General features: G+C 35.4%; 55 protein-coding genes and 1 tRNA gene (1 of these 56 cut by a window edge). 19 read left to right on the top strand and 37 right to left on the bottom strand.

What is annotated here, in order from left to right; translation table 11 throughout:
* Positions 1 to 136: 136 nt before the first annotated feature.
* The 6 genes from C1631_RS09895 to C1631_RS09870 all read right to left on the bottom strand — a co-directional run bounded on the left by C1631_RS09895 (position 137) and on the right by C1631_RS09870 (position 8,300).
* Positions 137 to 1,879, bottom strand: a complete 1,743-nt coding sequence (locus C1631_RS09895) for an OstA-like protein (protein WP_103248112.1) — start codon at positions 1,877 to 1,879, stop codon at positions 137 to 139.
* A 3-nt stretch (positions 1,880 to 1,882) separates the two neighbouring features.
* Positions 1,883 to 2,356, bottom strand: coding sequence for a Fur family transcriptional regulator (locus C1631_RS09890; RefSeq protein ID WP_027374694.1), 474 nt, complete (start codon positions 2,354 to 2,356; stop codon positions 1,883 to 1,885).
* A 67-nt stretch (positions 2,357 to 2,423) separates the two neighbouring features.
* Entirely contained in the window at positions 2,424 to 4,415 is a 1,992-nt protein-coding gene (locus tag C1631_RS09885; RefSeq protein ID WP_103248113.1) for a KUP/HAK/KT family potassium transporter, read from the bottom strand.
* Between the two features lie 119 nt (positions 4,416 to 4,534).
* Complete coding sequence (locus C1631_RS09880) at positions 4,535 to 5,515, bottom strand: pyruvate dehydrogenase complex E1 component subunit beta (RefSeq protein WP_076551132.1); 981 nt, start codon at positions 5,513 to 5,515, stop codon at positions 4,535 to 4,537.
* A 295-nt stretch (positions 5,516 to 5,810) separates the two neighbouring features.
* Positions 5,811 to 6,230: a DUF2147 domain-containing protein gene (locus C1631_RS09875; RefSeq protein WP_103248114.1), complete on the bottom strand. Its 420-nt coding sequence runs from the start codon at positions 6,228 to 6,230 to the stop codon at positions 5,811 to 5,813.
* A 147-nt stretch (positions 6,231 to 6,377) separates the two neighbouring features.
* Positions 6,378 to 8,300 (bottom strand): LTA synthase family protein, encoded by a 1,923-nt coding sequence (locus C1631_RS09870; protein WP_109711926.1) that lies wholly within the window; start codon positions 8,298 to 8,300, stop codon positions 6,378 to 6,380.
* A gap of 192 nt (positions 8,301 to 8,492) precedes the next feature.
* Here C1631_RS09870 and C1631_RS09865 point away from each other — a divergent pair, with 192 nt between their 5' ends.
* The 5 genes from C1631_RS09865 to C1631_RS09845 all read left to right on the top strand — a co-directional run bounded on the left by C1631_RS09865 (position 8,493) and on the right by C1631_RS09845 (position 11,614).
* On the top strand, positions 8,493 to 9,206 hold the full coding sequence (locus C1631_RS09865; protein WP_109711924.1) for a CDP-alcohol phosphatidyltransferase family protein: 714 nt from the start codon (positions 8,493 to 8,495) through the stop codon (positions 9,204 to 9,206).
* Positions 9,207 to 9,257: 51 nt separating this feature from the next.
* Positions 9,258 to 10,022, top strand: a complete 765-nt coding sequence (locus C1631_RS09860; RefSeq protein ID WP_109711922.1) for a 3'-5' exonuclease — start codon at positions 9,258 to 9,260, stop codon at positions 10,020 to 10,022.
* 3 nt (positions 10,023 to 10,025) lie between these two features.
* Complete coding sequence (locus tag C1631_RS09855) at positions 10,026 to 10,427, top strand: putative signal transducing protein (RefSeq protein ID WP_109711920.1); 402 nt, start codon at positions 10,026 to 10,028, stop codon at positions 10,425 to 10,427.
* Positions 10,428 to 10,511: 84 nt separating this feature from the next.
* A complete protein-coding gene (locus C1631_RS09850; protein ID WP_109711918.1) occupies positions 10,512 to 11,117 on the top strand; it encodes a fumarylacetoacetate hydrolase family protein in 606 nt (201 codons plus the stop codon).
* 59 nt (positions 11,118 to 11,176) lie between these two features.
* Entirely contained in the window at positions 11,177 to 11,614 is a 438-nt protein-coding gene (locus tag C1631_RS09845) for a universal stress protein (RefSeq protein ID WP_109711916.1), read from the top strand.
* Positions 11,615 to 11,696: 82 nt separating this feature from the next.
* Here the strand turns inward: C1631_RS09845 and C1631_RS09840 are convergent, their stop codons facing one another.
* Positions 11,697 to 11,930, bottom strand: coding sequence for a DUF6341 family protein (locus C1631_RS09840; RefSeq protein WP_103247377.1), 234 nt, complete (start codon positions 11,928 to 11,930; stop codon positions 11,697 to 11,699).
* A 42-nt stretch (positions 11,931 to 11,972) separates the two neighbouring features.
* Between C1631_RS09840 and C1631_RS09835 the strand changes: the two genes are divergently transcribed.
* Entirely contained in the window at positions 11,973 to 12,878 is a 906-nt protein-coding gene (locus C1631_RS09835; protein WP_103247378.1) for a DUF6427 family protein, read from the top strand.
* Between the two features lie 6 nt (positions 12,879 to 12,884).
* On the top strand, positions 12,885 to 13,469 hold the full coding sequence (locus C1631_RS09830; protein ID WP_109711914.1) for a DUF3109 family protein: 585 nt from the start codon (positions 12,885 to 12,887) through the stop codon (positions 13,467 to 13,469).
* 74 nt (positions 13,470 to 13,543) lie between these two features.
* On the opposite strand, the gene C1631_RS09825 is transcribed toward C1631_RS09830, so the two are convergent.
* From C1631_RS09825 to C1631_RS09740, 17 genes are all read right to left on the bottom strand, one after another.
* Entirely contained in the window at positions 13,544 to 16,402 is a 2,859-nt protein-coding gene (locus C1631_RS09825; protein WP_109711912.1) for a M16 family metallopeptidase, read from the bottom strand.
* Between the two features lie 134 nt (positions 16,403 to 16,536).
* Positions 16,537 to 17,223, bottom strand: a complete 687-nt coding sequence (locus tag C1631_RS09820; protein WP_109711910.1) for a hypothetical protein — start codon at positions 17,221 to 17,223, stop codon at positions 16,537 to 16,539.
* Between the two features lie 199 nt (positions 17,224 to 17,422).
* A complete protein-coding gene (locus C1631_RS09815) occupies positions 17,423 to 18,757 on the bottom strand; it encodes a trigger factor (RefSeq protein WP_103247382.1) in 1,335 nt (444 codons plus the stop codon).
* A 161-nt stretch (positions 18,758 to 18,918) separates the two neighbouring features.
* Positions 18,919 to 19,512, bottom strand: coding sequence for a hypothetical protein (locus C1631_RS09810; protein ID WP_109711908.1), 594 nt, complete (start codon positions 19,510 to 19,512; stop codon positions 18,919 to 18,921).
* Between the two features lie 19 nt (positions 19,513 to 19,531).
* The gene (locus C1631_RS09805; protein ID WP_109711906.1) at positions 19,532 to 21,925 is read right to left on the bottom strand and encodes a TonB-dependent receptor; all 2,394 of its coding nucleotides are present in this window, start codon (positions 21,923 to 21,925) and stop codon (positions 19,532 to 19,534) included.
* Positions 21,926 to 22,171: 246 nt separating this feature from the next.
* Positions 22,172 to 22,528: a hypothetical protein gene (locus C1631_RS09800; RefSeq protein ID WP_165828268.1), complete on the bottom strand. Its 357-nt coding sequence runs from the start codon at positions 22,526 to 22,528 to the stop codon at positions 22,172 to 22,174.
* 147 nt (positions 22,529 to 22,675) lie between these two features.
* Positions 22,676 to 24,607, bottom strand: coding sequence for an ABC-F family ATP-binding cassette domain-containing protein (locus C1631_RS09795; RefSeq protein ID WP_103247385.1), 1,932 nt, complete (start codon positions 24,605 to 24,607; stop codon positions 22,676 to 22,678).
* A 137-nt stretch (positions 24,608 to 24,744) separates the two neighbouring features.
* On the bottom strand, positions 24,745 to 24,993 hold the full coding sequence (locus tag C1631_RS09790) for a hypothetical protein (RefSeq protein WP_109711904.1): 249 nt from the start codon (positions 24,991 to 24,993) through the stop codon (positions 24,745 to 24,747).
* Positions 24,994 to 25,068: 75 nt separating this feature from the next.
* A complete protein-coding gene (locus tag C1631_RS09785) occupies positions 25,069 to 26,094 on the bottom strand; it encodes a hypothetical protein (RefSeq protein WP_109711902.1) in 1,026 nt (341 codons plus the stop codon).
* A gap of 6 nt (positions 26,095 to 26,100) precedes the next feature.
* On the bottom strand, positions 26,101 to 26,742 hold the full coding sequence (locus C1631_RS09780) for a hypothetical protein (protein ID WP_103247388.1): 642 nt from the start codon (positions 26,740 to 26,742) through the stop codon (positions 26,101 to 26,103).
* 44 nt (positions 26,743 to 26,786) lie between these two features.
* Complete coding sequence (locus tag C1631_RS09775) at positions 26,787 to 27,524, bottom strand: hypothetical protein (RefSeq protein ID WP_103247389.1); 738 nt, start codon at positions 27,522 to 27,524, stop codon at positions 26,787 to 26,789.
* A 251-nt stretch (positions 27,525 to 27,775) separates the two neighbouring features.
* Entirely contained in the window at positions 27,776 to 29,128 is a 1,353-nt protein-coding gene (locus C1631_RS09765) for a phospholipase effector Tle1 domain-containing protein (protein ID WP_109711900.1), read from the bottom strand.
* 150 nt (positions 29,129 to 29,278) lie between these two features.
* A complete protein-coding gene (locus tag C1631_RS09760) occupies positions 29,279 to 29,956 on the bottom strand; it encodes a response regulator transcription factor (RefSeq protein ID WP_109711898.1) in 678 nt (225 codons plus the stop codon).
* Entirely contained in the window at positions 29,925 to 30,596 is a 672-nt protein-coding gene (locus tag C1631_RS09755; RefSeq protein ID WP_228441154.1) for a sensor histidine kinase, read from the bottom strand. Before C1631_RS09755 ends, C1631_RS09760 begins: the two co-directional genes overlap by 32 nt.
* 110 nt (positions 30,597 to 30,706) lie before the next feature.
* The gene (locus C1631_RS09750) at positions 30,707 to 31,330 is read right to left on the bottom strand and encodes a hypothetical protein (RefSeq protein WP_103248538.1); all 624 of its coding nucleotides are present in this window, start codon (positions 31,328 to 31,330) and stop codon (positions 30,707 to 30,709) included.
* A gap of 12 nt (positions 31,331 to 31,342) precedes the next feature.
* The gene (locus C1631_RS09745) at positions 31,343 to 32,110 is read right to left on the bottom strand and encodes a hypothetical protein (RefSeq protein ID WP_228441151.1); all 768 of its coding nucleotides are present in this window, start codon (positions 32,108 to 32,110) and stop codon (positions 31,343 to 31,345) included.
* A gap of 66 nt (positions 32,111 to 32,176) precedes the next feature.
* Positions 32,177 to 32,797, bottom strand: a complete 621-nt coding sequence (locus tag C1631_RS09740) for a DUF5715 family protein (RefSeq protein ID WP_103248536.1) — start codon at positions 32,795 to 32,797, stop codon at positions 32,177 to 32,179.
* Positions 32,798 to 33,017: 220 nt separating this feature from the next.
* Between C1631_RS09740 and aqpZ the strand changes: the two genes are divergently transcribed.
* Entirely contained in the window at positions 33,018 to 33,734 is a 717-nt protein-coding gene (gene aqpZ / locus C1631_RS09735; RefSeq protein ID WP_109712356.1) for an aquaporin Z, read from the top strand.
* Positions 33,735 to 33,781: 47 nt separating this feature from the next.
* Here aqpZ and C1631_RS09730 read toward each other — a convergent pair whose 3' ends face one another.
* The 11 genes from C1631_RS09730 to aceB all read right to left on the bottom strand — a co-directional run bounded on the left by C1631_RS09730 (position 33,782) and on the right by aceB (position 44,485).
* Complete coding sequence (locus C1631_RS09730) at positions 33,782 to 34,327, bottom strand: hypothetical protein (protein WP_103248535.1); 546 nt, start codon at positions 34,325 to 34,327, stop codon at positions 33,782 to 33,784.
* Positions 34,328 to 34,486: 159 nt separating this feature from the next.
* Positions 34,487 to 35,479 (bottom strand): LuxE/PaaK family acyltransferase, encoded by a 993-nt coding sequence (locus tag C1631_RS09725; RefSeq protein ID WP_103248541.1) that lies wholly within the window; start codon positions 35,477 to 35,479, stop codon positions 34,487 to 34,489.
* A 188-nt stretch (positions 35,480 to 35,667) separates the two neighbouring features.
* Positions 35,668 to 36,438: a UDP-2,3-diacylglucosamine diphosphatase gene (locus C1631_RS09720; RefSeq protein WP_109712354.1), complete on the bottom strand. Its 771-nt coding sequence runs from the start codon at positions 36,436 to 36,438 to the stop codon at positions 35,668 to 35,670.
* A 22-nt stretch (positions 36,439 to 36,460) separates the two neighbouring features.
* Positions 36,461 to 36,907: a 6-pyruvoyl trahydropterin synthase family protein gene (locus tag C1631_RS09715; RefSeq protein WP_103248256.1), complete on the bottom strand. Its 447-nt coding sequence runs from the start codon at positions 36,905 to 36,907 to the stop codon at positions 36,461 to 36,463.
* Positions 36,908 to 36,979: 72 nt separating this feature from the next.
* Entirely contained in the window at positions 36,980 to 38,422 is a 1,443-nt protein-coding gene (locus C1631_RS09710; protein WP_109711895.1) for a serine hydrolase, read from the bottom strand.
* A gap of 63 nt (positions 38,423 to 38,485) precedes the next feature.
* Positions 38,486 to 38,863, bottom strand: coding sequence for a hypothetical protein (locus C1631_RS09705; protein WP_109711893.1), 378 nt, complete (start codon positions 38,861 to 38,863; stop codon positions 38,486 to 38,488).
* 10 nt (positions 38,864 to 38,873) lie between these two features.
* Positions 38,874 to 39,260, bottom strand: coding sequence for an acyl-CoA thioesterase (locus C1631_RS09700; protein WP_103248258.1), 387 nt, complete (start codon positions 39,258 to 39,260; stop codon positions 38,874 to 38,876).
* A 137-nt stretch (positions 39,261 to 39,397) separates the two neighbouring features.
* Positions 39,398 to 39,967, bottom strand: a complete 570-nt coding sequence (locus C1631_RS09695) for an OmpH/Skp family outer membrane protein (protein WP_103248257.1) — start codon at positions 39,965 to 39,967, stop codon at positions 39,398 to 39,400.
* 169 nt (positions 39,968 to 40,136) lie between these two features.
* A complete protein-coding gene (locus C1631_RS09690) occupies positions 40,137 to 41,150 on the bottom strand; it encodes a terpene synthase family protein (RefSeq protein WP_103248254.1) in 1,014 nt (337 codons plus the stop codon).
* A gap of 381 nt (positions 41,151 to 41,531) precedes the next feature.
* Positions 41,532 to 42,812, bottom strand: coding sequence for an isocitrate lyase (gene aceA, locus C1631_RS09685; protein WP_103248253.1), 1,281 nt, complete (start codon positions 42,810 to 42,812; stop codon positions 41,532 to 41,534).
* A 98-nt stretch (positions 42,813 to 42,910) separates the two neighbouring features.
* Positions 42,911 to 44,485: a malate synthase A gene (aceB, locus tag C1631_RS09680; protein ID WP_109711891.1), complete on the bottom strand. Its 1,575-nt coding sequence runs from the start codon at positions 44,483 to 44,485 to the stop codon at positions 42,911 to 42,913.
* A 126-nt stretch (positions 44,486 to 44,611) separates the two neighbouring features.
* On the opposite strand from aceB, the gene C1631_RS09675 reads away from it, so the two are divergent.
* From C1631_RS09675 to C1631_RS09665, 3 genes are all read left to right on the top strand, one after another.
* Positions 44,612 to 46,090 (top strand): helix-turn-helix domain-containing protein, encoded by a 1,479-nt coding sequence (locus C1631_RS09675; protein WP_109711889.1) that lies wholly within the window; start codon positions 44,612 to 44,614, stop codon positions 46,088 to 46,090.
* A gap of 117 nt (positions 46,091 to 46,207) precedes the next feature.
* Positions 46,208 to 46,861 carry a ComF family protein gene (locus tag C1631_RS09670; RefSeq protein WP_103248922.1) on the top strand — a complete coding sequence of 218 codons (654 nt, stop codon included), beginning with the start codon at positions 46,208 to 46,210 and terminating at the stop codon, positions 46,859 to 46,861.
* A gap of 106 nt (positions 46,862 to 46,967) precedes the next feature.
* Positions 46,968 to 47,654, top strand: coding sequence for an alpha/beta fold hydrolase (locus tag C1631_RS09665; RefSeq protein WP_103248923.1), 687 nt, complete (start codon positions 46,968 to 46,970; stop codon positions 47,652 to 47,654).
* 1 nt (position 47,655) lies between these two features.
* On the opposite strand, the gene upp is transcribed toward C1631_RS09665, so the two are convergent.
* Positions 47,656 to 48,306: a uracil phosphoribosyltransferase gene (gene upp / locus C1631_RS09660; RefSeq protein ID WP_103248924.1), complete on the bottom strand. Its 651-nt coding sequence runs from the start codon at positions 48,304 to 48,306 to the stop codon at positions 47,656 to 47,658.
* Between the two features lie 154 nt (positions 48,307 to 48,460).
* Positions 48,461 to 49,771, bottom strand: coding sequence for a ribosome biogenesis GTPase Der (der, locus tag C1631_RS09655; RefSeq protein WP_103248925.1), 1,311 nt, complete (start codon positions 49,769 to 49,771; stop codon positions 48,461 to 48,463).
* Between the two features lie 373 nt (positions 49,772 to 50,144).
* On the opposite strand from der, the gene C1631_RS09650 reads away from it, so the two are divergent.
* The 8 genes from C1631_RS09650 to C1631_RS09610 all read left to right on the top strand — a co-directional run.
* Positions 50,145 to 50,215: transfer RNA gene (locus C1631_RS09650), tRNA-Gln, on the top strand.
* A gap of 424 nt (positions 50,216 to 50,639) precedes the next feature.
* Positions 50,640 to 51,251, top strand: coding sequence for a DUF6134 family protein (locus C1631_RS09645; protein ID WP_123966634.1), 612 nt, complete (start codon positions 50,640 to 50,642; stop codon positions 51,249 to 51,251).
* Positions 51,252 to 51,888: 637 nt separating this feature from the next.
* A complete protein-coding gene (locus tag C1631_RS09635) occupies positions 51,889 to 52,785 on the top strand; it encodes a helix-turn-helix domain-containing protein (protein ID WP_109711885.1) in 897 nt (298 codons plus the stop codon).
* A 639-nt stretch (positions 52,786 to 53,424) separates the two neighbouring features.
* Entirely contained in the window at positions 53,425 to 54,990 is a 1,566-nt protein-coding gene (locus tag C1631_RS09630; RefSeq protein ID WP_109711883.1) for an AMP-binding protein, read from the top strand.
* Positions 54,991 to 54,995: 5 nt separating this feature from the next.
* Positions 54,996 to 55,877 carry a beta-ketoacyl-[acyl-carrier-protein] synthase family protein gene (locus C1631_RS09625; RefSeq protein ID WP_109711881.1) on the top strand — a complete coding sequence of 294 codons (882 nt, stop codon included), beginning with the start codon at positions 54,996 to 54,998 and terminating at the stop codon, positions 55,875 to 55,877.
* Positions 55,867 to 56,898 carry a 3-oxoacyl-ACP synthase III family protein gene (locus C1631_RS09620; protein ID WP_103248381.1) on the top strand — a complete coding sequence of 344 codons (1,032 nt, stop codon included), beginning with the start codon at positions 55,867 to 55,869 and terminating at the stop codon, positions 56,896 to 56,898. The genes C1631_RS09625 and C1631_RS09620 overlap by 11 nt, the downstream gene beginning before the upstream one ends.
* A 14-nt stretch (positions 56,899 to 56,912) precedes the next feature.
* Positions 56,913 to 57,161: an acyl carrier protein gene (locus C1631_RS09615; RefSeq protein WP_109711879.1), complete on the top strand. Its 249-nt coding sequence runs from the start codon at positions 56,913 to 56,915 to the stop codon at positions 57,159 to 57,161.
* Between the two features lie 66 nt (positions 57,162 to 57,227).
* Positions 57,228 to 57,671: the start of a phytoene desaturase family protein gene (locus C1631_RS09610; RefSeq protein WP_109711877.1), read on the top strand. It continues 1,053 nt past the right edge of the window; only the first 444 of its 1,497 coding nucleotides appear in the window; it begins with the start codon at positions 57,228 to 57,230; its stop codon lies beyond the right edge, outside the window.

Genomic DNA, 57,671 nt, shown 5'->3' with positions numbered 1-57,671 from the left:
TCAATAACAGATAAAAAATTTTCTTACGGTTGCTCCCCTCTAAACGATAGATTTTATCTAACAAAAATTTTAGAGAAATCTAACAAAAATTCAGGAGTGCATAAAAAAAACCGCTCATAAAGCGGTCTTTTTTATATTATTTTCTTGTTCTTTTTGGCTTTTTGGCTTCTTCTTTAGCTTTCTCATCATCTATAGCTTTCTGAGCTTTATCAAACAATTCATTATCAGAGGTATATTGTATTTCCTCATTGTTTGGACTGTCGACCAGAATATCCTGCCATTTCCTGATCCGGTCTTTGGTGTTCCAGTTAAAATCCTGAAACTTTCTCCTCGAAGGTTCTATTTTGCTCATCGGATAGGTATCTGATGTAGCTCCAATACTACATGAAATGATCTGCAGCGCTCTTTCTTCAAATAATGCTCCTATGATTCCGCAGGCTGAAAGGGTAATTCCTATCCTTTCCGGTTTTTTGGTTTCCTGGTCGGTATCATCAACATATGCGATAGATTGAGCATTTCCTACAACTCTGGCTTCTTTAATATCATTCTTCTCATAGTAAACCGTCATAAACTTCCCTTTAACCTGATTGAATTCGTCTTTCAGATTAGTAGAATCGACTTTACTGATGGCAAAAGCATTTCCAATGACTTTTAAAGAGTCTATATTTTCATTTTTTGTATTAAAATAAGCTTCTACCTTATCTCCTGTCACTTGCTTTTCTCCACTCCACAGAATCGGTTTTGTGTACATATGCATAATACCGTCTGTTTCGTTAAACGCAATGGAATCTGCTCTTCCCTGGGCATTCGATTTATATATTCTTGCCTTTTTGTAGGCTCTTAAAAAGCTTTTTTTGATTTTAATATCAAGAGAATCCGGTCTTTGATAAGAGAGTATTTTTTCAGCGGCAAAATAAACGGAATCTTTTTCCATTGCCTTTACAGCATAAGGGTTCTTGGTCATCATTGCAGAATCTTTTTTTTCAAAAATTTCTCCGTAACCTCCTTTTATATATCTTCTTTCCTTTGGATCATCCAATGTTACATTTCCTGTCGCCTTACCAAATCCTGTAATTTGATTAAAATACATATCATCCCCGGTAAGGATTTTATCATTATAAAAGATCTTGGAATTCTTATTAAGAAAGGCTTCTTTAGTACCCATTTTATAAGTTCCTCTTTCAGTATATACCCTGTTTTTGGGGTTCGCTCTGTTGGTAATAGTTGTAGGACCAAAAAATTCAGCCGTATTAGTGTTCTGATTCTGTTTGATATTAACACCCTCAATGATGTATTGGGCGTTATCTATTTTTACATTCCCTACAAAGTCTATCATTTTAGTATCTAAAAAGTAGGTTGCCGACTTTGTATACATCACATTTCCCTGGCTGTCTGAAATAGTTCCTCCCGTATTAAAATAGGCCTGATTAGCAAGTCTGTCATAATACAGAATATCAGTCTTTATGGTTTGCTTAGGATCTGTAAGAACGACATTTTTTCTGGCCACTCCTTTTTGGGTGTTGCCATCATATTCCATTTCCCCTGCGGTAATTACTGAGCCGTCTGCATTTTGAAGCTTTGTATTGCCCATTGCTTTTACAAAGTTTTCTTCGTTGTATAAGACAACTTCATCAGCTGTAAGAACAGACCCCTGATGTTCTATTTGAACATTTCCGGTAAAGTATTGGTTGCCCTCATATTTTGCAGGGTCTTTTATGATTTTATCCGCATGGATAATCTTTATCTTATCTTCTGGCTTTTGCGGTAGTGGTTTTGCCTGTAAAGGAGCTTGCAGATAAGGATCTCTCTTTACAGGTGTTTTATCCTGCGCAAAGCTGAGCGTTGAAATAAAGATAAACAGAAAAAGGATTATTCTCATTAATTAGTCATTCTTAGTGCCATAGAAATATAGCGAATGAGAATCAATTTTTACGCCAAAAGCTTCTTCTATGGCTTCTTTGATTCCTTGAATTCTTGGGTCACAGAATTCAATAATTTCTTCTATTTCTTTATCTGAATCTTTTTTGTAGATCACCAAATGGTCATGCTGCTTGTCAAAATAAGATTTCTCGTAAGAAGAAGAAGTTAATGTCTTTTCTCCAAACTGGTGCTTACGAATTAAGCCTGCATCGAGAAAGATCTCAATAGTGTTGTAAATCGTAGCTTTAGAAACATGATACTTTTTTTGCATCATCAGAAGATACAGATCATCAACATTAAAGTGATGATCCATATTATAAATTTCTTCTAATATCGTATATCTCTCAGGTGTGTTTCTGAATCCCTTTTCTAACAAGTAATTCCTTAAAACATCCTTGATTAAAGCTATATTTTTTTCTTTTTGTACTGTATCCATTAAAAAAATTATCTACAAATTTATTGAATTTTATTTAAATAGATAGTATGGTTTAATGCCTTGTGGCTTAAGAATTGTGACGGAAGTATCCGGATTGTTCAATCTTATTGTCATAAACAGTCAATTCTGTGATCGGTGCAGATTCTACTTCTACGTTGTGTGAGGATACTCCCCAAGCCTTAAAGTCATCACTTCCGATATATTTTACAAAGTTGTAAATATTAAGGGTAATCTTCTGTTTAACAGTTAAAAGGATATCGTTGATATATGTATTATCTATAATAACATACTTAAGATCCGGTGGTATATTATGAGATCTCAAAGACGGATGGCTGCTTCGAGAAGGAATAGTTCCATCTGCCATAAGGTCTCTTAAAACCATATTAAAGTAATCATTGATTCTTCGGTCTACTTTAAATCCTAAAAGGAAATTAATTTTATAAACAGTTCCGGGTAGAATTTCATCTACTGTATATTTGAAAGTGTACGGATCTTCCTGATTGACAATACTTAGAATAAAGTAATGATCTGCTCTCTTGGGCTGTTTTTTGATAATGGAGTAAATAATTTTTGATTCTACTTCATCATTTCTTTTCGCTCTGCTCAGATATGCTAAGTTGGTTGCATATTTTGGAATCGTTTCATCCAGCTTCATATCTTTAAGGATAGAGATATACTTATCAATCTTTACATACTGGATAAAGTTTGCTTTGATCAATCTGCCGTTATACCATGCATACATGCATACCGCAATAAATCCACCCAACACCATGGTTAGCCAACCTCCATCTACAAATTTGATCACATTTGCATAGAAGAACCCTGACTCCAGGAAGAGGTAAACAATGGCAAATCCGATAATAAAAATTTTGTTGACTCTTGTACGACTCAGCCAGAACAATAAAAGAATGGTTGTCATCAACATCGTAATCGTAATCGTAAGCCCATAAGCTGCTTCCATCCTCTCTGATTTCTGGAAAAATATAACCACTACAAAACAGAAAGCCATCAATCCCCAGTTAATTCTTGGAATGTACATTTGTCCTTTAATTCCGGAGGGGTATTCAATATGCTGGTTCGGCCAGAAAGAAATAGACATTGCTTCTGAGAACATCGTAAATGAACCTGTAATTACTGCCTGACTTGCAATAATTGCTGCTGCTGTTGCTAAAATTACACTTGGTAAAACAGCCCATTCAGGCATGATTCCAAAGAAAGGATTTACTCCGTTGTGAACCTGCTGATAATTATCCAGCAACCATGAACCTTGTCCTAAATAGTTTAGAATAAGCATTATTTTAACAAAAATCCAGCTTATTCTTATATTTTTTGCCCCGCAATGTCCCAAATCGGAATACAGAGCTTCTGCTCCTGTGGTACAAAGGAAAACGGCTCCCATAATGACAATTGCACTTGATGAATGGGTAATCAAATTATAGGCATACATGGGATTAAATGCTCTGATAATTTCAATATGATCAAAAATGTGCATCGAACCGGAAACTCCCAGTACCAGAAACCACGTTACCATAATGGGTCCGAAAAACTTACCAATAGATGCTGTTCCAAACTGCTGAACAACAAATATTACAAATAAAATGACCAACGTAATGAGAACTACAGGAGTTTCAGGATTATATATTTTAAGCCCCTCAATTGCAGACATCACGGTTAGCGAAGGTGTGATAACACTATCTGCAACCAGAGTGGATGCCCCAATAATGGCGACGACATACAACCATTTTTTCTTAAGTTTTTTTACCAGTGAATACAATGCGAGAATACCTCCTTCTCCTTTGTTATCTGCTCTCAAAGCAATAATAACATATTTAAGAGTTGTCTGAAGCGTCAATGTCCAGATGATACAGGATAATGCTCCCTCAATGTATTCATCAAAAGGCATAGTAGCGCCATCTTTTCTTGCATTCACAATCGCTTTCATTACGTAAAGCGGTGACGTACCAATATCCCCGAAAACAATCCCGAGAGAAACAATAACGCCTACAAATGAAAGCTTCTTTAAGTCAAAGTGATGACCGCCTTCTGTAACTTCTGCCATATCAGCCAATTTATTTTTTTAAAAGCGCAAATTTAGATCAATTTTATGAAGTCAAGAATTTTTCTTCATGAATATAATAAATGAAAAAACTTCCTTTCGGAAGTTTTTCTCTATTATGATTACTTAACGTACATCGCTTTTTTTATTTCCTCTTTTACTTTTTCAAGTTTAGGGAACCACTCTGCAAATAATGCTGCAGAATATGGTGCAGGTGCATCAGGAGTAGTAATTCTCTTAATCGGTGCATCTAAATAATCGAATGCTTTTTGCTGTACCATATAAGTAATTTCTGAAGATATTGAACCAAATGGCCACGCTTCTTCCAAAATAACCAATCTATTTGTTTTCTTTACAGATTCTAAAATTGTATCAAAATCAAGAGGACGAACTGTTCTAAGGTCGATGACCTCTACAGAGATTCCTTCTTTTTCCATATCTTCAGCAGCCTGCATAGCCAGCTTCATGATCTTACCGAAAGAAACCAGAGTAACATCTTTACCTTCTCTCTTGATATCAGCTTTTCCGATTGGTAAATAGTATTCTTCTTCAGGAATTTCCATTTTATCACCATACATCTGCTCAGACTCCATAAAAATAACCGGATCATTATCCTGAATTGCAGTTTTCAACAATCCCTTTGCATCGTATGGGTTAGAAGGTACTACCACTTTAAGTCCCGGACAGTTGGCGAACCAACCTTCAAATGCCTGAGAGTGGGTAGCTCCTAATTGTCCTGCAGAAGCAGTAGGTCCACGGAAAACGATTGGGCAATTCCATTGTCCACCACTCATCTGACGGATCTTGGCCGCATTATTGATAATCTGATCAATTCCTACCAAGGAGAAATTGAAAGTCATAAATTCCACGATGGGTCTGTTCCCATTCATTGCAGCTCCTACAGAGATTCCAGTAAATCCAAGTTCTGCAATCGGTGTATCGATTACTCTTTTTGGACCAAATTCATCCAGCATTCCTTTTGAAGCTTTATATGCACCATTATATTCTGCAACTTCCTCCCCCATCAGATAGATGGATTCGTCTTTACGCATTTCCTCGCTCATTGCCTGTGCAATTACCTCACGAAAAGTATATTCTGCCATATTTTCTTGAAAAATTTAGACTACAAAAATAGTGTTTTTTATTATACATATCATAAAAAGGCATGTCATTTAAATGAGAGACCCTAATATTAATAATAATTCAAAGAGTGATCATTTGTAGGAGAAGGAAGCTGGAGGCTGGTAGCAGGAAGTTGTCGATGACCGAATATTATTAAAAAATAATTTTTCTTGTTCCATCAGGATAAATGGAAATATTTTCTCTTTATAGGATATTTTCAAAAAAAACAGCATTTCAGAAATGAAATACTGTCTTAAAATTCTATTTAAACTTATATTAATTAGCTTTCTCCCAAACCTGGGTTCTTCCTAATAAAGATAATCCAAGATAACCTCTTACATTCAGCTTATCTCCATTTTTTGTAATGGTACATTTGTATGTTTTACCTGTTTTAGGATCTGTAATACTTCCTCCGGTAAATTCATCGCCATCTTTTTTCAGTCCTCTGATAATTTCCAATCCTAAAATTGGTTTTCCTTTTCTATCATCTTTACAAACTGTACAATTTGGATCAGCCGGCTTTATCAATAATTGAGAAACTTTCCCATAATATTTACCATCAGATTTTTTAAATATCTCAACAATAGATTTTGCCTGTTTTGTCTCGTCGTCTATTGTTTTCCATTTACCTTCTATCTGTGCAAATGTGAGCACACCACATAAAGAAAGTGCGAATGTTAATACCAATTTTTTCATATTTCTTATAGTTTTAATTTCAATACAATATTCTTATCTACGTATTGATAAAAATATAAATTAATTTTCAACAAACAAAAACTTTTATTATACGAAGCATAAAGGCTGAAAAATGAAGATCTTGATCGCTAATCCCTCTTTACTTTTTTAATTCAGTTTCCTATTAATCACCCTATTCATATAATCCTGATACCAAGCTTTAGCAGTTTGTTTTCCCTTTTCCACTTCTGGAGTTTTAAGTTGGTTGATCAGATTCTTTTCAAGCCCAAGATCCATTTTATCATAAACACCAACAATATCTTTTCCGTCAAAACGATAGGTGTAATTTCCGATCATAAACTGTTCCGTACTTCCATCAGAGTTGACTATAATAGAAGGATAGCTTTTATCGCTTACTAGACTTCTGCCCCAGCTTCTTATAGGTTTATTGTAGCCGATAAGATCTGCCAAAGTAGGATAAATATCCGTCTGTTGTGCCATTTCCGGGCTCACTCCTTTGAGCTGATATTCGGGATTTGGAGAGTATAATATTAAAGGAACAGCAAACCTGTTCATTGCCTTCTCATACTCAGAATAATAAATCTGATTGGTATGATCTCCTGTGAATACAAAAATAGTATTATTGAACCAGGGTTCTTTCTTAGCCGTTTCAAAATATTTTTTAATCGCGTAGTCTGTATATTGTATCGGCTCGTGCATTTCAATTTTCCCTTTTTTAAATTTACCATTATATTTTTCAGGAATTTTAAAAGGGTGATGCGATGAAGCGGTAAATACAGTAGTCATAAAAGGCTGTGTCTTTCCCACATTTTTTGCAAAATACTGAAGGAATGGTTCATCCCATATGGCCCACATCCCGTCAAAATCCTCGTCATGATTGTATTCTGTTTTCCCAAAATAATGTTTGAATCCCAAGATATTACCAAACCCCAGGAATCCCATAGAACCATTCGGAGCTCCGTGATAAAAAGAGGTATCATATCCCAGATCATTACAAACTGAAACTATAGACTGTATTTTCTGATTGGAATATGGTGATCCCGTAAAGGCATCTGTAAGACTAGGTATTCCCGCAAGCACACTGCTCATCCCGTGAATAGACTGTCTTCCGTTGGCAAATGTATTGGGGAAAATAAGACTTTGACCTGCCAGACTATCCATAAACGGAGTATAAGAAACATAGTCTTTTATGTTTTTATCTTTGTTAAAGGCTCCTGAATATTCTCTACCGAAAGATTCAACAATAAAAATCACAATATTAGGACGGTTCGTCATTTTTCGGTCATACACTTTGTAAGGAAATACATTGTCCTTAATATATTGCTCATCTACAAAATGAACTTCTTTAAAGTTATTGGTATTTAAGGTTCTGAAAAACGAGAAAGTACTGTTCAATACAACATTCCCTTGTAACGGATTGGTTACAAAACGGGTAGCATCTACCATATTGATAGGTCTTGTACTATGTTTAAAATCCCCTCTGATTCCACCAACCACCAACACAGCTGTGATGCATAAAATAATAATGGAAGAAAGAAAATATGGAACTAGTTTCACAGGTTTCGTCTCCTGAACCTTTACTTTTTTGTAAAGAAAAACCCACAGAATCATCAAAACAATATACCAAATGAACACAAAGGGATGTTGTCCTATAGAAATCATTAATGTTTTAGACACATTCGATTCATGTTCCGCGACCTGAAATACTGCAGATGTAAGCCTTGCCTGAGAAAACTTATAATAAATAAAGTCTCCGAAATTCATTGCATAGGCTATTCCGTTGGTTATAAAATACACCCAGAAAAGAATTTTCTGAAATCCTTTTTTAGTGTTGATTATCAAAGGCAACAAACTCAAAAGGATAAATAGTGCATTAACATATAGAATAGCTGTTGTATCGAAAGCAGCACCGTGATAGGCAAGCTTCACATACTCTAAAAGAGAATCAACCCTTATCAGGTCTTTATTAAAATACCAAAATAAAAGTCTTGCGACCTGATAAAAAAAGTATGCTAAAAAAATTCTGTATAATAATGCCAGAATTTCATTTTTTCTAATTTCCTGTTTCATGACATGCAAAGGAAATTAAAATTATTAAAATAAAAAAACTTAAAAAAAAATTAACTCTACAATTGCCCTTTTTAGTTTATCGACTATATAACTGAAGTTCTTATGCTTTGCTTTTCAGAAATATAAGACAGCTCTTGCACAACCACAGCACATATCACTCAATCTAAGTTTTAATTCCTTATTTTTGTACTTATGAATTTTATAAAGAATAATCTGGCCAATGCCTTAACCCTGGCTAATTTATTTGCAGGTTGTATAGGGGCAATACATCTTATTTTAGGAGACTATCAGACGACGGCAATCTGCCTTATTCTCTCTGCTATCTTCGATTTTTTTGACGGTTTTGTAGCCAGAGCCTTAAAATCAAATTCTAATTTGGGACTTCAACTTGACTCCCTTGCCGACATGGTAAGCTTCGGGTTGATTCCGGGACTTACCATGTATAAAGCTCTTGAACCATTCGGATCGGAACTGCTTGGAATACATTTACCATTTGAAGTAAAATATCTTGGTTTAATGGCAACCAGCTTTTCATGTTTACGATTGGCTATTTTCAATCTTGATGAAGAGCAGAGGTACTATTTTAAAGGATTAAATACCCCTACCAATACGGTTTTACTGTTTGGTTTATATTATGCTTTTAAGGAAACCGGAAGTTTCAGTTTCTTGTTTGAAAGTGAATTGCTGCTGGTTATACTTACTCTCATCACTTCATTCCTCCTGATAAGTCCTGTCAAAATGATTGCAATGAAGTTTAAATCAAAAGCATTAAAAGACAATTATCCAAAAATAGCATTATTAGTAGGCGGCATTGCAATTCTGGCTTTGTTTAAACTCGTTGGAATCCCCATGCTGGTTATCTATTACATCCTGATTTCTCTTGTTTTTCAAAAACAATTGAAGTAGCCAAACTCTACGATAACATTATTAACACATTTTCAAATTATTAATTATAACATGAATTTAAAACTCCATAAACCGCTTTGTGTTTTTGACCTTGAAACAACAGGAACTAACATCGGAAAAGACAGAATCGTTGAAATCTGTATTTTAAAAGTAAACCCCGATGCTTCCAGAGAAAGTAAAACATGGCGAGTAAATCCTGAAATGCTTATTCCTAAAGAATCCAGTGAAATTCACGGAATTTATGACGAGGATATAAAAGACGCCCCTACCTTCAGAGAAATCGCACCTAAAATTATGGAAATGCTTACCGGTACTGATCTGGGGGGCTTCAATTCCAACAGATTTGATGTTCCGCTCCTGGCTGAAGAACTATTACGAGTGGGAATAGATTTTGACCTCAGTAAATTCCGATTGGTGGATGCGCAGACTATTTTCCATAAGAAAGAACCTAGAAACTTAGGGGCTGCTTACCAGTTCTATTGTGGAAAAACTTTGGAAAATGCACATTCTGCAGAAGCTGATGTAATGGCAACTTTTGAAGTATTGGATGCTCAGGTTGGAAAATATGACGATATCCCGAGTGAGATTGCTCCGCTAAGTGAATTTACTTTCCATAATAAAAATGCTGATCTTGCCGGATTCATAGGATATAATGATAAAAAAGAAGAAGTATTCAATTTCGGGAAATATAAAGGACAAGGTGTAAAAGCTGTATTTCAGAAAGATCTTGGTTATTTCGGTTGGCTTCAGAATGCTGATTTCCCGTTATATACCAAAAAGATTTTTACAAAAATTCAATTATCAAGTAAATTTTAAAAGATGTCAAACCTGGTTCGTTTTAAGTTTTATGAAACTGCCCTTGAAGCCAACAGGGACAAGCAGATATTGGCTGATAACGGAGTCAACAGCTTTATTGCCAACGAACAGCTTATTCAATCTGACTGGCTGCTTTCACAGGCGGTGGGCGGCATCCAGCTTCAGGTTTTTGAAAATGATATAGAAAAGGCAAAACAAATTTTACAGGATTATAAGGATAATGAGAAATTTGCTCTCGAGGTAGAACATACTATTTCTGACCCTGAATTTGATTTTGTATGCCCAAAATGTGGTTCCAACCATATCTACAGAGACGATAGTGCCACCAGTTTTTTTGGAATATCGTTTTTAACGAGCCATAAGTTCAAATGCTACTATTGCGATAATGAGTTTACCCACGAATAGGGAAAAGATAAAAATACTAAGACTAATAAGAAGATTGCTTCGTTTCTCACAATAACGGAGTCTGATAAAATAAATAATAGAATTATGAAAATTATCTGCATAGGAAGAAATTATAGTGAACATGCGAAAGAATTAGGAAACGAAATTCCTGAGAATCCTGTTATTTTTATGAAACCCGATACCGCGGTTTTAAAAGGGAATGACTTTTACATCCCTGAATTCTCAAATGACATCCATTACGAACTGGAAGTTGTGGTAAAAATTTCAAAAGGAGGAAAATATATTCAGAAAGAAACGGCTCATAAACATTATGAGGAAATCAGTCTTGGAATTGACTTTACCGCAAGAGACCTTCAGAGTGAGCTAAAAGGTAAAGGCCTTCCGTGGGAGCTTGCCAAAGGTTTTGATGGTTCTGCAGTAGTAGGAAATTTCTTTAAAAAGGAAAATTATAATCTTGAAAACCTGTCATTTTCATTGTTACAAAACAAAGAAAAAGTGCAGGACGGAAATACAAAAGACATGATATTCAATATTGATGATATTATAGCTTTTGCATCTCAATATTTTACGCTAAGAGTAGGTGATCTTATCTTCACAGGAACTCCAAAAGGGGTTGGAAAAGTGAATGAAAATGATATTCTAGAAGCTTATCTGGAAGAGGAAAAAATTCTGGATACCCGAATATTATAAGTATTTAACACCAAAGTCTGGCAAATTTTCCCTATCTTTAGGTAACAAAATGAAAGGTTATGATAAATATTGTATTGCCCGTAGATTTTGGGGACAAGACAGACCAATTGGTGGAAGGTGCCATAAAATTTGCAAAACAGCTTAACGGCAGAATTTACCTGATCCATGTAGCACCTTCAGATATAGGCTTTGCCATCGGTGATATGGGATTTCAATATTTTCCGGAAGTAGAAGCCAACGAAATCAGAGAAGAACTCGTTCAACTCAACAAGATTGAACAAAGGATCATCGCTCATGATATTGATTGTGAACACCTTTTAAAGCAAGGGCTTGCAAAGGATATCATTATTGAATATGCAAAAGACAAAAATGCAGATTACATTGTAATGGGATCTCATGGAAGAAGCGGAATTTATGATGTGTTTGTAGGAAGTCTTACAAAAGGACTTACCAAAAGTTCTCCGGTTCCTGTTTTGGTACTACCAATCCACGACTAAGAAAAGAAAATTTTAATCGTTAGTATAAAAAAACCGATCAAATAATATTATTTGATCGGTTTTTTACTATATAACCAATTAATTAACCTTCTTTTTTGTAGATATTCGGATCATAGTAAGGATGCTTACCTTCCGTTGGAGAATAATAGTCTTTATCTTTATCGCCTCCTAATGTTACCACCAGTACATAGCACCAATAAATAAATAGGACACAACAAACTGTAAATAAAATCCAGTTTAAAACATTACCGAAAGTATCAAAGAAACCGAAAGTCCATTTGAAAACTTTACTTAAGAATAGAAAGAAAGACGTCATTATTTTCCTTTTTTAAATTAACTTTGTACAAATTTATAAAAAATGTTTAAATTACTTTCAAAAGAAAGCAATATTTTTTCAATTCCTGTTTATATTGGTTTTCTTCTTTTAGTAGTAATAATATTTAACATACTGAATTTCAACACTTATGAAGCAATCGTTGCCGGAATTACTTTTCTGGGAATCGCTTTGGGATATTTTTGTTTTCACAGTATTGCTCTTAATTATCAGACCCATCTGCCCTTATTTTTATATACCTGTTTTGCTTTTGGGTTATATCCCGGAAATCTGGATATAGGAATAGCCGTTTCATTGCTTACCAATTCTTTCCTCATTCTTCTTCTGACCAGTGCAGATGAAGATATCAGAAAAAAATCTTATGTACTGGTGGGGGCTATTGTAGCTTTAAACTTTATTTTTCTCCCCACAACATGGCCCATGGCGGTGTTTGTGATTATTCACGTTATTGCTACCTCTGCCAAAGTAGGATTAAATATCTTCAGATTTTTACTGGGAACCATACTGATTGCTTTTAGTTACTTTTCAGTGATGTATTTCGTACAGTTTACTTCCTGGAATATTGATTACTTCCCTTTTGGTAAAATGAAACCTCTGGCCGATTATACAGAGCTGCTACCTTTGATTCCTGTGGCCCTGATGCTTATGTATGCAGTGTATGACCATTTTCAAAATTATAATAAGAAAAGCCCGATAAGCAGATATAAATATACTTTTCTGCTGGTCTTTTCTCTGGCTCAGCTTGTTACCATTATCATGTATATGAATACCAACTATGAGTATCTGCTGCTTCTGGCATTTCCTTCAAGTATAATTCTGAGCAGGATGATGAGATTTTTACCAAAATATTGGATGCAGGAAGCCAGTTTATGGCTTGTTATTATTAGTTTACTGACCTTTAAAGCAGGTACGGTTTTTGACTTATTTTAAAAAATTATGATTCAGATAGACGATAAATTGATTTCCGAAGAAATTTTTTCCGAGGAATTTGTTTGCAACCTTACCAAGTGTAAGGGAGCATGTTGTGTGGAAGGAGATGTAGGAGCTCCGTTAGATAAAAACGAGCTTGAAATATTGGACGGTATTTTTGACAAAATAAAACCTTATCTCACTCAGGAAGGTATCAAAGCCCTTGAGGAGCAGGGAACATGGACTACTGATCCACATGACGGAATGTATGTTACTCCTATGGTGGAGGATCGCGAATGTGCTTATGTAACGTTTGATGAAAAAGGAATCACAAAATGTGGTATCGAAAAGGCCTATGAAGATGGTGCTGTAGATTGGCAGAAACCTATTTCCTGCCACCTTTACCCTATCCGCATTACGGAATATTCTGCTTTTACCGCTTTAAATTATCATGAGTGGAATGTATGCAGTGATGCCTGTACTCTTGGGAAAGAACTTCAGGTGCCTGTCTATAAATTCCTAAAAACACCATTGATAAGAAAGTACGGAGAAGAATTTTATAACGTTCTCAGCGGAGCAGCCGATGAATGGAAAAAAGAATACGGTTCGTAATCTCCTTGGATTTGAATGACAATAAAAAAACCGCAGAAATCATGTTCTGCGGTTTTTTTATGACAAGCAGGTACCTATTGTTTTATTCCTGCATTCGTATTTGTTTTTGCTCTGACATCAGCATTCTTAACATTTTCCCACCCATCTTCCGGCATTAGGATCGCTATATTTCTTCCTTTTGAAAGGTACTTTTTAGCAACATCCTGAAGATCTTTTACAGTAATTGCCTTTACTTTGTCCTGGTAATTCAGAATATCATATTGATCACTTCCGTCTATCTGACTTTGTGCAATTCCCTGCAACCAGAATCCATTGTCTTTAAGGCTTGTTTTATATTCGTTGTATTCTCCTTCCTTATATTTATCAAGGTCCTTTTGATCTGGTCCTTTATCAATAAGTTTTTGAAGCTCAGCAATGGCACTCTTGGTGAGTTTATCCACATTTTCAGGACCACAAGGGAAGTTAATACTAAAACTATAGGTACTATAGGGAACCTTGCTCATTCCTCCACTAGCTCCACCACCATAAATACCACTTTCTTCTTCTCTAAGCTTTTCCAGAACTTTGATAGTCGCCACCTCTCCAAGAGCTGAAAGTGCAAACGCGTCTTTCTCATTGTATGGGGCTTCTCCACTGTAAGAAATGTTGACCAGACTCTTAGGTTCTTTCCCCTTCTTGTACACTTTTTTATAATCTCCTTCCACAGGTCTGTAACCTGTATCTTTAAAAGTAGAAGGCTGGCCTGATGCAGGAAGGCTTGCAATATAGTGAAGTACTTCATTTTTAAGTTGTGTTTCATCAATATTTCCTACAAAATAAAACTGAAAGTTCCCTGCATTGGCAAATTTCTGCTGGTAGATATCATATGCTTTTTTGTAGTCTGTGTTGATCCAATCTTTTTCGGTAGGTTCAAGACCTAAGAATCTTGGATTTTTCTGATTAACAAACTTTGCATATTCACTGGAAAAATAATATTCAGGATCTGAGGCCAGATTGGTCAGCATTGCAGATTTCTTTGTTTTATAAGCATTGAATGAATCCGGGTTATAATTTAGCCCAGTAAAACAGGCATAAATTAATTCCATGGCCGTTTTTAAATCTTTTTTAGAACTTGTCCCTGAAATGCCTTCGGTCAATCCACCGATGTAAGAACTTGCACTCACCTGCTTACCTGCAAGATAATGTGTAAGATCTGTTTTGGAAAGACCACCAATTCCAGCTTCCAGCAATGCATCAAAAGCAAATTGTGTTTTGTTGTAATCTGCATCCGGAATTATTGAGCTTCCTCCTAAACTTACGGCAGCAAATACAATTTCATCATCTTTGAAATCTGTTTTCTTAAAAGTAACTTTTGCACCGTTACTTAAAGTCCAGGTCGTTGTTCCCAACTTAGTATCTGTAGTTGTATGGGTAATTTTTCCTTCGGATTTAAAAGGTTTTATCAGGCTCTCAACCCTAGTTTTTCCTTCATAAGGCTTAAGATTAGCTAACTTTAAATTTTCAAAAGTTTTCAGAACCATAGATTCTGTTGGCATGGTGATATGATCTTTTTTAGGACCGGTAATCACTACTACTCTGCTGTCATCTTTTACCAACTTCTCAATAACACCATTTGTTTGCTCCAGTGCCACCGTTGGAAGAAACTTTTTAATATGATCATATTCCCAGACAATTCCCGGTATGGGTTCCTTTCTTAGAAAATTACCAACATATTCACCAACCAGCGCACCACTTTCGTTCTTATCTTTATTATTGTAAGCCCATTCATAAGAAGCAAGAACCTGTTCTTTTGCTCTGTCTAATTCAGCAGGAGTAAACCCAAATCTTTTTGCTCTTTCAACTTCTTCCAAAAGAACTTTCAGTGCATTCAGCTGATCACCGTCTTTCGTTATGGCAGATCCCTGGAAAGCTTCTTTGGTTCTGGCATACGTTCCACCGTGATATACAGAGCCATATGTAAAGGGTGGATTGGTTGAGTTTATCAGTTCTCCTAATCTGCTATTCAACATCATATTCACCAATCCTTCGATAACCCTCTGATTATATTGTTCAACGGTTGTATCAGGCTGATAGGTTTCAGAATCTTTGATGATAAACTGTACCCCTGAGCTTGTTGCATCAGGATCAGTTTCAATTGCAACAAGTGTTTCTTTATGGTTTGGAAGGTCAAAAATTTTTCTTTCTTTTGGATGAGCAGCTTTCTTATATTTTTCAAAATTATTTTTAATCTTCTTTTCAACCTCTTCTACGTTAATATCACCAACAACAACAATTGCCATCAGGTCCGGTCTGTACCAGTCGTGATGAAATTTTCTGATTGCATCAGGTGTAAAGCTTTCAATTATCTCTTTCTTTCCCATGGGAAGGCGCTCTGCATACTGAGATTTATAGAGTTGTTTCGGAAGATATTTGTCCTGCATTCTTTTATCGGCGCCAAGACCTAATCTCAGTTCTTCCAATACAACACCTCTTTCTTTGTTAATCTGCTTGTCTGAAAGAGTAGCGTTAAATGCCCAGTCTTCCATTACTTTCAATCCGGCATCCAGATTCCCGGGTTTATCAAGTGGAACGGGAAGCATATAAACAGTTTCATCAAAACTGGTGTAAGCATTAAGGTGTTGTCCAAACTTTACTCCTATGGATTGCAGAAAATCTACCAATTTATTATCCGGAAAATTTTTGGTTCCGTTGAAGTTCATATGTTCCATAATATGAGCTAATCCTCTTTGATTTTCATCTTCAAGAATAGATCCGGCATTGATAGCCAGACGAAAATCAACTTTCTTTTCAGGAAGTGCATTTTTTTTAATATAATACTTCATTCCATTGGAAAGTGTACCGATTTTTACAGAAGGATCTACAGGAATATTTTGTCCGAAAAAACTTGAGGAAATCAAGCTGACAATCATCAATGAAATTAATCTTTTCTTCATATGCTTTCTTTTTCATTGCAAAAGTATAGAATATTTGTAGACTTAGAAAAACGAGAGTGGTAAACTATTGTTAAAATGAGTCCATAAAAAAAGCCGGAAAACTTCCGGCTTTAGGTATTATAGTAAATAATTCTTTACTTAAAATCTGCATCCGTAACTCCGGAATTCAGAACAATCTTAGTGGTTTTGATATTCACTTTTTGTCCTGCTCCTTCAGCTTCTACTTCTGCAGGGAATTGCAATCCGTCTACTGTCATGTAGCTTTTCATCGTTACATTTCCTTCTCCTGCAAGTGTTTTATATAAAAGGTTTGTTTTCGGATCAAAGTAAAACTTTCCTTTATCTGAAGAAAGAACATTATAATCCTTTCCATCTAATTTTTCAACCGTTACATTTTGAAAATTAGCAGCATCAAAAGCCAGGGCATCTACCGGTCTTCCTTTTTTAAAATCAGCGATTTTATTGGCAGGAATTTCAGTTTTAGTTCCCATCTGATCAAAGTATCCTTTTTCACCGTCAAATAACTGAACCATTTGTTGCCCCATCAAAGACTGTACAGATTTGAATTTATTTCCTAATTTCTTTGTGGTCATTGTAATTTCCATACCTTGTGCACTGATTGTATTGTCAGTAATAATAGATTTTACAGCCTCTAATTTATCTTTTCCTCCTAATGCTTTAAAATAATTATCAAGCACTTCTTTAGAAGTTAAATTCGATTTTACAGCCTCCGTCTTTACAGAAGCGGCATCTTTCTTCTGAGCTGCAGCCGGAACAGAAAATAGTACGACACAGAAAAATGGAATGATGATCTTTTTCATATAATAAATTTAAAGAGTAAATATATGAATATTGACTGACATGCAAATACTTGATGGGTGATAATTGACCGATAAAGGATATGCGTGAAAAAAGTATAGCAGGCATAGCAAATCAATAAGAAGAATCTTTATTTCAGAAAAGAGAAATAAAAAAAACCGTCAAAAACTGACGGTTTTAAATATTTATATCGATGTATAATTATTTTTTAAGTTCTTCTAAAAATTCGTCGTGAGAAATTTTAGTTTCTTTTTTGCTTGCTTTTTCAAGAATTACATCTTTTAATTTAGCCATAGCAACTTCAGAAGAAATTTGTCTTACCTGCTCCTGATCTTTCAACATTTCAACAGCATATTTCTGAACTTCTTCATCACCTAAGTGGTGGATTCCGTAGATAGCCAATTGGTTTTTCACTAATTGCTCAGCTTGTGCCAATACATCAGCATAATCAAGATTGATTTCGTTATCAGTCATCAGTTTTCCTTCGATGATCTGGTATCTCAATTGATTTTTCTCTGCTTCAAGGATTTCTTTAGCCTGCTCTTCAGACTGGATGTTCTGGTTAGAGAACATTAACCATTTCACAAGGAAAGCTTCAGGAAGTGCTACTTCTTCTTTCTCAGTTACTTGCTCTAACACTTTATTCACAAAGTGAACATCAGCATTTTGCTGGAAATACTCATCCAATTCAGCCTTCACTTTGTCTTTCAACTCGTCTTCAGACTTGATGTTTCCTTCTCCGTATACTTTATCGAATAGATCCTGATTAAGCTCAGCTAAGTTTAATGAATGGAAGTCTTTTACTTTAACTTCTACTTCGTTGTGGTGTAGGTGTTCAACTTCTTCTTTGCTGAATCCTAATCCTTTAGCCAATTCTTCATCACCTGCAAGAGTTTCTTTAGTTACTTTTACAGACCCATCCATTTTCAAACCTTTTACCAATTTGAAAGCTTCTTTGTTTTCAGCTGTAACGGTAATGTTTTTTGGATGGTGGTGGTGCTCTCCTTCAGCATCTTCTTCTACCACTTGAGAAACTTCTAAAGCGATATAAGAGTCTTTAGTGATTTTATCTTGAGGAACCTGCTCAGCAAAACGCTTCTGCATGTTTTCAATACTCTTGCTGATTTCTTTATCAGAAGCTTCTACTTTGTAGTGAGGTGCTTCATATTTAGCTAAATCTATAGTGAATGCAGGCTCATATCCTACTTCGAAAGCAACTTCTAATTGATCAGCGTTGTAATCCAACTGGTTTACTGGCTGAGGAACAGGTTGACCAACTAATCTTAGTTTGTTTTCGTTAACATAGTTGTTCAAAGCATCAGAAACCTGTCTGTTGATTTCTTCAAATGCAATACCTGCTTCATATTGTTTTTTAACCATACTCAAAGGCACTTTCCCTTTTCTGAATCCAGGAACTTGCGCATTTTTAGCATAATTAATCAACTGCTTCTCTACTTTTTCTTTGTAGTCAGATTTTTCCAATGTTACTGTAAGCAATGCACTTACGTCATCATGGTTTTGTGCGGTAACCTTCATTATTGATTAAAATTTTAGGTTGCAAAAATATGAATTTTTTATGAAAATCACCTATTTAAAATCAACTTATAACGCCAAATATTGTTAAATAAAAAACCACCGGAAAATTCCGATGGTCTTAACAAGATAATATCTATCAATTGTGTTTTTTTAAGATCTGTTTAGTTGTTTAGATTATAGGTAGCCTGAGCATCTGTTTCTCCACCCGACTGCTGACCATAAACAACACCGTTTCCACTTGTTGCAGAAGCTTCAGAAACCGTTTTAGGCTCGTGATAAAGAGTAAGAATCAATTGTGTACTTGTTGCAGCTGGATTCTTAATTGCTGTGTTCACTACCCACTTTGTTTTTAAACCCACATGTTTACCATCACCACGTGTAGAGGACGAATCATCAGTACGGGTTAAAGCAATATCTGAATTCGGGAAATTATAAACTAAAAAATGTTCATCTTTTGCGGTTTTAATTTCATTGGTAGCATCTTCGTCTCCATTTTTAAAGATTACTTCTACATTATAGGTATGCCCGTTAACCAGCTTAACATTGGGGTTAGAAGTACTGTTTACCTGATAATCATAAATAACCGGAGTATTGGGAGTAGCCTCATCAGTAACTTTTAATAAGATATTTGAAAGTTCTTCCTGCGGAAGGTCATCTGCTTCATCGTCACTTCTGTTACAAGAAGTCAGGTTTAAAGAAACAGCAATAACTAAAAGGGTTAAAATAAGTGTTGTATTTTTAAAAATATTTTTCATTGTTTTGATTTATAATTAATTAAAATTGATATTTAAGAGTTAAGATAAAGCTTCGTCCCATCTCATCAGAGAAGTAACGTAGTCTGTTCAAATAATCGCGATATGCTGTGTTGAACACATTGCGGACAGAGAAATCAACTCCAAGGTTTTTAGACAGATTGACCCCTGTCTGAAGGTTCCAAAGGGAATACCCGTTGGGTGGTGTAGAAATATCTACCTCTTTTTTATACGAATTACCATTTGTGTCATATTTTGTAATCAAAATATTATAGATGGGAAATCTGCTTTGTGCCAGCACTGTTTTATTACTTACATTGAAATAAAAGCTCTTCCATTCTTTTTTACTGAATTCCAGAGAGTTGTTAAACGTTGCAGGCATCATCATAATCAATGGCACATCGTGGGTAATATCCTGGCCATATACATACGAAGCATTTCCTTTATAGCTAAGATGATCATTAATTTTAAGGGCTACATCCAAATCTGCTCCATACATTCTTGCATCTATCTGCTGGAAATCGTAAACCACAAAATCTCCCCCCCATTGAGTATTACTGTATCCTGTAGGAATTTCATTAATAAAATTTCTGGTATAAAAGAAATAAGGGTTTACTGAAATATTTAATCCTCCCAGAACCTTTAGTTTCATATCAGCAACTAAATTAAACTGGTTACCCGTTTCATTTTTAAGACTCAGATCTCCTCTTTCTATAATCGCTGCAGAATGGTGCAATCCGTCAGCAAAAAGCTCAGCAACGTTCGGAGATCTGGACACTCTTGCATAATTAAATTTCAAATTGAAATTTTCGGAAGGGTGATAAACGATCCCGGCATTTGCAGAAATATTATTGTAATTAAGGGCAGGCTTTGTAAGAATTCTGTTTTGATTAATTCTTACAACAAAATCAGAGTAATCCTGCGCATACTTGTTATTCCATCGACTAAGATCATACCATTTTGTCACTTCATAACGATCAAAATCATATCTTCCTCCAATTTCCAGGTCAAGATCCGACAAAAATTTATACTTATATACGGAGTAAATTCCTGCATAGAACCTGTCATAATTAGGCACCAGACGTCTCGCTTCAGTCTTTGTCGTAGAATAATTGTTTTGGTATCCTCCGTTGATTCCGGTTTCGAGGTTCCATTTTGGTCTTTCAATCAAATGGTTAACACTTAAATCATGAGTAATAAGCTCAAGATCCAGTCCCGGTTTTTTACTTAATTCAGCTGTTCGACGGATATCATACTCTTTTCTGTGATTATACTGAAAACTATAGGTTGCTGTAACTTTCCCAAAATCCTTAAATCTTTTGTATGCAGAAACCTTTGCAATATGATGCTCAATCTCCTGTTTCGGATTATCAATATTATAGCTAAAATCTCTGGTATAAATAGGCTGTTGATTTGATAAAGCCTCATCCAGATCATCAGCAGAGCCCACGTGAGAACTTCTCAAAATTCCTATTGAGCTCTTGGTAAGATAATAGTCAAATGAAATTCCTTTATCAAATGTCAGCTTTTGTACTCCGAAATTGAATCCCGAACTTTGTAATCCGGTATTCATCAGACCATAATCCCGAGCTTCTAAATCTCCAAGCTTTTTAAAGCTTCCGTTGGTTTTTACAGCCCAGCCATTTTCCCAGGTTTTTGCCAATTTCACATTCAGATCGCCCCCTCGACCATTAGAGATTCCCGAAAGAGAAACTAATCCCATAATCGTATCTTTTTTGGGCAGGATCTGAGGCTGCAAAATCACTACACCTCCTACAGCACCGCTGCCGTACTTAAGAGCCGAAGCCCCTTTTACCACATCAATGTGTTCAAAATTGTTAACATCAACGTTCGGAGCATGTTCCACTCCCCATTCCTGCTCTGCCAATTTCACCCCATCATTGATGATAGAAACCCGACTTCCATATAACCCGTGAATGATGGGCTTCGCAATATTATTACCGGTTTTCAGTACATTGACTCCGGAAATATTTGTAAGAAGATTGCCTAAATTCTCTGTAATATTTCTTGAAATTGTAGACTTATCAAGGGTTTTAACCACAAGACTCCCATTGTTTTTATGGCTTCCATGCAAAGTCACCGTTTCAATATCATTACTGTGGTGTTCCAGAGTAATTACCAGATGTACATCCTTATCAACTCCTATATTTTCAGTATAATCATTGCAATCAGGATGTTTGGCAATGAGTGTATACTTCCCTGCAGGGATTTTATCGAAAGAGAAAACTCCCTTCTGATCTGTTTTTGCTGTATAGTTTCCTATTTTCACTACTGCATTTCCCAGCAGACTTTTATCGTGAAAATCCTGAACGGTTCCTTGTACAGTATATGTTTTTTGTGCACTTGTAAATACTGATCCGCAAAAGATCAGCAGCAGGCAATATATCAATTTCATTGTAAATAGATTGATTGCGTACCTTTTTAATAGGTACATTTTCGTTAAAATTTGTTAGAGGGGTTATTATATGTACAATACAGAAAATACTTTATTTTCATGGTCAAAATCCAACGTTAGTCATTGGGTATTCTTGAATTATAGTTACCAATCACACCCATCAGTTATTTTCCAATAACCTTACCCTTTGAAAATAAAATGCTGAACTTTAAAGTACAAAACTTTAAACCCGTAAGAATCTATTGATTATGAAATTGCGGGAGGACCCCGAAGTTGAAAAGTAAATTTGGTCTGAGACCAGATCTTCTCCTGAATCGTAATGATTTGCTTTACTTCGTGAGTGTAGTGCTCAAAAGCCAAGCTGAAATCTTCAGGAGCTAAGGTGTGTCCGGTTACCAAAAAGTGGCAGGCCAGACAGTCGCCAGCTTTCTCTTTAGTAGCTGCTTTCGTTACTGTATTCTCTGTCTTTTTAAGATTGAAAGACTTAAAGTAATCCACAGAATCATGGTGGTGAAAGCTTTGAGAAAGCAGTGCGAGGAAGTACACTCCAAACAATAGCTTGGAGATAAAACTCTTTAGGTTTCTGCTTTCTTTAAAAATCATGGTTCAAAATTATGAAAATAATTTAATTGTTTCCTTAAACTTTTATTAAATTACTTTATGATTACTGATAATATGTAGAAATGAGAGCAATTCTGTTACAAAAAAAATGCTTCATAATTTTTTAGTTTATGAAGCATTTTATTATCATTAATCAAGCTGAGTTCCCAGATACTCCCATTCCTGCAGGGCGCTATCAAGTTCTTCTTTCGCTTTATTGTACTCTTCCAGGGTCTCTTCAGAAGGATTTTCTTTGGCAAAAGAGGCTTCCATGTTCTCTATTTTAGTTTCAAGTTCAGAAATCTTTTCTTCAACTTTTTTGATTTTATTCTGAACATTCTTCTGCTCCTTACTTATAATGTTTGATGAAGGGCTTACGGTAACTACCGGCTTTTCTTCTACTTTTTTCGGTTCTACCTCAACGTCTTCCCGATGGAGCTTCGCTTTCTCTGCAGAAATTTCCCTGATCGTTTCTTTTTGTCTATATTCCAGATATTCATTAATATCTCCCAGGAATTCTTTCATCTTTCCGTCACGGAATTCGTAGATTTTATCACAAAGTCCCTGAAGGAATTCTCTGTCGTGCGAAATAACAATCAAAGTCCCTTCAAAATTCTGTAATGCCAATTTGATGATTTCCTTGGACTGGATATCAAGGTGATTGGTAGGTTCGTCCATAATCAACGTATTGAAAGGACGAAGTAAAAGCTTACAAAGTGCCAGACGGTTTCTTTCTCCTCCGGAAAGGACTTTCGTCTTTTTGGAAACGGCCTCTCCCTGAAACAGGAAAGATCCTAATAAATCTCTTACTCTAGGTCTTGTTTCTTCTGTGGCAGCATCTTCTGCTTCTTCCAACACTGTTTTATTCGGTGTCAAAACCTCTTCCTGGTTCTGAGCAAAATACCCGATATTTACATTATGTCCAAGATTCCAGGTTCCTGAATAATCTTTAATATCTCCGGCAAGAATTTTAGCCAGAGTTGTTTTTCCTTGTCCGTTCTGTCCTAAAAGAGCAATTCTGTCTCCTCTCTGAACAATGAAATCCACATCATCAAAAATTTGTTTCTGACCATATGCTTTCCCAAGGTTTTCTGCTTCAAAAATAACTTTACCCGGTACCATTGATTGTACAAAACGGATATTGAACTTGGAAACGTCTTCATTGTCTACTTCAATACGTTCAATTTTAGCCAGTTTTTTGATGAGTGACTGAGCAAAAGAAGCTTTTGTGGCACTGGCACGGAACTTATTAATATTATCCTCCATTTGTTTGATCTCCGCATCCTGATTCTTTTTAGCCTGAATCAGCTTCTCGCGGCGATCTTCTCTCATGACAAGATATTTAGTATAGTTGGCTTTATAATCATCAACTTTTCTATTGTTGATATCAAATGTTCTGTTACAAACGGCTGTCATGAACTGTTTATCGTGACTTACCAGAACGATGGCTCCCGGATAATCTTTCAGGAAGTTTTCAAGCCAGATGATGGATTCCATATCAAGGTGGTTGGTAGGTTCATCGAGAAGCATGATATCATTCTTCTGTAATAAAAGTTTTGCCAGCTCAATTCTCATTCTCCATCCTCCGGAAAATTCATCGGTAATCTTTTGAAAATCATCTGCTTTAAAACCTAAACCAAACAACACCTTCTCCATATCACCTTCAAGATTGTAGGCATCATGGTTCATCAAAAGATCATTCAATTCGGTCATTTTATTAATCAAGTCCGTATAAGAATCACTTTCGTAATCTGTTCGGGTTGCCATCTGGTGATTCACCTCTTCAAGCTCATTTTTCCATGCATTGATTTGTTCAAAAGCCTGCATTGTTTCATTCCAGACGGTTCTTCCTTTAACAAAATCAAGATCTTGTTTCAGAAAGCCTATGGTTACACTTCCCTCAGTGACCACTTCTCCTTCGTAGAAATTAATTTCGCCGGAAAGCATTTTTAATAAAGTGGATTTCCCCGCTCCATTTTTTCCTACAAGACCTACTTTATCATCCTTTTTAATGGTGAAATTTACATTTTGAAATAAATAATTTCCGGAATGATGTAATCCTAAACTTTGAACAGAAAGCATTTTAATTAATAATTAGTAATGAATAATGAATTTTCGGGTGCAAAAATACGGAAAAAGAAATGAATAGGCCAGAAATAAAAAAGACCGCCTTAAAAACAGACAGCCCTTTCTTTTAAGAAATATGTTTTTTTTAGAATTTATCCGGCAATAAGCGGTGGTGTTTTTTTTCCCGCTTCCACCATGGCGATCATTTCTACGAGACTTTCTGCTGCCTCTTTATACTTTACTTGTTTGATCCCATGATGAGATCCTATATCATTTTGCAATTCATTCAACGTGGTAGCCTGAGCCATTGTAATTGGTTTGCTACCATTTTTAATACTGATTTCATAGTTACAAGTATCTAAAAGTTTGTTTGCTTTTTTAAGCCAAGCTGAAACTAACATAACATTTTGTTTTTGGGTGTTAATAAATAATTTTGTGATTGATTATTCGGGGATAAAAACAATCATTATTGAGAATTATGCCCATTTTATGGTATATAATTCGGCAATATTCTTAGGTCTTGTTTCCAGGCCATCTGCTTCCACATCTGTTCTTGAATTACTTTTTGTATCAATAATACTCATAGGAGTGGGTCCGTTTCCCGGGGGTATCATTGCCGTGGTGGAAAACTTCAGTCCATGGTCATGCTTTTTAAAAATATCATTTTCAAAAGTACTCACATGATCTCCGGTAATTGTTCCTGTACCGGGAGCTTTTCTTTCTGTGGCATTCATATCTACTCCTGCCTGATTATTCCAAGCACGGCTAAAGTATCCCCTCATATCCAGTAGCATTGAAAATCCGTTGGGACCTTTTCCAAACCTGTAATTAAGAATCGAGTTCAATCTTGTATAATTGGCATCCAATTCCATAGGAGCTGTACATAAGGAAAATTCTCCTTCAGGGGCAAATTCTGTCGCAATATATTGCCTGCGTTCCCCAATAATTCCCTGAATGATACATGGGAGGTTCCTGAGAGCGATCAGCCCCAAATTTGTACAGCATTGGGAAATTCTTATTTCTGCATTGGGAGTCTTTGAAGAAATACCTAATATAAGCTTCGTTGCAGAAGGATTTATGGTATGCCGCAGATTCAGTTGATAGTCTCCGGTTTGAGATACAGTCACTGAGCTGGAATCAATTCCATCTGATAATTGTACTGTAAGTTCTCCACTCACTTTTAAACTTACAATAACCTGAGCTGAAGCCGTCTCTCCCGGCAGCATCTGCTTCCATCTGGGAAATTCGTGTAAGGCCTGTTTAAAAGTCATTTCATCTGAAGTCTGACTTTTAAGAATAACCAATTGATTGGAATTTGAATCAAACGAAATTTTTCCGTTTGCTCCGTTATCATTGTATAACCAGCCATCGGGAATACCATAAATAAGCGCCCCGTTTTTTGATGTCTGATTACTGAAGTAACGGAAATCATCATTATACACCAGATTATTTTGCCCTAACGCATACAGGTAATCTTCTGTAGTAATATTTGTATTTTCCATGACTTTTTATTTTTTTGAAGGAAGCCTTCCTATTCTGAATACATTACTGAATGAATCAAAATACACATCCATATCCTCCTGAAAAGTGATAGAAAGGTATTTGCTTATGGTGAACCCTCTATTCTGCATATTAGAAGGAACAAAAAGAGATGATGCAATGGCCATATTAGAAGAAATACCACTTGCTGTAAAAAGCCAAAGTTCATCGCTGTAATCAAAATAATTAATAGTGTTTACAGAGGCTGTATCTGCGTTGCAGACCCCAAAAACACCGTTTATTTTCTGAGCAATACCCGGATACAAAACAGAAGTGGATGTATTTTCTATTCCTAGCAGATCCGGAGGACAATTTCCGGGAGTACCATAAAAACCAATATTGGAGACGGTATATCTTTGCCCGTACTGAGCGTCTGTGGAAACATTTTCTTTGTAAGTTGCCATACTCTGAGGCTGATTTCTACTTGCCAGCGCTCTCCAACAGTCTGAAAACGTACAGGGATTATTATTAATAAAAGGAGCAAATGCGAGACATATATATTTGAGGTCTACAGCCCCGGGATAAGCCCTTATGATGCCTACCATCTGATTGGTATTATTCAGATAACTGACTCCGTTTTTATCAAAATATATATTTAATGTAGTATCCATAATAAAATCCCGAAGGAAAAAGATCCTTCGGGAAGATGTATTTTTTAGAAAATATTTAATAGCTGTGTCAATGACTCTCCTGATGATACTGGATTTACTGGTGCTGTTCCAGGTACGCTTTCAATACCGTAAGTTCCTGCAATCATTTGCAAATCATATTCTATATTCTGAGCACTGAATATAAAATTACATCCAGGTGCTGTAGCATTACCCGTTACAGATCCCGACGTCATACTGGTTTGAGCGGCAAATAAAACGACTTTTTCGTTAGGCTCCATGCTTACAGAACCTTGTGGTGTACATATAAATGCGCAGAAAGGCAGATATTCACCGTTTACTTTTGCGGCTAATCCTATTGTGATGTTCGGAGTACCTGCTCCTCTTTCATTTTTCACTGTAATTATTCCTGCCGGAGCTGATCCGTTGGTGGAGAAAGAACCGTCCTGATGAAAAACGACAGCCGTTCCTAAAGGCACTTCATTGGATAATGCCTGCATTTGTATCGTAGTATTGGTTCCAATAGTTGACTTATTGAAAACATAAACCTTGTATTTTGGCTCGTAATCAATTTCTACCTGTCCGAACATATCACTATAGTTAACGGCAAACCAAGCTGGTACTCCTGTAGAAACCTGATTAGGTCCGGAAGCACCTTTGTACCCCATTAGCTTGTAGTTGTTTTGTTGTAGATACTGAAGAATCGCTTTTTGCTCACTTGATGTAAAATCAAAATTAATTGAAAATATTGTAGTAGCTGCTGTTTTGATAAGTGTCTTTTCCATGTTTTTAGTCTTTGGTATTCTTACTCTTTTTATAATTAGGCTTTTCAGAATCCGCCTTGTTCATATTTTATTTTGAAGCTTCAAATGAACAATTCAAAGTAACGGGAATAAAAAACCAGAAACTACAGTATAAAATACCAAATTCAAAATTCAGTACTTCTACTCAAAACCTAAAAAATACTTTAAAAATAAAGGGAACATCTTGTGAGACGTTCCCTAACCTAAATTTAAAACTGAAAAAAGTGCTGGCACTAATTATTGATTTCATTTAACCTTGCCGCTGAAGAACTTTTCACAATCGACCTGATCCAGATGTCATTATTGGGAACACTGGTTCCGTATAAAAAATCTGCTACGAAACTGTCTTCGGGAAGATGAAGTTCTACAGCAAGCCTTGTCTGGCTTTCCTGATCAACTGAAGTACTGCTGGACACATTTAACCCGTTATTAATAAGTTCCAGATTAATTTCATACTCTGATCTTTTCAGTAGCCCATCACTGTATAATCCAAAATTGGCTGAAATGTGTATATATTCAGCTAATTTTTCGAAGTCATATATTGGTTTTCTATATGCTGTAAAATCCTGTACATATTCTTTTAATGTTTTATAAAAACGATTGAGAAAATGATGTTTGTTATAATCTGAAGCAAAATATACGTCATTATCATGGCTGAAAACGGAAGATATAGCATTGGTTTCCTCCAACATCAATTTTCCGTATACTTTTGAAAGGTCATTATAGACTTTATCACGACATAGATAAGCTTGTGAGAAAGTATTCCTTTTTTCAATTTCATATCCAGAAAGCAAAGCGTCCCAGATTTTATTTCCCTGAGCATCTGTTTTGGCATTCCTTATATCTGAAACATAGTTTTGTAAATCACCGGTATTCACAAAATCTGTAGAGATATAGACAGATTGTGGTCCTTCCAGATATCCACCTCCTATATCTGCATGAGCTCCCGGGACAAAAACTTCTTTCCATACGGATAAATGACCTTCTGTTTTCTGATCATTCATTGTTTTTGAGTTTTCAAAAAAACCGGTAAGCGGGAAAAAAAATCTGCTTTCATTGATCGCACAGATGTGCAGTGCCTGTTCTACTTTGGAAGGAATAGCCAGGTTATACGTATTAAAAGGTTTCGATTCAACGGTATCGAAAACTCCAAGAAATTTTATCTTACAGTCCTGCAGAGGATAATGAAGTAGAAGTTGGTTACAGAATGTTCGTGCCAACATTCCTCCTCTTCCAAATCCGTAGATATAAAAATGATATTCTTTTGTTGTATCACGGAGGAGTTTATGAATAAAATCATCTGCTGTCTGAAGTTTATCATCCGAAGAATAACCATTTCCGTATGGTGGGTTGGCACATGTTGCCATCGCAAAATTATTATCTTCGTTCCCCGTTACGGTTCCAATTCCTTCGACGTATAATTTTTCATCTCCTCTAAATAAACTGTATAATTTATAGATATTGGTGAAAGTACCATAGTAGCTTTCGTTATTGTTCAACGGCTTATCCGGTGAAAGAATATTTACTCCATTATTTCCTGTTCCATCAAAAAAAATCCCGATGGAAATCACTCTACTACCATTCATGCTTTTATTTAATTTTTTATTGCAAATCCTGCTTGTGTTTTATTTTTTCTAAGATCCCTAAAAGAGACATTCCAAAATAACAGAAGAAACAAAAGCTAAACTAGAGTGAAAAGTACCAAATAAAAAATTCCGTATTTCTACGGAATCTTACTATATTTTTTCAAGGGAATATATATTGTTCACAATGGCATAAATGACAATTCCCACTGTATTTTTGGCCCCTATCTTTTCTAATATCCTTTGTCGGTGGCTCTCGACGGTTCTGGGGCTTATAAAAAGTTTCTCTCCGATTTCATTATTGGTAAACTCCTGGCAGATGAGTTTTACAACGTCTTTCTCGCGTTCAGACAATTCGTCTTCTGTTTCAAAGAGAGACTTTTTCTTGGCTGTGCTGTTCATGTACGTAAATAACATCTGATGATCTTCCGGAGTGAAGAAAACTCCATTTTTATCCACCATGGTAATGGCTTCAATGAATATTTTTTTATTGGAATTCTTAGGAAGAAATGCAGACACTCCCAACTTAACCATATATCCGAGAATAGAGGTTTTATAATGGGAAGAAAGGATAATAATTTTAAGTTCCGGATATTTTTCTTTGAGAATTTCTACCAGTTCAAAGCCATTCATGGGCTTCATCTGTACGTCCACGAGTGCAATATCGGGAAAATTTTCTTCTGAAAGCTTTTCCAGTTGTTCAATAAAATCGGGGCCATTATCCGAAGTAAGGCAAACCGAAATATTTTTTTCATTCGACAGCAGCATTTTCACCCCTTCCAGGATCAGCTGTTCATCATCAATCAGGGCTAATTTGATTTGGGAACTCATTATGTTTTGGTATTTTAATGATTAAACGACTTCCTTTATTTAAAAAAGTTTTTTCCCATTTGTGGGTAGCATTCATAGATTTTATACGGGATTCAATATTCTTGATTCCCATTCCCTTTTTCACCTGTTCATAATCGAATCCCTGTCCGTTATCCGAAATAATAACCGTCATATTCTGAGAATAGTCTTTCATATATATCCAAAGATCAGTTGCTGTTGAATGCTTGATTACATTGGTGGTAAATTCCTGAATAATTCTATATAACTGAACTTCTATAAAAAGATCTTTTTTTTCATATCCCGTCATCACCTGTAGTGAAATATTTATTTTATGAGAAAGATTGGCAATCAGTTCTTCTACATATAAAACCAATCCTACCGATTCAAGATTAACAGGATATAATGAGTGTGAAATACCTCTTGCAGCATCAATAAGGGATGACATCTGATCATAAATATTTTTTTTAATCAGTTCATCTCCCTGCGTGTCAAGATTATTAAGCCATAAGGAAAGAATATTAAGCCTGTTTCCAATATCATCGTGAATCATTACAGCAATTTTTTTTCTTTCTTCTTCCTGAGCTTTGATATTTTCCAGTACCAGTTTTTTTTGATGACGAACTTCCGCTTGGTGCTGCACATTTTTCTCCTTAATAATCCTGCTGATAAAAGACCGGTAAGCAAGTAAAATAAAAGATACGATAACTGCTATGGTAACAATTATAAGGATTAACAGGTTGATATTTAAAGTTACTTCTTTAATTTGATGAAGATATATAGTAATGAACAGTACAAAATACTCGAAAGAACATTATTGGCACTGAGAATGGTGTAAAAATCATTTTCGGACAGGTTTGCAATCTGATGCTGAATAATAAAGACAAATACAGAAACCGAGTAGTAGAAAAAAATACTTGCATCTACCCATAGAAATCGGTTCTGTACAGAAGCATCTTTAATTTCTTTAATCAGGGTAAATCCTGATAAGCAGATGATCATAATATTGGAAACCACCTTCGCAATGTCAGCATTTCCGGGGTAATTGAATCCATATTTTGAAATCATAAAACCTGCTGCCAGGAATCCTGTAAAGCCAAGAAAATATCCGGGCCAATCCATCTTTCTGATAAACAAGCCGGTCAGTAAAAAAAACTCTCCTGCGATATATAAAGGATACAGAAATGATGTATCATTAAATTTGAAAATATAAGGCAAAATAAGATTAAGGAGCTCAATAAAAAAAAGAAAAGCAATACAATAAAAATACTGCCTTTCCTTATTATTTAGCATATTATATTTAGCTGCTCCTAATACAACAACGGATAAAAGCAGAGCATAGTTCAGGAATAAAATTGCCTTAAAAATATCAGCCATTCTTTTTATATATTATAAGCCGTCCATTGGTATGCGGCAAACAGGCGGGCATGGTTTTGCCCAATCATAGGTATTGGCCTCGGTAAGCGCAGTACTTCCCGTATTCTGTAGATTTTCAAGGAAGGAAATAAAAATAAGGGTCACCAACATTCTTCCATATACATCATTATACTTTAAGCCGAATGAACATACGATCCTTTTAAGTCCTCCATTTTCAAGGCATAAATCAGCGGTAGGAACATAGAATCTTGTAAATATTCTGGCGCCTTTATAATCGGTACATTCCTGATAAAACCATTCCATCCCTTCATTTCTCCATTTTTCAATAGCTTCCACCGCTTTATCTTGTTCAAGAACCGGTTTGTTTGAAATCGGAAAAGACATGTCTGCATTCTTATCAATACTTTGAAGATCTTTAGAAAGAAGGGCATTTTTAACAACGGTATACTGCTGTATTTCCTGAAGTCTGAGATCGTACTGAAGCGGAGAAAGTAAAGAGCATGGGTATTCATCCATATCTTTTCTAAGTCCTTTCTCATCCATAGGATATAAAATAAGGATCACCTGAGCATCATAAACACCAACTGCAGCACAAAACTCTTCATACTTACTATTTTTTCTCATCCAATCGAGATGACCACTGTTAATTTCAAAAACGTAGTTGGTAGGAAGTAACTTTTTCAGTTCAGGAAAGTGGGTAAGATGTAAACTCCACTGATCCATAGCTGCTTGGCATTCATCTTTTCGCAGCATGAAATCTTCACTGTTTAATGTTATCATAGTCATGATTTTTTTAGTTCTATAAAAATATACAAACTACACATCTTATGCAAGTAAGAATTTTAATTAATAATTTCTTACTGTAATATGATAACAACTTTGTTGCTTTTCTTTGATGTAATAAATTCTACCAGCATCCACATAATGCTTTAAAACTTTCTCCATCGCTATTTCCATTCGGGGATTGTATTTGTGAACATTGTTGAATCTCACATAGGAGATATCGAAAGAATTCCCATAATTGTGAGAACTTATTCCTAATGATGCGTTGGAATTGACTCTTCTCAATCTGCATTGATCTTCCAGCGTTCTGGTTATTGAAGAAACAGTAAATGTTCCTCCTTTTGTATCTTTGCTAAATTTGGAGCCTATCTTTTCAAGTGTCGTTTTTGCTTTGGAAACCATATACGCCCTACTATAATCAAGCCTTTGGATATGATATCCTTTTCCACTTTTTTTTATTTTATGAAATTTTCCGTTGTTGATATATTTCTGTACTGTTTTGGAATCTTTCAGCAACTGTACTCCAAAACTCTTTGAGGCGTCAAGATGCGGTTTATAAAGAGCTGTCGGCTCCACCTTCAATACAGAGGTAAGATCATAGCAGGGAAAAGCTTTCTTAGCTGCCTGCGAATAATGTAAATTATAAATAAAAGGTACGAAGACCGCACAAAGAAACTTTTTCATTAACCACCCTTTTAAATTACTAACGAAAGATAAAACGTTTATGTCATGTCTTTCAACTTCGATAATAAAAACACTTTACTAAAATCCCAAACAAACATTAAACCAAATTATAGATTTAACAATTTTTGTTCTCTTGTTTTTGAAATATTTTTCAGATTTAACTTTTTAATTTAAGATATAAATTCTACATTTGAGATACATTTTAAAAATAAACAACATGATAAAAAAACTTTTTGCCGAATTTTTTGGCACATTTTGGCTTGTTTTCGGAGGTTGCGGAAGTGCTGTTTTCGCTGCTGGTGTTCCTGACATTGGTATTGGGCTTTTAGGAGTTGCCCTGGCCTTTGGTCTTACTGTTCTTACAATGGCGTACGCAGTAGGTCATATTTCCGGAGGACATTTTAATCCGGCTGTTTCTTTCGGGCTTCTGGCAGGCGGCAGATTCCCGGCAAAGGATCTTATTCCTTACATTGTAGCTCAGTGTTTGGGAGCAATCGTTGCAGCAGGATGTTTATACACGATCCTTAACGGTGCGGGAGCTGTGGATTTTTCAAAACCGGGAGCTTTTGCAACTAACTTTTACGGAGAAGCTGTATACAACGGAAAAGCCTTCAGTATGGGAGCTGCATTTCTTGCAGAGTTCTTGTTGACTGCTTTTTTCCTTATTGTGATTATGGGGGCTACAGACAAATGGGCTAACGGTAAGTTTGCCGGGATTGCTATTGGTCTTGCTCTTACTTTGATTCACTTAATCTCTATTCCTATTACGAATACCTCGGTAAACCCGGCGAGATCTCTTTCTCAGGCTGTTTTCACCGGTGGATCTGCGATGTCACAACTTTGGTTGTTCTGGGTAGCTCCTATCTTAGGTGGAGTTGTAGGTGGATTAATCTACAAGTTTTTACTTCAGAGAGATACTGCAGAAATAACAGATTAGTTTTAAAATAACAATACATTATAAAATCCTGTCACACGACAGGATTTTTATTTTGTCTTTTTAATATCAAAAGGATTTTTAAAAATCAGTTCTTCTTGTTTTCCTCTGATCTCCATTTTGCGCTGAAGGAGATTCAAAGCCATCTTTCTGATAAAAAGATCTTTATCATTCAGTTTCCAGTAGGAATCCCCATGAAGCTTTTTAGGGGGGCGAATCACATAAAATTCAGTTTCCCAGGTGTCTGCGTTGTGATAAAATTCTATAATTCCACAATGTTCAGGAATAAGACTTACCTCAACCATTCCCATAGGGAGCAGAAAGCTGAATGTGTTGCACACATAATCCCCACAGGAAATTTTATTATGCTTCAGAAATTTTTCCCCTGTATCTTTATTGATATACGATTTTTTAAAATCATTTTTAAAATCACTTTTTGAAAGTTTGATTTCAATCTCGTGACTTACTCCTTCTGCGTCAATAATAAGGATATCGGCTTCCCAATCCGCCTGAAAATAATTAGTCAGAACGAGTTCTTTCTCAAAGTCGCAATGGGTGTGTATATATGCGTGAACAAGTTCTTCGATTTTGATCATGATATGAAGATATTAGAGTTAAGATACTAGACAAAGAGATAAAAGAATTGAGATGAGAAGAACCCAACCCGCAACCGGCAGTTCTCCATTTTAAATACTGAACTTTACATTTAAGATCACTCTCAAAATCCGATCCCAAATCTTTAAACCTACAAGTCTCTAGCTCACCAGAAGACTACAACCACGAATATCAGAATGGTCTATTCTTCCCAGGACCTGAAACTTATCGCCTGTTATTTTACCTAAATCCTGAGTAGCAATAAAAGAGCAAGAGTGGGTATTGGCAAGGTCTATAATATTAATAGCACCTGTTCTTCCTTCTTTTTCGTATGAGAAAGGATCTTCGGCATTTCTGACCATGATTCTCATCCAATTTGGGCACTCGTATTCATTGTTACCTAAAGAATACGCCTGTGACAATAATTCGGTCATCGAATATTCAGAATAAATTTTATCTGTCTTAAGACCCTCCTTTAGAATTTTCAAAAGTTCATCTTTTGTCATTTCTTCTTTACGTCCTTTCATTCCACCGGTCTCTATGACCATTAAATTTTCAAGAAAATTCAGAGATTCTTCACCTCCCTTAGAATGACAGAAATCTAAAAAATCTAAGAGTGCAAAAGAAACTCCGAAAAGTATGACCTTTTGATCTTTCAATTGATTCAACAAATGAAAAAGATCGGCGTGGTTATAAAGGAAATATCCGTTTTCTGGTTTTTCTGATTTCTTCATCAAATAATCTACCATGTAAATCAACGATGAATTCTGTTTTTCAAGATAACTCGGAAGCAATCCGAGAAAAATAAAATCCTCAGGTTTCCCGATAAATTGTTCGAAACTTTTATAAATACTTTCTTCATACAAGGCCGGATCGGCAATGTGATGTTTTGAAAGATTCATTTGTGTGGTTCCTGAACTCTGAAAAAACAAATCAGCAGTTACGTTCTTATCCATAATCTGATGATTTTTAAACATTTCTATGGGAAGAAAGGGAATTTTCACCAAAGCATCTACCTCATCTGGATTAATTTTTAAGAAGTCAACGAACTTTCTGTATATTTCAACATTTTCATACTGATAACGAAATGTTTTCAATGATACATTCAGGAAATCCTGCTCCGTCTTTATGTTGAATATATTTTTCGGTTCCATAATTTTTTTAACCTTTCTTATCACTTCACTACAAAGCAATTAACAGAAAAAATATTTTTATTTAATAATTTTTTAACACCAAAAGTATACTTTGGTAACATTCTTGCAAGTACTTAATCGGAATATGGATTAAAAACAAGAATAAGCTTCAGTTTATTCGAAAATTACCTCTTTTAGGGGTAATTTTTTTATTTTTCAAAAGCTTTCAACTCAAAATCTTTTTCAAATACGCCATAGGTAAAATAAGAAATCCAGTCACCCAGGTTAATATATTTTGAATTTTGCTCCAGATCGAGTACCATGGGAAGGTGTCTGTGACCATAGATGAAGTAATCAATTTTTTCTGTCTTCAGTTTTTCTTTGGAATAGATGATCAGAAATTCCTTGTCCTCCCCTAAAAATGCTTTATCTTCTTCTCCTGAAATCATCTTGTTTTTCTGGGAAAGGTATAACGCAATTTTCATTGCAATATCAGGATGTAACCACTTAAAAAACCACTGTGCCACCGGATTGGTGAATAGTTTTTTCATTCTCTTATATCCTTTATCACCAGGGCCGAGACCATCACCATGAGCCAGCAAAAACTGCTTTTCACCCATTTCAAAATACTGTTTCTGGTAAAAAACGGTACAGCCAATCTCTTCTTCCAGATAATCTTTCATCCACAAATCGTGGTTTCCTACAAAGAAATAAATATGAATGCCTCTGTCTTTCAGTTCTGCAATTTTACCAAGAACCCGAACATATCCTTTGGGAATAACATGTTTCCATTCATGCCAGAAATCAAAAAGATCACCCATCAAAAACAGAACCTGCGCATCTTCTTTAATCTCATCCATCCAACGTATAAACTTTTCTTCACGCACCCTGCTCTCTTTAGGAGTAGGAGCACCAAAATGCTGATCAGAAGCAAAGTATACTTTTTTTCCGGGTTCTAAATTAATTATCGTCTTTAACACCGTTTGAGTTTTGTTGAATAAATTATTGATTATCTTCTGCAAACCATTCTCCATAAGAATTTTCTGTCTCATGAAGTTTAAGATAGGCTAAAGAAATACCTTCAGGAAGTTTTGATTTTACTTTTGAAGCAATAGCATACAACATGTTTTCACAAGTCGGCTGGAAGCTGCAATAGATTACTTTATGTCCTTTCTGTTCAAGATCATCTCCCAATTCTTTGTGTGGAGATAAAGCATTAACAAGAACTGCATGATCCCATACATCTACAATTTCAGATTTCACAATACTTTTGATATCTCCAAAATCTACTACCATCCCATTTTTAGGGCTATCTATATCATTAATCGGTTTTCCTTTCACTGTTACGAACAGCTTATAGGAATGTCCATGCATATTTTTACACTTCCCGTCGTAATTGTATAGTACGTGAGCCGTTTCGAATGTAAAAATTTTTGTAATACGTATCATAATACAAAGATATGACAAAACAGTTGAACATAGAAAAAGACTGTATCTATTACAGACATTAAAGCGCTCTTTTTAATCAATTCTTAAGGTCAGATTGTTATCCTGAGATCCATCGACATTGATTGCATTATAAGGAACGGAAAGCCAACCATTTTTATTCATGACAAATTTAAACTGGTAGGTTTTTCCCTTTTCAAACTGTGATTTGGGTACTGTCAATTCAAATGTATTATTTTTTTTCAGATTCATTTGGTATTCCCTCTTATCAGTATTCCAGTCATTGAATGAACCTACGGCTGAAATAGTATTGATTAATTCTACACTTTGTTTTTCAGGAAACTGGTAAGAAAAAATAACATTATCCTTATCTGTACGATATCCATAGATTTCTTTTTTAAGATCAGGATGAATAATGGCTTCTGATGCAGTGGCCTCTTCTGCCAATGAATAAGGATCTGTCAAACGTTGATCCAATAAGCCTGCGATATGATCCATAATATAATAATGAACCGGGAAATTTTTATACCCGGTCGACATAAAGATGATAGCCGTTTTACTATCCGGATACATTCTGTAAGCACTTACATTCCCTCCGGAAAATCCATATGACAATATATTATTTACGCCTCTAATGTCCCAACCATGAGTGAATTTAATATCCTTATTTTTATATTCAAACGGTTTCCACATCAACTCCTGCGTGGCTGGTTTTAGAAAATCATTCTTACTAAGATGGATACTCCACTGTAAAAATGCGGGCAATGTAATGGCCAATCCATTTGCTGAATGTGCTCTTCGCCCTTCTACAAATGTAGATTTATCATATTGACGCTTATCCTTATTGTAGACATATTTTACAATCCTGTTAGGAATTTTCTCAATTGAATTAGATGAAAACACTACCTGATTTCCGGAATCCGGAAATTGATTTTTCATGATATAGTTTTCAAATTTCTCTCCTGTTACTTTTTCAATAATCATAGTAATCAGCATGTAATTTGTCTGATTGTATCTATAATCAGTACCTGTTTCAAATTCCATATTCTCTTTTGATAGCCGGTCAATCACTTCTGCATTGGTGGCATCCATTGAAATATCAGTGAAGTGAATCCAATCCGGAAGCCCTGAAGAATGGGAAACCAGATTTTTCACCTGAATATTTTGCCACTTCGCCGGTACATGATCTATATATTTTGAAATTTTATCGTCCAATGATATTTTCCCTTGCTCAATAAGCTGAAAAAGCCCAATATTCGACATGAGCTTTGTCGTAGAATATATTCTGAACATTGATTTGGAATCAACCTTTTTGTTATTTTCCAGATCTTCTCTTCTATAATATTGCTCAAAGATTACTTTATTGTTCTTTACAATCCCAACGGCCATTCCAGGAATCTCATTGATTTGAATAACTTTTTTCACGTAGTTATCAATAGCTTTTGTTTGTTCTTCCGTCTGGGCATATCCTAAGAATGGAAAACTTAGAAATAGTATGGTTAAAATAGTTTGTTTCATGATTATTGTAGTAATATTTTTTATAAAGACACTTGTTGCTTTTATTGTATTACATTGAACTGATTATGATAATTGATTTGTTTCAAAACCCAGCTGGGTCAAATAGCCAATTCCATTTTGTATTGCTATGGCATTGTTTCCTGTCCATCCATTTTGTTGACCTATTTCAATGAATTGCCTAATATATTTCGGTTCATTAAGGTTAATATTTTCCGTTACGTTTGTAATGGTATTCATTAGTTCAACTCCGGATTTTAAAGGCTGTCCCACAATATAATGGTCACGGGTCATAAAGTTAATAACAAGTGGGGTTCGTTTTTGGCCGCTTAAGAATATTTTCACGGTTAGCGTATTGGTTTCTGTTCCGGAATGATACTGATCTTTAACCAAGTACAAATACTGTGTGTCATTGATACTTATTTTTCTTAACCTGGTTTTCATTCTTTATCATTTAAATCAATTTCTCCAGCCAGTTTTTTTCCAGTCTTTTAATCTTCTTCGTTTCCGGATCAAATAAAATCCAAAGCGTGCCGGAGTCTACGACAAGTTCACCATTACAGTAAAATTCAACTTTCCTGGGTTGCTTTGCTCCTTCAGGAGCCTGGGGATATGTTTTGACAGTGATGATGTCATTCAGATAGACTTGTTTTTTGTATTGAATATGGTGATCTAAAAGCATCCACACCTCATTCACATATTCGGTTTTATGCTTTAAAAGATCCCAATGTTCAGCTGCCACTTCTTCTACCCAATGTACATATTGCACATTATTCACATGATTGTTTTGGTCAATATGTCCTTCTGCTACTTTGATCTGTTTCTCGTATATTAAATCCATCTCTCCGAAAAGTTTACTCAAATGTATAACTTAATCACAAAAAAGGCTTCATATTATTCCCGGAAAGAATCTATTTTTAAAGAAAAAAGGAACCAGACTGAAATCTGATTCCTTTTAGAATATTTATAATATTGTAATTACTTCTTAGCTTTTGTAGCAGGAGCAGAAGTTGTTGCTCCTAATTTAGCCTTCACAGAAGCAGTTATATCTTCTGTCCCATCGGTGTAAATAAGGTTGTTGCTATCCGGTGATGAAACGTCAAATACAAAGTTTAAACTTTTTTCTTTAGCAACGGCAGAAATGGCAGCTTTTACCTTTTGTTGTAACGGAACAAACAATTCATTTTGTTTGGTAGAAATTTCCTTACTTGCCTGAGCTCTTGCCTCTTCTATTTTTTTACCTAAACCTTGCAGATCTGTTTGCGCAGCTATCAATTCTTTAGTAACCGCTTCTCTGTTGGCCTCACTCAATGTTTTCTCTTTATCTTGTGCTGCTTTTAGTTTAGTCTGATATTCGCTTATTAATTTTTCAATCTCAGTCTGCTTTGTTTTCGTCAGATTATCAACGGTTGTAGTGATCGTTTTTACTTCAGATAAGCTTCCAAGAATTTCATCTGTATTCACACTCCCGATCTTTTGTTGAGCGTTTGCAGCATTAGCTGTTAATGTTAAACCAACTGCAATAAAAAGGCCCTTAATTAATTTCATTCTGTATATATTTTTTTCAAAAAATTTTCGTCCCCAAATATAATATAAATTTTCTTTCATTATTTATCGGGATGTTAAGGCTTAAAATAAAACCAAAACAATAGTATACATAAGCTGAAATTATCTACAACATAGACCAGCACCTCAATATTCTATCTTTATTAAATAATTATATTTCACTCAGTCTTTTTTGAAGTTCCACAGCACTGGGAAATGCTGTTCCTGTATAACGGTCAAGATCAGCTGAAATATTTTTCCAACCACTAAGGATCATGCTCATATCATCAACCCAATTGACAACATCATTATGCCATATCCCGAAATCCGGGAGTGAAGTTTGTAAACTGACAAATTCCTTAAGACCTTCATTATGCATTCGTAGACTTTCATGGCAGGCTTCTTTTAATGTCATCTCACATTCATTCTGAATTACTTTCACCAGATTATAATAAATACAACCGGTAGCTTCATCCTTCCTTAGTGATTGTATTTCATTAAAATGAGTAATCATACGGCATATCAATGTCTGAAGCCGCTGAATAACCGGATGATCATAAACCTCCGGAGGCAGTATAACACCTGTTTCTAATTCTGTTAACTGCATAAAAGGATATAGACAGACGGATTTTTCCCTTAGATTAATACATTCAGTGATGGTTGGAAAACGCTCTTGCTTTTTATAGTGTAATTCTGATTTTAATCCTGAAAAATAGGTATCAACCATCCGGCTAAGACGTAAAATAGATTCCTGTGGGATAAATTGCAGTAATTCCTGCCTCAACGAAGCTAACATTTTTCCCAATGGTATTGCTGATTCTATCGCTCCTATTTCTCCATTTAATATTGCAACGGATTGAATTCGTACATACTCAAGATCAGCAGGCTCGCTCTGTTCATAAAGATCATCATTATAAAACGCCCAAAGCATTAATTTACAGATAGGACTGAATCGCTCTGCACTTGCTCTGGGAAAAAAATACGCTGCAATATGGGCTGTTTTCGTCTTTTTATATTTTGTACGTAATTCCGGATTACTGTCATAAATATTCAAATATTCTTTGTCAATCCACTGATGATCTGTTATCTCTTGTAATTTATCAGCATTGGGATTTTTTAAGGTGGGAAACGGATATTTAAAATTTTGGTGGAGGAATTGAACCGTGTCGAATTTTTCATTATTCATAGTGATATACTTTAATAGGTATTGCTTTTTGTTTTTACAGATACTATTTAAATTAGATTAAATAATAGATCTTACTCAATATCAAAAAGATACAACCATCAATAACGCAACGTAATTTACCAATTAATTTGCTTTAGTTGATAAAAAAATCTCCTTGCAATCTGGAAAAATATAATCCTTTGAACAGAAGCCATTTAACATAATAATTTTTGAATAACTCAAATTAACGCTTTCCAATATAGGATTATATATGCTCCTCCAAAAGCTCTTAAAATATCACTACTCGTGAGATTTATTTTTCAGGTAAAATTTACTGAGCAACCTGTCACAGAAAAACCTTCTCAGGATGAGAAGGTTTACATCAAAAAATATGGAAAATGATTAATGAAACTGTGCAGTTTCCGTAGAGTCTTTCATCGCTACCGTAGCTGAAGAACCATTGGTAACAATATTCTGTATTTCGTCAAAATATCCTGTTCCTACAAAAGACTGATGCTTAACAGCTCTGAATCCTTTTTGCTGTAATGCAAATTCCCGTTCCTGTAATTCTGAATATCCTGCCATTCCTTTTTCTTTATAGGCAAGAGCCAGTTCAAACATCGCCGTATTCAACGCATGGAATCCTGCTAGTGTGATAAACTGGAATTTATATCCCATTTTTGCCAATTCCTCACGGAAAGTAGACATCTCCTCTACGCTCAGTCTTGCAGCCCAGTTGAATGAAGGAGAACAATTGTATGCCAACATCTTCCCGGGGAATTTTGCGTGAATTCCTTCTGCAAATTTTCTTGCCTGTTCCAAATCAGGATTTGAAGTTTCCATCCAGATAAGGTCTGCATAAGGTGCATATGACAAGCCTCTGTCAATTCCCTGTTCTACCCCATTTTTTACTACATAAAATCCCTCAGAAGTTCTTTCTCCTGTTACAAATTTCTTATCTCTGTTATCAATATCTGAAGTGAGTAAGTCTGCTGCATCAGCGTCAGTTCTTGCAATAATCAGACTTGGCACCCCTAATACATCTGCAGCCAGACGCGCTGCAATCAATTTATTAATGGCTTCCTGTGTAGGGACTAATACTTTTCCACCCAGATGTCCACATTTCTTTGCAGAGGAAAGCTGGTCTTCGAAATGTACTCCGGCAGCTCCGGCTTCAATCATTTGTTTCATCAATTCGAAAGCGTTCAGGTTTCCTCCAAAACCAGCCTCCGCATCAGCAATAATGGGTACAAGATATTCTTTCTCTCCCGTTCCGCTTACTGACTGTATCTGATCTGCTCTCAATAAAGCATTATTAATCTTTTTCACAACAGAAGGTACCGAGTTCGCGGGATATAAAGACTGGTCGGGATACATCTCTCCAGAAAGATTAGCATCCGCTGCTACCTGCCATCCTGAAAGATATATTGCTTCTAATCCTGCATCTACTTCCTGTACTGCCTGATTACCTGTTAACGCCCCTAGTCCTGCTACATAATCCTGAGTATTTAATTTATTCCAGAATTTTTCGGACATTTCCTTTGCTATGGTATAGTCTATTTTATACGAACCCCGAAGTTTTAAAACTTCTTCTGCAGTATAAGGCCTTTTTACCCCGTTCCAGCGAGGATTTGTCAGCCAATCTTTCTCTATAGCCTGTGCTTGTTCTTGTTTTGTTTTCATAATATTTGGATTTTGTTATTTTTTGGTGAATATTGTTCTTGTAATTGTATATTATCAGCATAATTGTCACTTTACAATTATCAACTTTCCTTTTTCAACTAAATAAAAGGATATGCTTTAAGTGTTAAAAATTCTTCAAAATTTTCTGAGAACACCAATTCATTGAAAAGTTCTTTAGCCAGATTGAATTTTCCGTTTTTAAAACGTGTCTCTCCCACATACTGCTCAATTTTTTCCATTTCTTCAGATTCCCATTGCAACACCATAGTGCGGGTCAGTGTTCTGTCATCACTCAATACCGCTTCATTTTTCAGCCATTGCCATACCTGTGTTCTTGAAATTTCTGCTGTGGCAGCATCTTCCATAAGATTATAAATAGCGGCAGCACCGGTTCCCATCAGCCAGCTTTCAAGATATAGAATTCCTACATTGATGTTTTTACGAACTCCTTTTTCTGTAATATCTCCTTTGGGAATCTCCAACAGATCAGATTCTTTAATATGGTATTCAACTTTTCTGTCAATTTGATTTTTGGAAGGCATATGATGATCAAAAATATCTTTTGCTACTGAAACCAAAGCAGGATGGGCTACCCACGTTCCGTCATGTCCGTTTTTCACCTCTCTTTCTTTATCATTTCGAACTTTTTCAAAAGCAATTCTATTGGCCTCGTCATCATCCTTTACCGGAATTTGAGCTGCCATACCTCCGATAGCATGAACATTTCTTTTATGGCATCCTTCAATGACCCGTTTGGAGTAAGCACTCATGAAAGGTGAAGTCATGGTTACCTGGTCTCTGTCCGGAACAATAAATTCAGACAGGTTTCTGAATTTTTTAATGTATGAGAAAATATAATCCCATCGTCCACAATTCAGCCCTGAACTATGTTCTCTTAATTCATATAAAATTTCATCAATCTGAAATGAAGCGGTTATGGTTTCTATTAAAACTGTTGCTTTGATAGTTCCTTCCGGAATTCCCAGATAATTTTGGGCAAAAACAAAGATATCATTCCACCAACGGGCTTCTTTGTAATGCTCCAGTTTTGGAAGGTAAAAATAGGGACCACTTCCTCTCTCCAAAAGTTTTTTTACATTTCTAAAAAAATAAATTCCAAAATCCACCAGCGAGCCTGAGGCTCTTTCTCCATTGATTTCAATATGTTTTTCAGGAAGATGCAATCCTCTTGGACGAACCAGTAACACTGCTGTTTTTTCATTAAGCTTATAAGCCTTTCCATTTTCATTCACAAAATCAATTGATCTGTTGATCGCGTCAGAAAGATTGATTTGTCCCTGAATACAGTTTTCCCATGTAGGCGAACTGCTGTCTTCCAGATCGGCCATGAATGTATAAGCTCCGGAATTCAGTGCATTAATAATCATTTTTCTATCAACAGGCCCGGTAATTTCAACTCTTCTGTCTAATAAGTCTTCAGGCAGCGGCGCACATATCCAATTTCCATTCCTGATATCTTCCGTCTCTTGTAAAAATTTCGGAAGAACTCCTTTATCAAATTCCTGCTGAGTTTTTTTTCTTTCTTCTAAAAGGTCCAGCCTTTTCTGATTAAATCTCTGATGAAGTTCAATCAGAAAATCTTTTAAATCCGGAGTCAAAATTCCGTCAAACTGCGTCTGTGACTTTATTACTAGCTGAGTCTTGGTTTCCATAACATATTGATTTTGAGATTCTGTGTTACAAACATAAACAAAAATTTTCACAAATAGCGAACGTTCGCTAAATTTATTTAAAAATTATTATGCGAATAATCGCATCTAAATATTTATATTTGACTCATGAATTCAGACAGCGACTTTATCAAAACGGTTTTCGGGCTAAAACTGAAACAGCAGCGGCAAAAGAAAAACTGGTCCCTGCAAGACCTTTCTGTAAAAACCGGATTATCAAAATCTTACCTTAATGAGATTGAAAACGGAAAAAAATATCCGAAACATGACAAGATCATTCAGCTTTCGGAAGCACTGAACTGCACTTTTGACGATCTGGTATCTACAAAACTCGATAAAAGTTTGTCTCCATTTAATGAGATTTTACAATCTGATTTCTTTAAAGAAGTTCCTCTGGAATTATTCGGGATTAATAAAAATAACCTTATCAGTATTATCAGCGATGCTCCTAAAAAGGTGACCGCCTTTATTAATGCTCTGATTGAGATTTCTCAGAATTATAATCTTGGAAAAGAAAGGTTTTATTTTGCCGTGTTAAGATCATTTCAGGAGTTATATGACAATTATTTCCCGGAAATCGAGGAAAAAGTAAGTCTGTTTGCAGAAGAGAATCAATTGGAAATCAATAAAGATCTAAAATCTGATATTCTGGAAAAAATTCTTTTGGAGAAATTCAATTATACGATTCAATCGGAAGATTTCGAAACATATGGAACTTTAGATAACCTTCGTTCTTTGTTTATTCCAGAACAAAAGTTACTGCTTCTGAATAAAAAGCTTGAAAAAGATCAGAAAACCTTCATTTTAGCAAAAGAGATCGGCTTCAATGTTCTTGAACTAAAAACACGACCTAATACGTATTCGTGGCTTGATTTCGGAAGTTTTGAAGAGATTCTCAATAATTTTTATGCTTCTTATTTTGCAGGTGCTTTATTAATTTCCAAAGATATTGCCATCGAAGAAACGTACGAGTTTTTTCGACAAAATCAATGGGAACCCAACAATTTTGGAAAGTTGATCAACAATTTCACCCGTTCTCCTGAAACTTTTTATTACCGGCTTACAAATATCCTTTCGGCTGAAATGGGAATTAAAGATTTATTCTATTTATGCCTTGTGAAAAAGAAAGGATCGGATAAAATCCAAATTTTAAAAGAGTTACACCTTAATCACCAACAGGCACCACACGCTAACGCTACCAATGAGCATTACTGCCGAAGATGGATTGCGGTAAAAAATCTTGATGATTTAAAAGAGAATGAAACCCTTACAGATGCCCAGATTTCTCATTATAAAGATCAGGGGGTAAGTTATCTGGTCATTTCCACATCCCAAAAAAACCCTTTCTCTGACGGAAGCAACAGGAGCTATTGTCTGGGTATTCTTTTAAATTCACAAACAATTAAGAAAATTAACTTTGTCAAATCCCCTTCTTTACAAACCATTAATGTAGGAGTAACCTGTGAATCCTGTAGTATCGCGGACTGTGAAGTAAGGCAAGCGCCACCTGTACGACTGGAAAAAGAACACTTCAATCTCAGCATGAAAAATTCTATTGAGAAAATAAAGAAGGAATTTGAGAAATAAACTTTCAGAATGGGAACGTCATAAGTTTTGAGTATTGCAGAGTATGAATGTGACAGGGTTTGAGAGATTTTGAATCAGCAATTAAAATCTATTTCATATCTTTATTAAAAACACACAATGATACTTGACTTATTTTTTCCTAACCGTTGCATTCATTGCAACCGGATTATTGATCCGGAAGTACTGGTTTGTGCTTTATGCTTTAACCGGATTCATTTTACACACTACGACTATTTCGAAAATAATCCGATCAGTGAAAAATGTAAATTACTCTTTCCTGTTAGTCACACCTATGCTTTAATACAATTTGAAAAAGAAAATCTGAGCCGTAAAATCATTCATGAACTCAAATACAAAGGCAGAGAAAAGGTCGGAAAGGTTCTTGCAGAATGGACTATAGAAAGGCTGGATTTCAAAAATCAGAAACCAGATGTTTTCGTAAGTGTTCCTCTTCACCCCAAAAAATTAAGAGAAAGAGGATATAATCAACTCCATCTATTTACAGAAAAATTATCGGAGTTTTATAGAATCCCATTTAACCACGAGCTCGTTAAAAGAAATCATTATTCAAAAGCACAAGCCCTGAAAGATAAAAGACATAGACTGGCAGCTATTAACCCATTTTCTTTAACCCAAACCATTACAGGGAAACATATCTTGCTGATTGATGATGTTTTCACCACCGGAAACACCGTTTCTTCTATTGCCTGGGAAATTTTGAATGCGGGTGATAATAAAGTAAGCGTACTTGTCATGGCAATGGATGTTTAAACATTGAAAAATGGAAAATTGAAAATTCAAATTACCTCTCCCTTTGCTTTCAAACAGCTTTCTTCTTTCAGTTCTTTTTCTTAATTTTCAGGAAAACTACATCTCAATGTTAAATTTGATTTTATTGCATGGAGCACTCGGTCACAGTGACCTATTCAATCCTTATGTGAAAGCCTTATCTCAGTATTTTACGATTCATACTCCTTTATTTTCAGGTCATGGAACTACTGATCTTCCTGCTGACGGAATCAGTATAGAAAAATATACTCAGGAAGTATCGGATTATTGTAAAGAAAACAGCTTAACGGATGTTCATATTTTAGGACATAGCATGGGAGGATATGCAGCTCTTTGTTATGCAATGAAAAATCCTGAAAACGTACATTCTATCGTTACCCTGGGAACGAAATTTGAATGGACTGAGGAGCAAGCCTTAAAGGAAAGTAAAATGCTTAATCCGGATGTAATTCTTGAAAAAGTTCCGCAATATGCAAAGCTTTTAGAAGCCCAACATGGTTCAAAATGGAAACAACTGCTTCCTGCGATCGCAGATTTAATGGTTAATTTAGGTAAAAATCCACCATTGGAAAACAACCTTGCTACCATTGCTACTCCTGTCCAGATTATGGTGGGTGATCAAGATAATATGGTAACCATTGAAGAGAGCCAAAAGGTGTACCGAAGTCTTCCTAATGCAAAACTGGCCGTACTTCCGGATACAAAACATCCTATAGATAAAGTACGACCTGATTTATTAGTAAGCTTAATAAAAGATTTCTGGAATCTTTCTTAGATTATCGCTGAAGCTTTTCTCCGTAGCTTAAATCACCTGCATCTCCCAGACCCGGTGTAATATACCCTTTCGAGGTCAAATGTTCGTCAATAGCCCCTACCCAGATGTGAGCATCAGGATATGCATTTTGAATCGTTTCAACACCTTGTCTTGAAGCAATGGCTGCTACGATATGAAGTTGAGTAGGATTTCCGTTGGTCAGCAAGTCTTTGATCGCTTCAATTAAAGATGCTCCGGTTGCCAACATAGGGTCTGCCACAATCAATGGTCTGCCTTCAATGTTTGGACAAGTCAGGTAATCCTGTTTTATCGAAAAATAATCATTGGCATCATGCTTTCTATAGGCAGCAACGAAACCACAATCTGCTCTGTCCAGATAATTAAGGATTCCCTCAAACAATGGAACTCCGGCTCTTAAAATAGTGGTAATAACCGGCTGCACCGCAATTTCTCTGCTTTTTATAGTATCTAAAGGGGTTTGAATTTCAACCTCTCTTTGTTCCAATCCTTTGCTTATTTCAAAAGCTGCGATTTCTCCGATTCTTTCCATATTTCTCCTGAATCTCATTCGGTCATGTTGAACTTCAACGTTTCGAAGTTCATTAATCCATTCATTTACAAGAGAAAAATTTTCTGATAATATAGTAAGCATGAAGATCTTAAATTTTAATTACAGTTAGTCGACATTAATTACTGCAAAATTACAACTAAAAAACGAATTTGCAGGTTAACATCAATACGTATAGGTGTATATATAAAAAATCTGGCAAGGGAATCACCTCGCCAGATTTTATTAAAAAGGTCTATTATTTTTGTCTGAAATACACTTCGATAGGAACTCCGGTAAATCCGAATTGTTTTCTCAACTGATTTTCAGTAAATCTCTTATATGGTTCTTTCACATATTGTGGCAGGTTACAGAAAAATACAAACTGTGGTGACGGCGTAGGAAGCTGAACACAGTATTTAATTTTGATATATTTTCCTTTATTAGCCGGCGGAGGTGTTTGTTCAAAGATCGGAAGCATTACTTCATTCAGTTTTGAAGTTTTAATTTTCTTCTTACGGTCGTCATATACTTCCATTGCTACTTCTACCGCTTTCAGGATTCTTTGTTTTGTTAACGCTGAAACGAACAGAATAGGAACATCATGGAACTGACCAATCTTATCTTTAATTGATTGTTCAAAGTCACGCATGGTATTGGTCTGCTTATCTTCGATCAAATCCCATTTATTCACAAGAATCACAATTCCTTTTCTGTTTTTCTGTGCAAGCCCGAAAATATTCATATCCTGAGACTCCCATCCTTGTGTAGCATCTACCATGATGATGACTACGTCAGAATACTCGATAGAACGGATTGATCTCATTACAGAATAGAATTCAAGGTCTTCATTTACCTTAGATTTTCTTCTCATCCCCGCTGTATCTACCAAAACAAACTCATGCCCGAATTTGTTATATAGCGTCTGAATACTGTCTCTGGTAGTTCCTGCAATATCTGTTACGATATTTCTTTCCACATCCAATAAAGCATTAGTCATCGTGGATTTTCCTACGTTGGGACGACCTGCAATGGTAATTTTTGGTAATCCTTCGAAGGGATCTTTATATTCTGTAGTGGGGAAATCTTTAACGATATCATCCAGCAAATCGCCTGTTCCCGAACCTGTTGCAGAAGAAAGTGTGTAATATTTATCGATTCCTAACTGATAAAACTCTGTTGCAGGAAGTTCTTCTTTAGAAGAGTCTACTTTGTTAATAACAATATAAATAGGTTTGTTGGATCTTCTTAATAATCTGTAGATCTCATAGTCCGTATCAGTAAGCCCTTCTTCCACATTCATCATAAAGATAATAGAAGTTGCTTCATCTACTGCCAGCTGTACCTGCTTACGAATCTCTTCTTCGAAGATATCATCAGTACCTACATCATAACCTCCGGTATCAATTACCGTAAAATCTACTCCATTCCAGTCAGATTTTCCGTAGTGACGGTCTCTGGTTACACCAGCTGTAGAATCTACAATAGCTTCTCTTCTTTCTAATAAACGGTTAAAAAGCGTGGATTTTCCTACGTTGGGACGTCCAACGATTGCGACAATATTTGACATAAAAAATGTTTAATAATCCTTTGCTGTGCTCAGGATATGTTATTAATGGGTTACTCCAACTTTTGGAGCCCAATTTTTTGCAAAGATAAGGTTTTATTCTTTAACGGATATAAAATCAGGAAGCTGGAACAATGAGGCCGAAAAGTTACTTTTCAAGAGGGGATTTTTGATTTTTATTTTGGATATACAACAGAAAGTAATTAAGCACATACAATGCATCCCTTTAAAATAATTTTTTTAAAAAAAATCAACAAAATAAATATTTGGATATCAACAACTAAAGCCTCTATCACGACGATAGCGTTCATTAATATGTAATTTTGATTTTTATATTTCAAATAATTTCTATAATTTCGCAGAACCAAAATGAAACAGACCTATAGTGTAACGGTAACACTCCGGTTTTTGGTACCGTCATTCGGGGTTCGAATCCCTGTGGGTCTACAAACCATCCTTTTTAAGGGTGGTTTTTTTGTTTTGTAAATTTTCATAAACCAGATTCAAAAGTTAAGGTTAAATAAATCTGAACAGGAAAAATATCTTGTACTCTTCTGAGCCTTATTTTAACATTGTTAAATCAGCATTTACATATTCAGCGTCTAAAAAACGGTTCAGGATTATAAATTGGAACGCAACCAAACATACAACACATTCGTTTTCAATATATTAAATAAATAAACCATAATAGGTTCGCATTTATCCCGTGGAACATTCCAGATTTTTTCCAGACTTAATTTTGCATAATACATATTTCTATTATGAATGCAGAAAAGTTTTTTTTCACTTATCAAAATCCATTCTGACCTTCAATGTATATCAATAGAAAATCTTATAAAGAAGCTATTAATTATTTTAAAGAATACATACAATGAAAGCACTCCTGATTTTTTCAATAATGTTGTCTGGTTATTTTCTACCTGATGTGGCAAAACCAGGCACCAAAGAATACCTGAATTATTCTATTATAAAAGATGATAAAACGATTGGCAATATCCGCGTGGAACGTTCTTTAAAAGACGATATTACTGAATATATTTTTGAATCGCGGGCTAAAGTAAAAATCCTATATAGTATTGAAATTTACGACAAAATGGGTGTTACTTTTAAACAAAATGTTCTACAACAAGCAAAACTTTACCGGACAATGAACGGGAAGCTTAAAGTGAACAATACTGCTATCTGGAACGGGAGTTTTTACAATCTTTCGGATAAAGATGGAGCCAATGGTTTTCTAAAACAATCTATTTTCTGTTCTACAGCAAGTCTGTATTTTAATGAACCCGGAAATGTAAAATCTGTTTTTTCGGAAAAATTCCAGAAAATGATTCCTGTTCATAAAATTGATTCCAAAAAATACAGAATCGATCTGCCAAACGGGAATAGTACTACATACACATACAGCAGCGGAATTTGTACTTTAGTTGAAGCTAATACTGATTTTGCCAACCTAAAATTTGTTCTTACTACCAAGCCGAATTAAGCCATTAGTATTTATCATCATCTCCTGCTGTCACACGAAAGGATTCGTGTGACATTTTTTCTAATAATTACTTTTATAAGACGGTTCATTATATCTTTACCTAAAACATGCAGAGATGAATAGAAATTACAAATATGCTCATATATTTAATTGATTATTTTAACCAAATGAAAGGATTCGTTTGGTAACAGAAAATCTTTGACTCCTATACATTGTTCTCATCTCTTAAAAAGGTAATTTTAGATTTACTATCCGATATGAATTATTGTCTCAAAATGGATCGGGCTCATATTTCATTTAGCCTATTATTCACGTATTTTAACTAATTTTAATACCCATTATAGTGAAATATGTAAATATTTTTCTATCTTTACGACTGCACAAATTCACATTATTAAAATGTTACAAGCCACTCATCAAGGCCCTCAAAAAATTATTCATGTATTGTATAGGTTTTCTCTCTATACCCTTATTTCGTGTTGGATTACCTGTATCTCAAAAAGAGAAGGAAACAGGATTTTCTTTTTAAAATCAACATCTGCTACAGAAAAACTTACCCACATATTCTCAAAAAACAAAATGGATGCATCATCACTCCTAAAGCAGTTGTATCTGATGATCTTTTATATTCCCACTCATGTTTAATACAGAAATTTACCCCAGCACATTGGTCTATATTCTTATATGTATTGTGCTTATTACTATTGTCTCTATTCGAATATGGCTTGCCAGAAAAAGATGTGACCGCAGCTATTATATAAAGCATTTGGGATTATTGTTATTCGTTTTGATTTATAATATCGTGGGAGGACTTTTTCCGGATCCTGGTTTTGGTTTTAATCTCATGGCTCAGAATATATTCATCTGGACCGTTGGGCTTCCGGCTGCTTTTTATTATTTTGCCTACCTGAAAAACGAATATAACTTGGTTTTTTTTAAAGGTATCTCTCTCGAAGCGATAGGTATTTTCACTCTTTTTATGTTTATTGTATTATTCATTCTCCCCTATATCGTCTTCCAGTCACTGGATGTTTCTCGTCCTCTGTTTTTAAGCTTTTTTTTAATTGTATTATTGTTTGCTTTGGCTACCTCTGCTCAGCAACAGTATAAGAAGTATAAGGGCCATACAAGCAAATTGTTTAAAATACACTGTATTAACGGGATTCTAGGTTTCATAGGTCTTATTTCCCTGCCGGTAACCATCTTATTATTCGGCGATAATCAACTGATCGAACATACCTGTTTCAGTTTAGGATGTTTTATCCTTTCTGTTGATTTTTTTCTGTATCATAAAAGAAACAGGGAAATCAAAAATAGTATTTGCCTTGATAAGCTTTCAACACGGGAAATCGAAGTATTTTCCCTCTTACTGAATGAGCCCCATCTGAAATATGCAGAGATCAGTCAAAAACTCAATATTTCCGAGAAGACCTTATCCTCGCACCTTTGCAATATCTATAAAAAGACAGGCCTTAGAAACAAAAAAGAAATTGAGGAACTGAGCAAGTCATCTCCCGGTATTCTAGCGGCTTAGCTTATCTTTATGATTTGCTATTATCGGCCTGACGGTAAATCATTCGTTCAAAATTTATCTTATAAATAAACCTTTCAGTACCCTATTGAAAGGTTTTTTCTATACTCAATGGTCCAGATTGTAGAGAAATACTATAATTCTGTAACACATTCTATTTAAAGATCCCTTTAAAGGATCATTTTCAATGCTGACCTTTCCATCTCAGCCTTTTGGCTGATCAAACATCTATATCTGAATAGTGATAAATTCCAGATACCTTTATCTTTCACCAACAACAGACCTAAATTTAAATCAGCCGAAGTCTTTAATCAGGCATAAGAAACACAACTTTTATATTGCTGAAAAATATTTTTCCTCTGTTGAATAAAAATTCCGTTAACCGAAACAATTAAAGACCTTCTGATAATTCCCGGTTTTGTGTATTTATAATTCAAATGCCATTATATTCTGGTCATATCGTGATTCGGATAAATTCTCTTTAAAAACACAAGTAGCTAATAATCAATACAAAACAAACTATAAGGGTTACCCTTAGAAAGATTAAGGATCAATTTAAGGGTTATTCAATCTAGTTTTCTATTTGCCCGGGACAGAAATATTTTACTTTAGACAACCTCATCAAGACGAAACATACGAGCCATGAACTTAGCAGAAAGTATTATTAAAAATGTATTATTATCAGATAATCAAAATCAGATTTTATACAATTTAAATAGTTTATCTGGAAAAGAAATAACGAAGAAAACCCTCACTCTTGCATCTAATTTAAGAGCAACAAAAAATTTCTTACCAGGAGAAAGAGTGATCCTTATAATGAAAGATTCCCCGGAATTTATTTATTCTTTTCTGGCTTTAATCTCTATAGGCTGTATTCCTGTTCCTATCAACCCATTGATTAAAGATTCAGAGCTGGACTATATTCTAGAAAACTCAAAAGCGATCGGTGTTATTGTAGATGATCATCAATACCTGCGGGTACACAAATCCATGTTTTCTTCAAATCATATCATAGTTGATTCTGTTATCGTTAATCTTTCTTCAACCAATGAATATACTTTAAACAATTATCTGTCCCAGTATATGCAGGAATCTGACGCGCTCTCAGCTTTTGATTTTGAATATGAAAAAAATTCTCCCATCGCTTTCTGGCAATATACATCCGGAACAACAGGAAATCCTAAAGCTGTTCAGCATACACATCATACCATGCTGCTGAATACGGATATGTTTGCCAGACAGACATTAAAAATTGATAAGACCGATATCATTATGTCTGTTTCCAAAATGTTCTTTGGGTATGGCCTGGGAAACAGCCTGTTTTTCCCTTTGTTGGTGGGTGCTTCGGTAATCATTGATAAAGAATGGTTTTCGATTGATAATCTAAAGAAAAATATCAGTCTTTATCAACCTACTGTTTTCTTTGGAAGCCCAAAAGTGTACCTGGACATTTTACAAAATGAAAAAAAATTCAACCTCAAAGACTTTACCAATATAAAATTATTTATCTCCGCCGGGGCAGCCCTTCCTTTTCCTCTCAAAAAAGCCTGGAAAGACCGATTTGGAAAATCAATTGTAAACGGAATAGGATCTACGGAGATAGGTCATATCTTTTTATGTGATCATGAGCTAGATCTGGCAGAAGAAAATGCATTGGGAATACCCGTGGAAGGATATGAGATCAAAATATGTAAATCTGACAACCCTGAAGAATCCATCGACAGCTGTAATGAGATTGGAGAAATGTGTGTATATCCGCCAGCCAACACACTCAGCTCGTACTGGAATATGCCTAAAGCCAATAGGGAGAAATACAAAAATGGCTGGTATTTTTCCGGAGATTTATGCTCCAAAACCCAACAGGGAATCTATTTATACCATGGCAGAAAAGACGACCTCTTTAAAGTAAACGGACGCTGGGTAAGCCCATGGGAAATTGAAAATATTATCCTGAATGAATTCTCTGAAATCAGCGAATGTGCTTTAACATTTCATCTGGATGAAAATGAGTTCCCTTCTCCTATTTTATATGTTGTCAACAAAGCCGGAACCGACATCATGGCTCTTGAGGATAAAATTTATACAAAACTCAGACTTACAACATCAAGCTATAAGCATCCGTCCAAAATCTTATTCATAGAAGAACTGCCCAGAAATAGCAATGGAAAGGTAAATAAAAAACAACTTGTTAACCATAATGTAAATTAAAAAACGTGGAAATAATTGATGTAATCAGCCAGGTACCGGGTTTTAATATCAACGGTAAAAGAGATCGGATGAAAAAAGGATATCAATGTGAAACTTATGAATCTGAGTCTCATGTTACCCTTTATGAATGGGCTCAAAAAGTAAGTGAAGAAATACTCACAAAAAACAATATTGATCCGTCGGAGATAGGAGTTATTATCAACTCTTCCATCGGGTTGTATGAAACAACGACCAGAAAAAACACCTCTGCACCAGGAATAGGGTATCATGTTCAAAAGAAACTGGATGCCGGAAATGCTTTTGTTTTTGAAATTTTTCATAATGACTGGGGAAATATTATTCAGATCGCCTCGAATTTTATGACAAGATCAGAAGGCCAATATGCCCTTTTGATGCAAACCAATAAGTTTACCAATACGCTTAAGGATCATGACAACGGATTTAGTATTCCGGATGGGATCAGCATCATGCTTATCAAAAAATCCAATACCCGTTTACAACTGAAAAATTATCATCTGCCCTCTTCTGCTGTTAAAAAGGCCGGCTATGAATTCAATGGAAAAAACAAAGAATTATTGCAGCAGGATATCCTTTTCAAACTTTGCTGGAAATATGACGAAGACTATACCAAAGAGGTTAACAAACAACTCAGTATCATTTCAGATTCTTTGCAAAAAGAAGGTGTTCCAATCATTATTGACCGTTGGTTTGAAACTCATGGAGAAAAGCCCACTGAACAAAATGACACCCTGGCTATGCATACCATTCCTTTGCATATACAGAACCATCTTGATCATTATAAAGGACTGAACTCTTATGCGATGGTTTCTTTCAATCCTTTTTCAAATTATTATTCTGTTTTAAAAATATCAAAAAATGCAATTTAATTCAGCCATAAAAAGTGTAGCGATTGACGTTCCCAAAAATTATTGTGACAATAAAACCCCGCCATTTTCAGAAATCCCTAATGTTCCTAAAAACTGGGAAAGACTTTGGGGAATCAAAGGGCGATATATGATAGATAAAGAGGCCGGAGAACATTGCTCTACACTGGCTAAAAATTCTTCTTTAAAAGCTATTGAAAAAGCTGGTCTTTCAGTCAATGATATAGATCTGATTATAGGAACTTCATGTACGATCACCGGATGGTCTGATACCAACCCCGAAGCTATTTTCCCGGGATTATCAGACTATCTTAAAACAGAACTGAAATGTAAAGACTCTACAATGACTCTGGAAGTCAACCAAACCTGTATTTCTTTTCTGGTGGCATTACAGATAGCGTCTGACTATATAGAAACAGGAATGTATAAAAATATCCTGATATGTTCTTCAGAAACCTTTACCCTTATGGCAGACTTCCAATCGGTTGCGTCTACGTTATTCGGAGATGGATCGGGAGCTGTTGTGGTGGGCAGATCTGAAAAAAACGGACGTATGCTGGCTTCCCATTATAAAAGTATTCCTATCCATAATGAGATTGCCACATTACAATGGAGACCTCCTTTGAATAAAACTGAGAAACAGGATATCAAGGCCTACTTTACTCTGGAAGAAGACGGAGCAACGATGATGCAAACCTTTGTTCCCCAAAATGTTCCTGTGGTAACGTTAACAGCTTTGGAAAAAGCCAACTTATCGGCAAATGACATCAATCATTATGTCTTCCATCAGCCGTCATCTCTGTTATTGAAAATGTGGGCTATGGGAATTGGTATCAAAAAAGATAAATATACCAGCACGGTAGAAGAATACAGCTGTTTAAGCTCTGCCTCTACTCCACTTACCTTATATACAGCATTACAAAACGGAAAGATCAACCCTGATGATAAAATTGTCATTGCCGGAGCCAGTATAGGTTGGGGATTCGGAGCACAGGTCTGGACTACTGAAAATATTAACTTTTAAAATAAAAATAAATTATGGAAAATCAAGAAAACTTGTACGAAAAAGTGTATGAAATTTTAGCAGATATCGCAGAATGTGATGTTAATGAATTAAATCCTGATACTGACCTTCTTAACGAAATGGGGGTAACATCCCTGATGGGTCTTGAAGTTCTGGTTGAGCTGGAAAGAAATTTTTCAATCAGTCTGGATGAAGAAGTGTTAGTAAAAATGGGAACTCCAAGAGATATTGTTGAAATTCTGGAAGAAGAACTAACCATTTAAAATTTCATTATTTAATCCCAGTACATTACGCTTCAATCACAATATACCCACTAATACCTTTATTTTATGACAGAGACCTTACACAGCGATGAATTAGTAATAGGAGCCGGACTCAGCGGATTAATGTATGGTATAACTGCCGTTACCGAAGGACGCTCTGTAATTATTAGTGAGGCTCATCATAAAGTAGGAGGCTATGCCACCAATTTCTATAGAAATAAAAGAAAATTCCTCTTTGACTGCAGCCAGCATAAGGTGACCGGATTAAATAAAGATTCCGGTAACCTCTGGAATGCTTTAGATCGTTTGGGACTTCAGTCTTTGATTGATGAATTTCATTTTTACAGCGAACTGACCACAGTGGTTTATAAAAGTAATTTTATTACAATACCATCACATCCGGAACATATTAAAGAAGCACTTATTTCACATTTTCCCGCTGAAATATGGGGAATAGAAAAACTGTTTGAAGATATTCTTACCTACGGCTATCAGCATTATATGTTTTCG

Origin of the sequence: Chryseobacterium phosphatilyticum, assembly GCF_002899825.2 — a bacterium.
Classification (GTDB): domain Bacteria; phylum Bacteroidota; class Bacteroidia; order Flavobacteriales; family Weeksellaceae; genus Chryseobacterium; species Chryseobacterium phosphatilyticum.
This window is presented reverse-complemented; position numbering and strand designations above follow the sequence as displayed.

Excerpts from the sequence above, each read along its gene's own strand:
- aceB (WP_109711891.1), bottom strand. The coding sequence starts at position 44,485 with ATGGAAACCAAGACTCAGCTAGTAATAAAGTCACAGACGCAGTTTGAC.
- C1631_RS09645 (WP_123966634.1), top strand. The coding sequence starts at position 50,640 with ATGAAAGCACTCCTGATTTTTTCAATAATGTTGTCTGGTTATTTTCTA.
- C1631_RS09690 (WP_103248254.1), bottom strand. The coding sequence starts at position 41,150 with ATGAATAATGAAAAATTCGACACGGTTCAATTCCTCCACCAAAATTTT.
- C1631_RS09805 (WP_109711906.1), bottom strand. The coding sequence starts at position 21,925 with ATGAAATTGATATATTGCCTGCTGCTGATCTTTTGCGGATCAGTATTT.
- C1631_RS09730 (WP_103248535.1), bottom strand. The coding sequence starts at position 34,327 with ATGATCAAAATCGAAGAACTTGTTCACGCATATATACACACCCATTGC.
- C1631_RS09700 (WP_103248258.1), bottom strand. The coding sequence starts at position 39,260 with ATGGATTTAATATACGAGAAACAGATCAAAGTAGCAGAAGGACATATT.
- C1631_RS09855 (WP_109711920.1), top strand. The coding sequence starts at position 10,026 with ATGTCAAACCTGGTTCGTTTTAAGTTTTATGAAACTGCCCTTGAAGCC.
- C1631_RS09815 (WP_103247382.1), bottom strand. The coding sequence starts at position 18,757 with ATGAAGGTTACCGCACAAAACCATGATGACGTAAGTGCATTGCTTACA.
- C1631_RS09810 (WP_109711908.1), bottom strand. The coding sequence starts at position 19,512 with ATGAAAAATATTTTTAAAAATACAACACTTATTTTAACCCTTTTAGTT.
- C1631_RS09745 (WP_228441151.1), bottom strand. The coding sequence starts at position 32,110 with ATGATAACATTAAACAGTGAAGATTTCATGCTGCGAAAAGATGAATGC.
- C1631_RS09800 (WP_165828268.1), bottom strand. The coding sequence starts at position 22,528 with ATGATTTTTAAAGAAAGCAGAAACCTAAAGAGTTTTATCTCCAAGCTA.
- C1631_RS09615 (WP_109711879.1), top strand. The coding sequence starts at position 56,913 with ATGGAAAATCAAGAAAACTTGTACGAAAAAGTGTATGAAATTTTAGCA.
- C1631_RS09635 (WP_109711885.1), top strand. The coding sequence starts at position 51,889 with ATGTTTAATACAGAAATTTACCCCAGCACATTGGTCTATATTCTTATA.
- C1631_RS09630 (WP_109711883.1), top strand. The coding sequence starts at position 53,425 with ATGAACTTAGCAGAAAGTATTATTAAAAATGTATTATTATCAGATAAT.
- C1631_RS09845 (WP_109711916.1), top strand. The coding sequence starts at position 11,177 with ATGATAAATATTGTATTGCCCGTAGATTTTGGGGACAAGACAGACCAA.
- upp (WP_103248924.1), bottom strand. The coding sequence starts at position 48,306 with ATGCTTACTATATTATCAGAAAATTTTTCTCTTGTAAATGAATGGATT.
- C1631_RS09715 (WP_103248256.1), bottom strand. The coding sequence starts at position 36,907 with ATGATACGTATTACAAAAATTTTTACATTCGAAACGGCTCACGTACTA.
- C1631_RS09840 (WP_103247377.1), bottom strand. The coding sequence starts at position 11,930 with ATGACGTCTTTCTTTCTATTCTTAAGTAAAGTTTTCAAATGGACTTTC.
- C1631_RS09765 (WP_109711900.1), bottom strand. The coding sequence starts at position 29,128 with ATGAATGGTAGTAGAGTGATTTCCATCGGGATTTTTTTTGATGGAACA.
- C1631_RS09885 (WP_103248113.1), bottom strand. The coding sequence starts at position 4,415 with ATGGCAGAAGTTACAGAAGGCGGTCATCACTTTGACTTAAAGAAGCTT.
- der (WP_103248925.1), bottom strand. The coding sequence starts at position 49,771 with ATGTCAAATATTGTCGCAATCGTTGGACGTCCCAACGTAGGAAAATCC.
- C1631_RS09870 (WP_109711926.1), bottom strand. The coding sequence starts at position 8,300 with ATGAAACAGGAAATTAGAAAAAATGAAATTCTGGCATTATTATACAGA.
- C1631_RS09825 (WP_109711912.1), bottom strand. The coding sequence starts at position 16,402 with ATGAAGAAAAGATTAATTTCATTGATGATTGTCAGCTTGATTTCCTCA.
- C1631_RS09895 (WP_103248112.1), bottom strand. The coding sequence starts at position 1,879 with ATGAGAATAATCCTTTTTCTGTTTATCTTTATTTCAACGCTCAGCTTT.
- C1631_RS09705 (WP_109711893.1), bottom strand. The coding sequence starts at position 38,863 with ATGAAAACCAGGTTAAGAAAAATAAGTATCAATGACACACAGTATTTG.
- C1631_RS09665 (WP_103248923.1), top strand. The coding sequence starts at position 46,968 with ATGTTAAATTTGATTTTATTGCATGGAGCACTCGGTCACAGTGACCTA.
- C1631_RS09890 (WP_027374694.1), bottom strand. The coding sequence starts at position 2,356 with ATGGATACAGTACAAAAAGAAAAAAATATAGCTTTAATCAAGGATGTT.
- C1631_RS09850 (WP_109711918.1), top strand. The coding sequence starts at position 10,512 with ATGAAAATTATCTGCATAGGAAGAAATTATAGTGAACATGCGAAAGAA.
- C1631_RS09710 (WP_109711895.1), bottom strand. The coding sequence starts at position 38,422 with ATGAAACAAACTATTTTAACCATACTATTTCTAAGTTTTCCATTCTTA.
- C1631_RS09875 (WP_103248114.1), bottom strand. The coding sequence starts at position 6,230 with ATGAAAAAATTGGTATTAACATTCGCACTTTCTTTATGTGGTGTGCTC.
- C1631_RS09835 (WP_103247378.1), top strand. The coding sequence starts at position 11,973 with ATGTTTAAATTACTTTCAAAAGAAAGCAATATTTTTTCAATTCCTGTT.
- C1631_RS09695 (WP_103248257.1), bottom strand. The coding sequence starts at position 39,967 with ATGAAATTAATTAAGGGCCTTTTTATTGCAGTTGGTTTAACATTAACA.
- C1631_RS09750 (WP_103248538.1), bottom strand. The coding sequence starts at position 31,330 with ATGGCTGATATTTTTAAGGCAATTTTATTCCTGAACTATGCTCTGCTT.
- C1631_RS09725 (WP_103248541.1), bottom strand. The coding sequence starts at position 35,479 with ATGGAACCGAAAAATATATTCAACATAAAGACGGAGCAGGATTTCCTG.
- C1631_RS09830 (WP_109711914.1), top strand. The coding sequence starts at position 12,885 with ATGATTCAGATAGACGATAAATTGATTTCCGAAGAAATTTTTTCCGAG.
- C1631_RS09860 (WP_109711922.1), top strand. The coding sequence starts at position 9,258 with ATGAATTTAAAACTCCATAAACCGCTTTGTGTTTTTGACCTTGAAACA.
- C1631_RS09760 (WP_109711898.1), bottom strand. The coding sequence starts at position 29,956 with ATGAGTTCCCAAATCAAATTAGCCCTGATTGATGATGAACAGCTGATC.
- C1631_RS09675 (WP_109711889.1), top strand. The coding sequence starts at position 44,612 with ATGAATTCAGACAGCGACTTTATCAAAACGGTTTTCGGGCTAAAACTG.
- aceA (WP_103248253.1), bottom strand. The coding sequence starts at position 42,812 with ATGAAAACAAAACAAGAACAAGCACAGGCTATAGAGAAAGATTGGCTG.
- C1631_RS09740 (WP_103248536.1), bottom strand. The coding sequence starts at position 32,797 with ATGAAAAAGTTTCTTTGTGCGGTCTTCGTACCTTTTATTTATAATTTA.
- C1631_RS09670 (WP_103248922.1), top strand. The coding sequence starts at position 46,208 with ATGATACTTGACTTATTTTTTCCTAACCGTTGCATTCATTGCAACCGG.
- C1631_RS09795 (WP_103247385.1), bottom strand. The coding sequence starts at position 24,607 with ATGCTTTCTGTTCAAAGTTTAGGATTACATCATTCCGGAAATTATTTA.
- C1631_RS09780 (WP_103247388.1), bottom strand. The coding sequence starts at position 26,742 with ATGGATACTACATTAAATATATATTTTGATAAAAACGGAGTCAGTTAT.
- C1631_RS09785 (WP_109711902.1), bottom strand. The coding sequence starts at position 26,094 with ATGGAAAATACAAATATTACTACAGAAGATTACCTGTATGCGTTAGGG.
- C1631_RS09790 (WP_109711904.1), bottom strand. The coding sequence starts at position 24,993 with ATGTTAGTTTCAGCTTGGCTTAAAAAAGCAAACAAACTTTTAGATACT.
- C1631_RS09620 (WP_103248381.1), top strand. The coding sequence starts at position 55,867 with ATGCAATTTAATTCAGCCATAAAAAGTGTAGCGATTGACGTTCCCAAA.
- C1631_RS09775 (WP_103247389.1), bottom strand. The coding sequence starts at position 27,524 with ATGGAAAAGACACTTATCAAAACAGCAGCTACTACAATATTTTCAATT.
- C1631_RS09865 (WP_109711924.1), top strand. The coding sequence starts at position 8,493 with ATGAATTTTATAAAGAATAATCTGGCCAATGCCTTAACCCTGGCTAAT.
- C1631_RS09880 (WP_076551132.1), bottom strand. The coding sequence starts at position 5,515 with ATGGCAGAATATACTTTTCGTGAGGTAATTGCACAGGCAATGAGCGAG.
- C1631_RS09820 (WP_109711910.1), bottom strand. The coding sequence starts at position 17,223 with ATGAAAAAGATCATCATTCCATTTTTCTGTGTCGTACTATTTTCTGTT.